The 47,043-nt window shown below is 48.2% G+C and carries 31 protein-coding genes; 10 read left to right on the top strand and 21 right to left on the bottom strand.

Annotation, left to right across the window (positions count from 1 at the left end; genetic code table 11):
• Positions 1-156: 156 nt before the first annotated feature.
• From KVT36_RS19340 to KVT36_RS19325, 4 genes are all read right to left on the bottom strand, one after another.
• Positions 157-1,005, bottom strand: coding sequence for a class I SAM-dependent methyltransferase (locus KVT36_RS19340; RefSeq protein WP_217605106.1), 849 nt, complete (start codon positions 1,003-1,005; stop codon positions 157-159).
• A 97-nt stretch (positions 1,006-1,102) separates the two neighbouring features.
• On the bottom strand, positions 1,103-1,405 hold the full coding sequence (locus KVT36_RS19335) for a transcriptional regulator (protein WP_254640095.1): 303 nt from the start codon (positions 1,403-1,405) through the stop codon (positions 1,103-1,105).
• 103 nt (positions 1,406-1,508) lie between these two features.
• The gene (locus KVT36_RS19330) at positions 1,509-2,156 is read right to left on the bottom strand and encodes a hypothetical protein (protein ID WP_217605105.1); all 648 of its coding nucleotides are present in this window, start codon (positions 2,154-2,156) and stop codon (positions 1,509-1,511) included.
• Between the two features lie 40 nt (positions 2,157-2,196).
• Complete coding sequence (locus tag KVT36_RS19325) at positions 2,197-4,350, bottom strand: TonB-dependent receptor (protein ID WP_217605104.1); 2,154 nt, start codon at positions 4,348-4,350, stop codon at positions 2,197-2,199.
• 225 nt (positions 4,351-4,575) lie between these two features.
• On the opposite strand from KVT36_RS19325, the gene KVT36_RS19320 reads away from it, so the two are divergent.
• A complete protein-coding gene (locus KVT36_RS19320) occupies positions 4,576-4,995 on the top strand; it encodes an SRPBCC domain-containing protein (RefSeq protein WP_217605103.1) in 420 nt (139 codons plus the stop codon).
• 70 nt (positions 4,996-5,065) lie between these two features.
• Here the strand turns inward: KVT36_RS19320 and atpA are convergent, their stop codons facing one another.
• The 8 genes from atpA to KVT36_RS19280 form a co-directional block, all read right to left on the bottom strand.
• On the bottom strand, positions 5,066-6,643 hold the full coding sequence (gene atpA / locus KVT36_RS19315; protein ID WP_217605102.1) for a F0F1 ATP synthase subunit alpha: 1,578 nt from the start codon (positions 6,641-6,643) through the stop codon (positions 5,066-5,068).
• Between the two features lie 97 nt (positions 6,644-6,740).
• A complete protein-coding gene (gene atpH / locus KVT36_RS19310) occupies positions 6,741-7,301 on the bottom strand; it encodes an ATP synthase F1 subunit delta (RefSeq protein WP_217605101.1) in 561 nt (186 codons plus the stop codon).
• 79 nt (positions 7,302-7,380) lie between these two features.
• Positions 7,381-7,875 carry a F0F1 ATP synthase subunit B gene (atpF, locus tag KVT36_RS19305; protein WP_217605100.1) on the bottom strand — a complete coding sequence of 165 codons (495 nt, stop codon included), beginning with the start codon at positions 7,873-7,875 and terminating at the stop codon, positions 7,381-7,383.
• A 148-nt stretch (positions 7,876-8,023) separates the two neighbouring features.
• Positions 8,024-8,281: an ATP synthase F0 subunit C gene (gene atpE / locus KVT36_RS19300; RefSeq protein WP_089920341.1), complete on the bottom strand. Its 258-nt coding sequence runs from the start codon at positions 8,279-8,281 to the stop codon at positions 8,024-8,026.
• A 37-nt stretch (positions 8,282-8,318) separates the two neighbouring features.
• Entirely contained in the window at positions 8,319-9,479 is a 1,161-nt protein-coding gene (atpB, locus tag KVT36_RS19295) for a F0F1 ATP synthase subunit A (protein WP_254640093.1), read from the bottom strand.
• 196 nt (positions 9,480-9,675) lie between these two features.
• Positions 9,676-13,440: a DUF3857 domain-containing protein gene (locus KVT36_RS19290; RefSeq protein WP_217605098.1), complete on the bottom strand. Its 3,765-nt coding sequence runs from the start codon at positions 13,438-13,440 to the stop codon at positions 9,676-9,678.
• Between the two features lie 53 nt (positions 13,441-13,493).
• Complete coding sequence (locus KVT36_RS19285) at positions 13,494-15,257, bottom strand: ABC transporter ATP-binding protein (protein WP_217605097.1); 1,764 nt, start codon at positions 15,255-15,257, stop codon at positions 13,494-13,496.
• 238 nt (positions 15,258-15,495) lie between these two features.
• A complete protein-coding gene (locus KVT36_RS19280) occupies positions 15,496-17,706 on the bottom strand; it encodes a hypothetical protein (RefSeq protein WP_217605096.1) in 2,211 nt (736 codons plus the stop codon).
• A gap of 183 nt (positions 17,707-17,889) precedes the next feature.
• On the opposite strand from KVT36_RS19280, the gene KVT36_RS19275 reads away from it, so the two are divergent.
• The 8 genes from KVT36_RS19275 (at position 17,890) to KVT36_RS19240 (ending at position 30,005) form a co-directional block, all read left to right on the top strand.
• On the top strand, positions 17,890-18,639 hold the full coding sequence (locus tag KVT36_RS19275; protein ID WP_217605095.1) for a DUF1003 domain-containing protein: 750 nt from the start codon (positions 17,890-17,892) through the stop codon (positions 18,637-18,639).
• A gap of 151 nt (positions 18,640-18,790) precedes the next feature.
• Positions 18,791-19,474, top strand: a complete 684-nt coding sequence (locus KVT36_RS19270) for a response regulator transcription factor (protein WP_089920354.1) — start codon at positions 18,791-18,793, stop codon at positions 19,472-19,474.
• A gap of 231 nt (positions 19,475-19,705) precedes the next feature.
• Positions 19,706-20,755, top strand: a complete 1,050-nt coding sequence (locus KVT36_RS19265; protein WP_217605094.1) for a cell wall metabolism sensor histidine kinase WalK — start codon at positions 19,706-19,708, stop codon at positions 20,753-20,755.
• Between the two features lie 131 nt (positions 20,756-20,886).
• On the top strand, positions 20,887-21,510 hold the full coding sequence (locus KVT36_RS19260) for a sigma-70 family RNA polymerase sigma factor (RefSeq protein ID WP_217605093.1): 624 nt from the start codon (positions 20,887-20,889) through the stop codon (positions 21,508-21,510).
• A gap of 114 nt (positions 21,511-21,624) precedes the next feature.
• A complete protein-coding gene (locus tag KVT36_RS19255) occupies positions 21,625-22,629 on the top strand; it encodes a FecR family protein (protein ID WP_217605092.1) in 1,005 nt (334 codons plus the stop codon).
• 35 nt (positions 22,630-22,664) lie between these two features.
• Positions 22,665-26,228 (top strand): TonB-dependent receptor, encoded by a 3,564-nt coding sequence (locus tag KVT36_RS19250; protein ID WP_217605091.1) that lies wholly within the window; start codon positions 22,665-22,667, stop codon positions 26,226-26,228.
• An 11-nt stretch (positions 26,229-26,239) separates the two neighbouring features.
• Positions 26,240-27,967 carry a RagB/SusD family nutrient uptake outer membrane protein gene (locus KVT36_RS19245; RefSeq protein WP_217605090.1) on the top strand — a complete coding sequence of 576 codons (1,728 nt, stop codon included), beginning with the start codon at positions 26,240-26,242 and terminating at the stop codon, positions 27,965-27,967.
• Positions 27,968-28,010: 43 nt separating this feature from the next.
• Positions 28,011-30,005, top strand: coding sequence for an FAD-dependent oxidoreductase (locus tag KVT36_RS19240; RefSeq protein WP_217605089.1), 1,995 nt, complete (start codon positions 28,011-28,013; stop codon positions 30,003-30,005).
• Between the two features lie 60 nt (positions 30,006-30,065).
• Here KVT36_RS19240 and KVT36_RS19235 read toward each other — a convergent pair whose 3' ends face one another.
• The 8 genes from KVT36_RS19235 to KVT36_RS19200 all read right to left on the bottom strand — a co-directional run bounded on the left by KVT36_RS19235 (position 30,066) and on the right by KVT36_RS19200 (position 45,433).
• Positions 30,066-31,382, bottom strand: a complete 1,317-nt coding sequence (locus KVT36_RS19235; RefSeq protein WP_254640092.1) for a porin — start codon at positions 31,380-31,382, stop codon at positions 30,066-30,068.
• A gap of 37 nt (positions 31,383-31,419) precedes the next feature.
• A complete protein-coding gene (locus tag KVT36_RS19230) occupies positions 31,420-32,907 on the bottom strand; it encodes an MBOAT family protein (protein ID WP_217605088.1) in 1,488 nt (495 codons plus the stop codon).
• Positions 32,908-32,940: 33 nt separating this feature from the next.
• Complete coding sequence (locus tag KVT36_RS19225) at positions 32,941-34,194, bottom strand: GDSL-type esterase/lipase family protein (protein ID WP_217605087.1); 1,254 nt, start codon at positions 34,192-34,194, stop codon at positions 32,941-32,943.
• 46 nt (positions 34,195-34,240) lie between these two features.
• Positions 34,241-35,620: a GDSL-type esterase/lipase family protein gene (locus KVT36_RS19220; protein WP_217605086.1), complete on the bottom strand. Its 1,380-nt coding sequence runs from the start codon at positions 35,618-35,620 to the stop codon at positions 34,241-34,243.
• 85 nt (positions 35,621-35,705) lie between these two features.
• Positions 35,706-36,239 carry a glucosaminidase domain-containing protein gene (locus tag KVT36_RS19215; RefSeq protein WP_217605085.1) on the bottom strand — a complete coding sequence of 178 codons (534 nt, stop codon included), beginning with the start codon at positions 36,237-36,239 and terminating at the stop codon, positions 35,706-35,708.
• 268 nt (positions 36,240-36,507) lie between these two features.
• Positions 36,508-38,256, bottom strand: coding sequence for an aspartate--tRNA ligase (gene aspS / locus KVT36_RS19210; RefSeq protein ID WP_217605084.1), 1,749 nt, complete (start codon positions 38,254-38,256; stop codon positions 36,508-36,510).
• Positions 38,257-38,384: 128 nt separating this feature from the next.
• Entirely contained in the window at positions 38,385-39,431 is a 1,047-nt protein-coding gene (locus KVT36_RS19205; protein ID WP_217605083.1) for an FAD-binding oxidoreductase, read from the bottom strand.
• Positions 39,431-45,433 carry an alpha-2-macroglobulin family protein gene (locus KVT36_RS19200; protein ID WP_217605082.1) on the bottom strand — a complete coding sequence of 2,001 codons (6,003 nt, stop codon included), beginning with the start codon at positions 45,431-45,433 and terminating at the stop codon, positions 39,431-39,433. The genes KVT36_RS19205 and KVT36_RS19200 overlap by 1 nt, the downstream gene beginning before the upstream one ends.
• 175 nt (positions 45,434-45,608) lie before the next feature.
• Between KVT36_RS19200 and KVT36_RS19195 the strand changes: the two genes are divergently transcribed.
• On the top strand, positions 45,609-46,310 hold the full coding sequence (locus KVT36_RS19195) for a response regulator transcription factor (RefSeq protein WP_217605081.1): 702 nt from the start codon (positions 45,609-45,611) through the stop codon (positions 46,308-46,310).
• Between the two features lie 71 nt (positions 46,311-46,381).
• Here KVT36_RS19195 and KVT36_RS19190 read toward each other — a convergent pair.
• A partial coding sequence (locus tag KVT36_RS19190) for a succinate--CoA ligase subunit alpha (RefSeq protein ID WP_217605080.1) occupies positions 46,382-47,043 on the bottom strand: 662 nt, incomplete at its 5' end.

Genomic DNA, 47,043 nt, shown 5'->3' with positions numbered 1-47,043 from the left:
AGGTGTTAGCTGTTAGCTGTTAGCCGTTAGCGGTAAAATGTACTTCAGTAATAAATGTATCTCAATAAAAAGGCCTTCAACATCATATGGTGTTGAAGGCTTTTTACTTTTAGAACTTGCCTTGACAGCTAATAGCTAATAACTAATAGCTAACTGCTAAAGATGAAATGCTGCCATTTCCATCCAGCTATCGCCCCGGTGGGGATAAATGTTGTTATGGCCATATAACTTCTCCTCCACTGTATGCATATCATACACGTCGTGTATTTCTGCCTGCAGCAGCTCCAGTATGTTCAATATCTTTTTACGGCTGTAATAATAAAGCTCCACACCCAGGCTCTTTTGCAGCAGGTCATTTATTTCGTTAAATGCATGCCTGGTGGCGGCCGATCTGATATCTTCTGCCGGCAGCAGGTAATCTATGATCACGGTATTGCGCGCATTCTTTGTACTAAAACATTGTATAATATCTCGGAACTGTTCCTCCGTTATATAGGGAACAATGCCTTCCAGGATAATGATGGCAGGCTGTGAAGCATCGTAACCGGCGTCTCTTAGCTGCCGCTTGCATTGTATGGTATGGGTAATATCTGTTAGCAGGGTAACGGGTAAGCTTAGCTGAGGCGCAATGTTGCGGTAAATACGGCCTTTATCCTCCATCCAGGCCTGGTCCATTTCATAAATACCGTTGATCAGCTGCGGGTACTCCGCTGCCAGCTGTAATCCCAGGGGATCCAGACCAGCTGCTATAATACAGATCTGTTGCTGTGGGTACCGGCTAATGAACTGCCGTATAAGATAACGCACCATTTTTTTGCGCAGCTGTATCATGCCCTCCAGCGGGACATTCAGCTGGCTGATAGCTGCCACAAGGGGTTGCACATCGCCCAGGTCTATGTACTGCATGTATTTACGGCTTAGCGGGTCCGTATACATTTCTTTGGCATAAGATAGTATCAATGCTGAAGTGGGCGCCACTCTCAACATGGATGCAGGGGTATTCATGGGAGTAACATTTTTGGAATGAAAAGGCCGATCCGATGGCTTCCCTATAAAATTAGCGGTTAGAACTGAAGTAACATCGCAGTTCCGGCTGCAGCAATTATTTGTGCTTACCCGCGTTCAGATAGGATTGTATAGAGCTTACGTAGCTTGCAAAGGCTTTGCTGCCCTGCGTGGTTATTTTGCAAAGGGTTTGCGGATAGTTGTCTTTAAATTGTTTGATCACATCAATATAACCGGCTTCTTTCAGCTTATTGATCTGCACACTCAGATTTCCGGCAGAGGCATTGGTCCTTTCTTTCAGCAGCATAAATTCCGCCTCCTGCTCGCTGACCAGTACCGACATAATGGCCAGGCGCAGTTGTGAATGCAGAACAGGGTCCAGGTCTTTAAAATACATCATCACAACTATAGTTAACGAATATCAAATTAAAGTGCGAAGGGCAGAAAATGAAAGGTGAAGCATGGCGGTACCTCACCTTTCGCACTTCACATTTTCTCCTGTATTATTTGCCTGCCTGTTGCAGCAGATCTTTTGCATGGGGCTCGCCCCAGTGCGGTGCTATGCTGCTGGCGGGTTTAAAGGCTGCATATTTCTGCAGGGCTACCTGTAATACTTCTTTGGCTTTTGCTTTATCGCCGCCAAACTGTTCCGGTGTATAATACAGGGCCTGGCCTTCCAGCAGGTATACACGCGGGTTTTCAGGATTTATCTGTTTGGCTTTTTGTATTTGCATGCCGGATTCCGGACCGTACTGCTGTCCCCTGGTTTGCGGGTCTACCATAATACGTGAGGAGGCAATGAGGGAACGGATGCAGGCTACTTCATCATCATTCTGTTTTAATGAATCAGCTTTGTTGATGTTGGCTTCTGCTTTATCTGCCAGGCCATCTATTTTATCTTTATCCTGCGTCATCAGGGCAGACATTACCTGTGAGTAAGCAGCGTAATAATAAGGCAGCCACTGGTTTTTTTCCGCTGCAGCAATACGCTCAAAAGTGTTGGATATATCCAGCATACTTTGCGGGTTGTAGCTGGCGGGTACATCCAGCAGGCCTACCTGTTTGGTCATAGCATCCTGGTATTGGGGGCTTTGGGCTTTGGTAACTACAGCCGCAAAAACCGGTAACAGTAAAAGGAGGAAATGTTTCATATACGATCTGTTTTTATTGTTGATGGTTTGAATGATATGTTTAGAGATTATTAATTACATCCTGGCGGCGGTCAACACCAAAGTTCATGAACATGCCTACAAACAGGAACCGGGGCGCATTGGGCACTATCTCCTCCCGGCGCAGCCCATCTGTGGAATAACGGTAACCATATACCTGTTTAAAGTCAAACACATTGGTAACGGATATTACAAATACGGTGAATGCTTTGCCAACAGTAGTAAGGTAGCTGGCGCTCAAACCTAATGTATTAAAGTCAATGGTTTTTTCTGACATGAACTTACTTTCCGGCAGGTTGGGATTATAATAGGGCCGCCCACTGGCATAGCTGTAAGTTACCCCAATATTGGTAGTGATCTTGGGGAAATATTTCTTCATTACCAGGCTGGCGGTATGTTTGGCCGCAAAATCAGGCTGTACCTCGTAAGGGTAGTACAGGTAGTTGCGCTTAGTATCCAGGAAAGAATAGGAGATCCAGTAATCCAGGTTCTTAATGGTTTTACGATCCCTCCAGAACAGCTCTATACCTTTCGCATAGCCGGTACCGTTAGTAAGGGTATCCGGTACTGTTTTTACCAGGTCTTTATACTTTTTATAGAATGCTTCTACGCGGAAAGTATAGTTGCTTGACAGGCGCTGGAAGCTGGCTATATAGTGCGTGGCTTTCATGTAGCTCAGGTCCTGCTTAAAGCGCAGGTACTGTGGTTCCGGCTTCTGGTAATAATCGCCATAGGCCAGGGAAAACTGGCTGTAATCATCCAGCTTATAAGCTAAGGAAACGCGGGGCGCCAGGTTCACTTTTGCCAGTATAGTAGAATATTCCAGGCGTCCGCCAAAGCGGCCTACAAAGCGGGGAGTGAAATAAATATCGCTTTCTGCAAAACCGGCGGAGTAATTATCTACATAATTAACCTTGTAACTGTTAAACTCAGAACGTTCTGCCGCATACTGGTATTCACCACCCAGCCGCAGCTGGGAAAAAGCGCCCAGGCTTTTGGTAAGCATTAACCTCAGCTGGCTCAGGTCTGAACGGGCATGCACATTGGTTACCGGCGATTTCTTAATAGTATCCAGCTTTATTTTATCAATGTTGGAGCTGTACGAGAAGCCGGCATTCATGCGCCAGCCACTGCCCAGGCTCTCTTTATAGGTGAGGTTCGTATATACGTTCTGGTTACGCACGTCTGTTTGCTCCTGGTAACCGGGATATTCAATGCTGTTCTTTTTAAAACCCATCCGGCTCCAGTTACCATATCCATAAAATTTAAGGATACCGGTAGAAGATGTTCTTCGGCGGAAGTTCAGGGAAGTACCTATAATTTCCGGGCCTACGGTAGGCTCCTGCTTGGGCTTGGCTATATTGAAATAAGGCGCCAGGTTGGTATAATCCGCCTCTATGCCAAAGGAGCCTTTTTTATCTTTCGACAATTCATCCAACCCGCCGCTTACACCCAGCACGGAGGCGCCCAGGCTATAGGAAGAGCGGGCGGGCAGGTCTTCTGATTCCAGCACCAGCGCAGAGGAAAGCCCCTGCCCGTATTGGGCGGAGTAACCACCACTGCTAAAGGTGGTGCCCTTAAACAGGAAGGGCGAAAAACGGCCCCGGCCCGGCATGTCCGGCAGGCTGGTAAAAAAGGGATTTCTTACCATTAACCCATCAATGAAGATCTGTGTTTCATAACCGGTACCACCACGTACAAAAAGGCCTTCCCGGTCGTTGGTTTGCTGTGTGCCGGGCAGTGTTTTAAGCGCGTTCACAATATCAGCGGTGGCGCCGGCAGTGGTTACTATGTCCAGGGGTTTAAGCACAGTGTTGTTCTTATCATTGCTGGCTTCAATACTACCGGCTGAAATAGTTACCACTTTCAGCTCATTCATAGCTGCTTTGAGCATAAGCGTTACCTGCACGGGGCCGGTAATGTTTATGGCTTGTTCCTGTGTTTGAAAGCTCATTAAGCTGGCTACCAGCACCTGCGGGCCGGTGGTAGTGGTGGTAAAGGAAAAGGTGCCGTCTGCCCCGGCAGTGGCACCGTCGTAGCTGCCTTTTATATACACGTTTACGCCGGGCAGCGGGCGTTTTTTAGCATCTGTGACCTTACCGATAATTTTTTGCTGCGCCAGTACCAGCGCGGGTAAACATATACAGAGCAATAGGTTAAATGAATGTTTCCACATGGGTTGGGGATTTACAACAAAGCTAATTTAGTTTATTTTGTAAACAAAGTTACGATATAAACAAATCGGTTAAGGCGGGGATGAGGAGCGGTGAAAGGGGGAAAAGGGTCGGGGAAAATGGAGGTAATGGCAGCAGTAGATAAGATCATTCACAATCAACTTGCCTTATGCAAAACCCTTTGATAAATTTGATAAAGAACCTGAAAGTCAATTAACACAAAATTTATGAGCAACCCAGCACCCTTCACCGTTGAAACTACGGTAAATGCCCCGGTAGAAAAGGTTTGGAAACTATGGACAACCCCTGCCGACATTATGCAATGGAATGCCCCTTCCGATGACTGGCATTGCCCAAGCGCGGAAGCCGATTTGAAAGAAGGCGGAACCTTTTCTTTCAGAATGGAAACTAAAGACGGGCGTGTTGGGTTTGACCATAGTGGCAAATACAGCAGGATAATACCCAATGAGCTTATTGAATATCTGGTTTCCGATGGCAGAAGCTCCGCAATTAAATTCATAGCGGATGGCAATAAAACTACCGTAGCAGAAACCTTTGTACCGGAAAAAGAAACCCCGCTTGAAATGCAAAAATGGTTTACCCAATCGGTAATAGACAACTTTAAAAATTACGCAGAAAGTAAATAACAACCATGTATAAAACAAAGATCCCGGCCAATTGACCGGGATCTTCATTATGCTAAATTACCTTATTTACTTATGCAAATCTTGGCTTCAGCTCATTGGCCAAAGTCACCATCTTTTTGATGCCATCATCTGCCAGGTTACCCTTTTTGAATTCGGCCAGCACTTCAGGCAGGCGTACTTCCATTTCATGCAGGAAAGCTTCTTCAAAGGCACGTACATTCCTCACCGGTACTTCACGCAGCAAACCCTGTGTACCCAGGTAGATCATTGCTACCTGTTTTTCCACTGAATAAGGGCTGAACTGAGCCTGCTTCAGGATCTCCACGTTGCGGGCGCCTTTGTCCAGTACGGCTTTGGTAGCCGCATCCAGGTCGCCACCGAATTTGGAGAAGGCCTCCATTTCGCGGTATTGCGCCTGGTCCAGCTTCAGGGTACCGGCCACTTTCTTCATGGATTTGATCTGTGCATTACCACCTACGCGGCTTACAGAGATACCCACGTTAATAGCAGGACGGATACCGGCGTTGAACAGGTTGGATTCCAGGAAGATCTGACCATCCGTAATAGAGATCACGTTGGTAGGAATGTATGCAGATACGTCACCGGCCTGTGTTTCAATGATCGGTAACGCGGTCAGGGAACCGCCACCTTTCACCAGGTGTTTGATAGAATCCGGCAGGTCGTTCATCTGGCGGGCTATTTCATCCTTGGCGATCACTTTAGCGGCACGCTCCAGCAAACGGCTATGCAGGTAAAATACGTCGCCAGGGTAAGCTTCGCGGCCCGGTGGGCGGCGCAGCAGCAGGGATACTTCACGGTAAGCCACCGCCTGTTTAGACAGATCATCATAAATGATCAGCGCCGGGCGGCCGGTATCACGGAAGAACTCACCGATGGCAGCACCTGCAAACGGAGCGTAGAACTGCAGCGGAGCCGGTTCAGAGGCAGATGCAGCTACGATGGTAGTGTAGGCCATAGCGCCGTTATCCTGCAGGGTTTTCATTACACCTGCAATGGTAGAGGCTTTCTGGCCAATAGCTACATATATGCAATATACAGGCTTGCCTGCATCGTAAAACTCTTTCTGGTTAATGATGGTGTCAATACAGATGGCGGTTTTACCGGTCTGGCGATCACCGATCACCAGCTCACGCTGGCCGCGGCCAATGGGGATCATGGCGTCAATAGCCTTGATACCGGTTTGCATGGGTTCTTTTACCGGCTCGCGATAGATAACACCCGGTGCTTTACGCTCCAGGGGCATTTCATATAATTCGCCGGTAATGGGGCCTTTACCATCTATAGGGTTACCCAGGGTATTTACAACACGGCCTATCAGTCCTTCGCCCACTTTAATGGAAGCGATCAAACCGGTACGGTGTACTTTATTGCCTTCTTTTATTGCACCGGATTCACCCATCAGTACCACACCCACGTTATCTTCTTCCAGGTTCAGGGCTATGGCTTTTACACCATTCTCAAACTCCACCAGTTCACCGTAACGAACATTATTCAGTCCATATATACGGGCAATACCGTCGCCCACCTGCAATACCGTGCCTACCTCTTCCAGGTCGGCTGCGGCATTGAAATTGCTCAATTGCTGGCGCAATATTGCCGAAATTTCATCAGGTTTTATCTCAACCATAATTATGCTTTTTAAAAAGAGTGCTTTAAGAATTTTTAGGTTTCAGATTGCTGTTCCTGTTTCCGGGAACCATGCTGCTAAAACCGGTATATTGTAATTATTTGATATTAGGCGTGTAAATGTTCTGTGCAAACTGTTTTTTAATGTCTTTCAGGTCGCGCAGAATGGAAGCATCAAACAGGCGGTCATCTGTTTCCAGTACAAAACCACCTATCAGGTCCGGCTCCACAGCGGTTTCCATCTCTATCTTTTTATCAGAGCCGGCTTCAACCTTTTGCTTGATAGCGCTGAGGATGGCGGCATCCAGCGGTATGGCAGTAGTGATCTTTACCTTACTGATATTGTTTAACAGGTTGTACTGCCGCGCAAATTCCGTAGTGATCTCCGGCAGGTTGCTTTCGCGGCCTTTTGTTACCAGCAGCTGAATGAACAGGGAGGTAATGTTGCTTATTTTACCTTCCAGGATGGCTGCCAGTATCTTTTGTTTTTTATCCGGTTTAATGACAGGGCTTCTCAGCAAAGTCACCACATCGGGATTGCCTTTGGTGATCTGTTGCAGCACCTGCATATCTGCACGGACAACTTCCAGCTGGCCCTTTTCAATGGCCAGATCCACCAAAGATTTTGCATATCGGGATGCTAAACGGGGATTTTGCATATTATTATAATGTGCTCATTTGCTAAAATGCTGATGTGCCGGTTTGGTTTATTAGCACATCAGCATTTCAGCATATTAATTAATTCAGTTTGATGCTTTCAGCCTGTTGTTTGATGAACTGCTCCTGGGCAGATTTATCAGACAGCTCTTTTCTCAGCACTTTCTCTGCCACTTCAATTACCAGCCGGCCTACCTGGTTCTTTACATCCGTAAGGGCGGCCATTTTCTGGTTCTCTATTGCGGTATAGGCTTCGTTAATGATCTTTTTCGCTTCTGCCTGTGCCTGGGTCTTGGCTTCGCCAATGATCTGGTCCTTGGCTTCCTTGGCTTCTTTCAGGATCTTGCTCCTTTCAGCCTTGGCTTCTGCCAGCACATGCTCATGCTCTGCCTTCATCTGCGCCATTTCTTCCTTTACCCTTTCTGCAGCTGCAATAGAATCTGAGATGGAAGTTTCCCTTTCCTTTAAAGTAGACAGGATGGGTTTCCAGGCAAATTTTTTCAGGATGAGGAAAACAATGATGAATATTAAGAATGAAATGGTAAACAAGCCTAACGCGGGCTGTAACAGATCCATGATTATTATTTTAATTGCGATTTACTAATTCGGAATTACGGCAGGATATCAAATTATGTGTTTTAGTTCGCATAACATAACTGATCTTTCGTAATTATAATTACTGCACCCTTTGCCCTGTGCGCCGGATGCAGTAATCAATTTTGTCTTACATCACTACTGCCAGCAGACCTGCGATAACGCCGAACAGGGCAACACCCTCTACCAGCGCCGCAGCCAGGATCATGTTTGCGCGGATGTCGTTAGCAGCTTCGGGCTGACGGGCGATGGATTCCAGCGCGCTTTTACCGATGTTACCTACACCGATACCAGCAGCGATAGCAGCAATACCAGCACCAACGGCACCACCAGCTTTAGCCAGACCAGCACCTGCAGCAGCCTGCAATAAAATTGTTAAAAGAGCCATAGTTTAATATATATGTGTTGTTATAAAAATTTACGATTTAATGATGGTGCTCATCATGTGCGCCTTCCATAGCCTGCCCAATGAACACAGCCGTAAGGTTAGCAAAGATAAAAGCCTGAATGAAAGCTACCAGCACCTCCAGCATCATCATCACAATGTTAAAAACAATGGTTACCGGTAAAAATCCATAACCGGCAAACCGGTTCATGGCGCCAAATATAAACACCAGGGAAATAATACTCAGGATAATAATGTGACCGGCCAGCATATTGGCAAACAACCGGATCATCAGGGAAATAGGTTTGGTGAACACACCGATCAGCTCCACGGGCGCCAAAATGAGCTTTACACCAAACGGTACCGGGGGGTTAAAGATATGACCCCAGAAGTGTTTGTTGGAGCTAAGCAGGATGGCTATAAAGCTAATGATAGCCAGCGCAGCGGTTACCGCCAGGTTGCCGGTTACGTTTGCAGAACCCGGCAGCAGGCCCAACAGGTTATTAATGAGAATAAAGAAAAAGATCGTTAATATAAAGGGAGTAAATCTTTCGTAGTGTTTGCCGGGAATGTTGGGCTTTACTACCTCATCGCGCATAAAGATGATCACCGGCTCCATCAGGCTCTGGAAGCCTTTAGGGGCTTGTTTGGATCCGCGGATACGGTATGCTTTGGCTACATTCAGCATTAGTATTACCAGCAGCACAGCGGCCAGCAGCATAGAGGTGATGTTCTTGGTCATGGAAAAATCGTAGATCTCTGCCTCAGTAGGATTATCATTCTCATCTACAGCGATCACTTTACCATCCATGTACTTGACAGGGTCCAGGCCTTTTTCATGCAGGTAATGGCTATTTACCAGGCGGTAACCGTCAAAAGCAGCATGGCCGTGGTGAAAACGGGAAGAGGAAAATACAGACAGGCCTCTTTCCTTATTGTAAATGATCACCGGCAGCGGCAGGGTAACAGGCGTTTCTCCGAAATCCACCAGGTGCCAGTCATGTGCATCCTTTACGTGGCCCAGGATCACTTCCTTGGCATCAAAACCACCTTTGTGTTCACCCGGTTCTTCCGCCGTGGCTAATGCATGTTGGGAACCATTATGTGTTTCTTTTTCTTCATGCGATTGTGCATGTGCAAAAGAGCTAACACCAATAATGTTCAGGGCTAGTAACAGCGCTATCAGACTATGTTTGAGCAAGTTGCAGGAAATCACCGTTTTCTGAAATTTTGCGCAAAGATAACCGATTTTAACTCAAATAGGTAGTGGTTTTAAAAAAAAGGGAGAACAAACTTTAACCTGTTGATAAACAATGATTTATTTTCTTTTGGCGGGCCTTCAGAAAACAAAAAAAACCGCCCCTTTTTGATGAGGCGGTTTAGTGTATGGTACCCAGTTATTTAAATGAAATATATTTCTGTTCTGCGTTCATGATCTTAGTAAAGAAATCTTTCATATTACTCATATCCGTTGCTTCAATAAGCTGGTTACGGTTCGTGGCAAAACTGCGCCGGATGGTAAGCTTATTGGGCGCCGATTTCCGGTAGGTCAGATGGTAGCTCATATTATTAAAACCAGCCTCCACATCTGCAGGCACCTGGTCAAATGCTTTACCAGCCGGAATTTCTACATCAATATCTGTAACATACTGATCGGTGTTCTCATAGTTCCAGTATTCAAAGGGATACTGCCGCGTATCGGCGCTAAAAATGTCGGCGGTGGCCACCACATCTACAAATACCGGTTTTATCATGCTGAAATCACCTACATTAATTACATCATTTTTGATGGTATAATGCAGCTCCTGGCTCACGGTGTCCTGCAGATTATCCAGGTTGTTAAAAGTAAACTGGTCCAGCACCACCGGATTTTTAGATTGCTGGGAAAGGCTGGAGGTAAGCCCCTCAGACACCTCTTCTTTAGTTTTATGGGCATAGTGGCCGCGCATTAAGCTCGCAAGCTCACCGGAACGGCTGCTGCTGGTTACCACCTGCTGGTCGGTATCATTTATCACTACTTTGGTTTTGCGCACCACCACTACCTTACGCTTATCATCTTCCGGTAACAGCTCTATTTTCTCATTCCCTTTATAGTTGAAAGGAATATTCAGCACCTGGGCAGCTACCAGGCTTTGCGGCAGCGCATTGAAGGGTAGCTGGTTATCCGTAAGCTCCAGGTAATGATATTCATTATCTGCCTTAAAGCGTGCCACGCAGTGGTTAAACTCCATAGAGGGCAGCACCATTGAATGGCGGCCATTGTGGCGGGTGCTCACCAGCATCAGGTTAGCATCCATTCCGGCCTTGCGCGCCAAAGACACAAACAGGGCGGAGAGATCCTTACAATCTCCCAGGCGGGTGCTCAATGTTTTGGATGCCCGCTGCGGAATGTAAGCTCCCTGCCGGAAGGATATAGAGCTATAAGCAATACGCTGCTCTATATATTCATAAATGCTGCGGGCCTTTTGCCAGTCATTCAGCTGTGCGGCGCCAGCGGGGAATATTTCTTTGAAAGCGGCATTCAGGTCAAAATCCTCCTGACATTGCTCCCTGGTAAGGTCGCTGTACCATTCAGCAATTACATCCCATGATTTTACGGTGGAGATATGCAGCACCTGCCCAATATCATCCAGGTTAGGCATGTAACTTTCCTTCTTAAAAGCCGGCACATTCTTCATTTCCCAGGTATACAGGCGAAAGTTCTCATGTTTGCTTTCTACAGGTTTTACAGCCTCATTGTTCTGGAAAACATAGTTTATATGCAGCTGATCGGCCACCAGCATATTATACCGGGCCATTCCTGTAGGTACCGAGGCGGTGAAATAGTACTTATCCCAGTATTCACGGCCCAGGCGGCCAATGCCAAAGCTGCTGATCTTATAATTGTAATAAATAGCATCCCCGTTTTCCAGGCGGGTAAATACAATGCTGTTCTCATAGGTTTCTGCCGGCACATGGGCGCCATTAGCTTTTATAACTTCAGCTTTTAGTATCGTCACATCCTGGTACACACTGTTGTAGGGTACTGATACTTCCTTCCAGTTGTCAATACCGTTTTTGTTATTGATGTATACTGCAGTGCTGATCATTTGCTCATTGGCGCCTTCCGGGTATAACACCACATTTTTTTCATCAAAAATGAAATAGTAGGGCTGCATAGTGTCCCGGGGCTGCTTCAATGCTTTATTGATCTCCCCGTAATTATCCAGCTTAGGGAAGTAGGAGAAAATATCCGGCTTATTTTCCAGCTCCCTTATTTTACGGCGATAGTTACTGCCCCCGGCATACTGGCTAAGCGCCTTTTTATAATAAGCCAGCGCCTGCTGTTTATTATTCTGCTGCAGGTAACAGCTGGCAATATCGCCCATAATCTTGTGGTAGTAAGGGCTAATGCCATGTGCTTCATTCAGATAATAAATAGCAGAATCATATTGCTGCCTGCTAAAGAAATACTCCGCCAGCGGGTTATAGCTATCTGTATCATAAGACGCAGCGGCTATAATGGCTTTTAGCACGGCAATGCCCTTATCAGCTTTATTCTGTTCAAAATACTCCTCTGCCATGGCTTTGGTAACCTTGTAAGAATAGTTATGCTCAGAAAATTTCTCCATTACTTCCAGCGCTGCGGCCGGGTCTTTCATCAGTCTTTTATAGTACTGGTACATTACCAGTATAACATCTTCTTTGTCGGCATAGCGCTCGTAAGCATCTTTTAAAAGGTATACCGTGCTATCCATTTTTTCCATATTGGCATAAATGCCTATACGCTTCAGGCGGGTCAGCTGGTTTTCCCCCTGCAGGGCTATCATTTTATTCACTATTTCCAGCTCTTCCTGGAATTTCTTTTCTTCCTCCAGCTTATTGGTTTTACTGTACAGTACCCAATAGTTATCAGGGTCCTGCTGTTTTATATTTTCCTGCAGCTCCTGTAGTTCTGTTGCATCATACTTAGTGGAAAGGCATTCACCATATTGATTCAGCACAATAGGGTTGTTGGGATATTTTTTATACAGGTCATGCATTACGGCTTTGGCCTTATCATATTCCTGGTTGCGTACATATACTTTACTGAGCAAAAATGCATACGCGGGATCCTGCGGGTACTGCGTCATACGGCGGCGGAAAAAATCTTCTGCAAAATGTATAATGGTTTGCGGGGCCGCCGTAGTAGTATCTGCCTGGTAGGTTTGTAAGGCGGAGGTGCTTGAAATATTCTGCAGGGGATTATACTGATCATCGGTGAGACGTACAATAAAATTGGGCAGGTTATTACCGTGGGTAAAACCGATCTGCACCAATACCCGGTTGTATCCTTTACGCAGATGGCAGCGTGCTTTAAAGGCATCCAGCTCTGTAGCCCGCTCTTCCTCCTGCGCCAGTAAAAGCTTATCATTCATCCATACTTTCAGCGCGCCGTTTCCGCCCAATGCCAGCACAGCATCCTGCTCACGATCCGACAGCACAAACGTTTGCGCATAACCTACTGCGTCCGTGGCGGGAAAAGAGGCGCCTACAAAGATCCAGCCCTGCCCTGTGCCATGCAGCGGGGTAAACCAGTCAACAGCGGCATTGTTATAGGAGGTAAATCCTTTACCGGTGGCCGGCTGCTTCAGCGGACCATACTCTTTATTAAAACCGCTGCCGGATATATTATCAAACGGGCCCACACATTGCCAGTCTTCCAAAGCTCCCATCTTGGGATACATAGCCCTGGACTGCTGTTGCTGCTGGCAGAAGAATAAATGGTAACCTTTAAAATAATTGGCAGCTGCGCGCATAGAGCCATTGAAGGCAGTATCTGTTGCCAGCCTTTCCAGGTTGGCCAGCTGCTTACCGCTTTTTTTGCCGTATTCACCCAGCACAGCGTAATTGAACCAAAATGCATAGGCATATGGGCCTGGCTGGCTCCATTGATCCAGTGGATCAGGGTATCTTTCAAGATATCTGGTGCCAATGCCATCATAGGTTTCCAGCAGGATCAGTGTTGCTACCGCATTATCGCGGTTCACATTGTTCTTAATTGCTTTAAGCAGGAATTCGCGTGCATGCTGCTTATCGTTGCGGTGTAAAGCGTCCCAGGCTTTTTCATAATCACCGGCTAGTAGTGTAATGGGTAACAATAGCAATAACGCAGCCCCCACGTTGCGTAGAAAGAACTTCATAAAAGGTATAGGTTGAATTACGAATTAAAAAACAATATAAATATATGATTTTTCTAAATACTTACCGCTTTCTTAAACTGCATGCTATGCAGCTTGTAGTAAAAACCTTCCTGCTTCAGCAGCTCCTCATGCGTACCCATTTCCCGGATCTCACCTTTATCCAGCACCATAATCTGGCTGGCTTTGCTGATGGTGCTTAAACGGTGGGCTATTATAATGGAGGTACGGCCGGCAATCAGCTTGTCTATGGCCTGTTGGATCAGTAGCTCAGATTCTGTGTCCACGGAGGAGGTGGCCTCATCCAGGATCAGTATGGCAGGGTTGTACAATAATGCGCGTACAAAAGAGATCAGCTGGCGCTGGCCCAGGGAAAGGGTGCTGCCCCTTTCCATTACCTGGTAATCGTAGCCACCCGGCAGCTGCATAATAAACTCGTGCATGCCTATGAGGCGGGCAGCCTGTTCCACCTGCTCCCGGCTAATAGCATAATTACGCAGGGTAATATTCTCATAAATGGAGCCGGAGTACAGGAACACATCCTGCAGCACCACCCCTATTTTACTGCGCAGCTCATCCAGCGCATAATCCTGTATGTCAACATTATCCAGCTTTATCTGCCCTTTCTGGATCTCGTACAGGCGGTTCAGTATGCTGATGATGGTAGTTTTGCCGGAGCCGGTATGGCCCACAATGGCAATAGTTTCACCGGGTTTGGCATGGAAGGAAATGTCTTTCAGCACATAACGGTCTTCCACATATGCAAAGGATACATGATCAAACAAAATATCGCCCTGCATACTGGTGGCTTTCACCTGCCCGTTGTCGGGGATATGCTCTTCGCTGTCCAGCACTTTAAATACACGCTCGCTGGCTACCATGCCCATTTGCAGGGTGTTAAACTTATCGGCCAGTATACGCAGCGGGCGGAAAAGCAGGTTCAGGTACATGATAAAAGCAATCATCACCCCCTGCGTTACTTCATAGCTCAATACCTTGTTGGAGCCCCACCATACCATAAGGCCCAGGGAAATAGCCAGTATAATTTCCACTACCGGGTAAAATACGGAGTAGGCAAAAATGGCCTGTATATTGGCTTTGCGGTGTTCCTTGTTAATATTTTTAAAGCGGGCATATTCCCTTTTTTCTGCGGAAAAGGCCTGCACTACTACCATCCCGGTAATATGCTCCTGCACAAAAGCATTCAGCGCAGCTACGGCATTTCTTACGGCATGAAAAGATTTGTTCACGCTTTCCTTAAACATCCAGGTGGCAATGATCAGCACCGGGAAGGGCGATAAGCTGATGAGGGTTAAACGCCAGTCTTCCGCAAACATCACTGCCAGGATGGCTACGATCATCAGCAGATCAGCCACAATGGAAATAATGCCTTCGGAAAAAACGTCGTTAATAGCTTCTATATCATTAATGGTACGGGTAGTAAGGGTTCCGATGGGGGTTCTGTCAAAAAAGGAAAGATTCAGGTGCACGATCTTTTTATATACTGCCACCCGCAGATCCTTTACTACAGACTGTCCCAGCCAGTTGGTGAGGTAAGAGAAAAAGAAACGCACCACGGTTTCCACCAACAGCAGCAGGATCTGGATAATGGTAATGGTCACCAGCATCTGCATCCACTGGCTGGTAATATATTTATCTACGGTAACTTGTATCAGGTAAGGGCGCAGCGGCGATAGTACCGCCAGCACAATGGTAAGCGCCATAGACAAGTAAAAGGAGCCTTTGTAAGGTACTGCAAAAGAGAAGAGGCGCCGTAACAAACTAAAGTCAAAAATCCGCTTGATTGTAAAATTCTCCATGGGTTATACAAACCTACGGCTTTTTGCTTAAAAGTGGGTGAGTTGGGGTCCATAGTTGATGGTCCATAGGCCATTGCTTACTGCGTTTATAGGTTATACTTGTCAAGAAGGCTACCCGAACGCAAACGGTCCACAGATCATGGTTCCCATGTGCTGTGGACCGTCGTACTTTGTTCCCACGCTCAATTTACCAAGCGGGTTATGCTATGACCATGGACCATCGACGATGGACTATCGACTATCGACTCACTATTTTATCATCCTTCATAATTTGCTTGTACGCCTTTATGAAAATGGCGCCCAGGTTCTTATGCGGGGGTACGTAATCGCTGAAAAGCTCTTTGTTGCGGGCGTCACCGGCAAAACGGGCGCTAAGGGTAGCCCACATTTTTACCCAGTCTACATTTTTACCGCTGCGGATCACCTCTTCCAGGGTACGGATAATAGGCTCGTTTACAAAACGGGTACCTACCTGTTTGGAAGAGATAATGTGCGCATCCGGCGATTTCTGCAATACCACCGCCAGGTTATGATAACCGCCGCAGGAGCCCAGCACCACTATTTTGGCAGAGCTTTGCAGGTTATCCAGCGTAGTATTTACATGGTAGCTATGGCCGCGGTGTATGAATACTGTTGGGTGAATATCTTTTTCGTCCAGGTAATCGCTTAGCTTTTGAATGGCTTCCTTATCCTTGGGCTCATCCAGCGGCAGGTTGGCAAAAATGGTAATGGGCTTGCCTTTTACAGAGGTAATGGTGGTCCAGAAGGGGCCTTTGCTCACTCTCCAGTCGCCGCCGGAAAAGCTGGTCATAAAGCTGGCGTAAGATTCCTGCCCGTCTTTGTCACCGTAGAAAAATACCTGCTGGTAAACGGTCCCGCTGTCGCTCACCAGGCCGCTGAAATCTACATAGTTCACCGGGGGCAGCTTAAACTTGGTAGCCATATCAGTAGCTTTGGTGGAGTCGCTGCCTTTGCTCACCTCTGTATCAAACAGGCTGGAAAGCAGCTCATAGATCACGGTACCGCGTTTATCCCCTTTTTTAGATACAAACAGGTAGTTCTTTTTCACTTCCTCCCGCAAAAAGTCCAGCAGCTTTGGATCGCGGATGCTGCCAAATGAGTTGGCTACATCCACCGCATCTTCCAGGTCCTCTGTTTTTTCCAGGCTGCTGATGTATTTTTTCATCAGGTAATTGGCATTTTCCGGCGCCATGGATTTCAGGAAATTATCCAGGGTGTTAAAACCGGCTGCCATAGCAATGAACTTCTTAAAACGGTCAAAGCTTACTACCATCAGCAGGCTGTCGCCACGCGCAGGTTTCATGCGGGCCATCATCTGGTCGTACAAACCGGCGTTGTTATGGTTGGTGTAGCTGGAGGTAAATAATTCTTCCTGCCCGTTTACTATCAGGTAATACAGCTCTTCCGGTGTAAAATCCTTTACCACGCGGAAGCGTACGGCCGCCGGCTCTTCGTGCAGGTCGTTCACCTCACGGATGTAGCGCAGGGAGCGGGACTGCATATTTTCCATCATGGCCTTTAATCCCAGCGGGTTCTGGCCATTACTTTTCTTTTGCTGTAATACAACAGAGGTTTTCACCATCTGCTTAAAGTAAGGGTAATCACTGTCCACCACTGTTTCCAGGGAATCTATGCTCATAGAGCCGTCTATCAGCTCATCAATAAAAGGCAGTATGCGGGTAGACTGGCCGGAGTTACCGATCTTTACGATCAGCTGCACCACGGGGTCGGGATTCTTTTTTATAGCAGTAGCTACCGGCGTGTAAGAGGTAGCATAGGTAAGCACCTGGTTAGGATATTTACGGGCCACAGCGGCTATTACAGAATCGGTTACCTGGTAATCCAGGTAGTTGCCTATTTCCGCCATCACAGTTTCCAGGTTCTGAAAGGCGTATTTGCCGAACATAACGCCCCGGGCCTCTTTATAACCGGGGTTTTCCTTAAATATTTCTATCAGTTTCTCGCCGGAGTTAAAGGAAAGCTCGCGGGCTATGGGCAGAATGCTTTCTCCCTTAATGTTAGCCTGCATCATATTCTTGTAGGCTTGTATAATAGCGGGAGCTTCTGCCGGGTCTATTTTATGGTAGGCGCGTTTATTATTGTAGTCGTGCAGTACGCTGTATAAACCAGACAGGTAGCGGATCTTAAGGCGGTGATCCAGTGTAGTATCCCGTTCAATATCCAGCTGCATATCATCCACCTGTTTTAGCAGGGCATTCGTTACCTGCAGGTTAATGGTCTGGTCGTCGGAAACTTTTACCAGGTCATCTGCCTTCCCGTCAAATTTAGCTGCTGCCGCCTGTTCTTTGTCTATGTTATCGTGAAAACCCTGGCGGCCGATAGGGATGTCTATCTTTTGCTCGCTCTGTCCATATACCGCAGCGCCTTGTAGGGCAGCCAGGCATATGAGTATTAAAAATTTCTTCATTTATAGCTATACTTTTCGCTTTCCCTTATAGCAAATTTACGACCAATTTCCTTACTGCCCCGCGGGAAGGCTATTTTTAGACGGGTGACGATGGCCAGAGTTTAATAAATTGCAGGCAGATGCCGCGTGCGGTAACGCAGTTATAAATAATTGGATATTTTAATATTAGAAGAATAGTATACTATGCAAACCTTTGTGAGCGATCTTTCCGGGCAGCACTTTCCTACCTCTCAGAAGGTAAGTGGCCGGTCTATTAAAAAAGAGCTGTTTGAGCTGATCAAAAAAGAGCATCCGCACTTCAACAATAAATGCAATCTGGCTATGCCGGAGCTGAACCAATACCGGCAGCAGTATTATGAAGCTTTTTTTGCCAAAGAGATCGGTGAGCTAACAGAGCTGGAAAAAACGGTGATGGAAAAGCTGCGCGACCATGAAACCCTTACGGAGCAGCTGGAAGACGACATGCAAAAAATACCGCTCACCTTTGGGCAGCGGCTGGCGGATAAGATAGCCGATTTTGGCGGCAGCTGGACCTTTATCCTGCTGTTCATGGGTTTTATACTGGCCTGGACAGGTATTAATATTTACTGGCTTAGTAATAAAGGTTTTGACCCCTACCCTTTTATTTTACTGAACCTGCTGCTTAGCTGCGTGGCCGCCCTGCAGGCGCCTCTGATTATGATGAGCCAGAACCGGCAGGAGGAAAAAGACCGGCAGCGGGCAAAAAACGATTACATGATCAACCTGAAATCGGAGCTGGAAGTACGTTTACTGAATGAAAAAATAGACCGCATGGTGTTAAAACAGCAACAGAATGTGCTGGAGCTGCAACAGGGGCAGGTAGAAATGCTGAATGAGCTTACCCATGCCCTGAAACAATTGCGTGGTAAAAATGGCGATCATAACCAAAAGGATACAAATGGGGCTAAATGATAATGTAGCTCTGCCGTCCTCTTCAGGTACCTGAAATTATCGTAACTTACAGTAAGTCAAACAGCCTGCTGACAACTAATTAACAATTAGATAATGTTAACTTAACGCAGACGCTGTTTAATTTTGTGCATCTTAATAAAGTGCAATTTTTATGATAGACCAAGCGGTAGTCGGTAAAATATTAGTGGTGGATGATGAATCGGATATTCTGGAAATTATCAGCTACAACCTCAAATCAGCCGGGTACGATACCGTAACCGCCAAAGATGGAAGTGAAGCCATCCAGAAAGCCCGCATCTTCCGTCCCGACCTTATTATGCTGGATATTATGATGCCTAATAAGAATGGGATAGATACCTGCCGGGAGATCAGAAAAATACCTGAATTTAAAGATACCATGGTGCTGTTCCTCACAGCCCTGAACGATGAAAAGTCTGAGATAGACGGCCTGAATATGGGCGCCGATGATTACATAGCCAAACCCATTAAACCCAAATTACTGGTAAGCCGCATTAATGCCCTGTTCCGCCGCCTGCATAAAACAGAAGAAATGCAGATGCAGCTGGGAGACCTGATCATTGACCGCGAAAAATTCACCGTAACCTATAAAGGACAGGAAATAATACTGGCTAAAAAAGAGTTTGAGCTGCTGCAGCTGCTGGCATCCAAACCAGGCCGCGTATTCCTGCGTAATGAGATCCTGAACCAGGTATGGGGTACCGAAGTAATTGTAGGCGACCGCACTATTGACGTACATATCCGTAAAATACGCCAGAAAATAGGGATTGACCTGGTAACCACTGTAAAGGGAGTAGGTTATAAGTTTGAAATGTAAATGAGCAGAAAGCGCAAAGCATAAAGCTGAAAGCTGCCTGCCGTTTGCTGATCTGCATTTTCATTAACCTGTTATATCCAACTCATTTATTCTCACATCAAATAGCAAGCTGCTTTGGGCTTTGTGCTTTTTGCTTTGCGCCTTTAGCTTTGTGCTTTTTGCTTTATGCTTTCCGCTTCTAAAAAATTTACCTTAATTTCCCGTTATTACAATAATTACTCACTCTGGAGTATGTTTAAAGCAAAGAATTTATCGCCTCAAAAGCTGGCGGGATTTACAGCGCTTATTATTTCTGCCGTAATAGCGCTCGGTAGTTTAGTTGCAGATGGTTCCTGGCAGGTAATGCTCACCGCCTTTATCCTTACCTTCCTGGTTTCCTACTACCTGTACCTATACACGTTGCAGAACTTTATTTACCGGAAAATAAAGCTCATTTACAAATTCATTTACCAAACCAAGGCATCCAAACGGGAGGAGTTCTTTAACAAGAACATACTGCCCCTGAAAACCATTGAGGAAGTAAGTGAGGATGTTGAGAAATGGGCCATCCAGAAAAAAGAGGAGCTGGATATTTTACGCCGTAACGAGGAGTTCCGTAAAGAGTTCCTGCTGAACCTGAGCCATGAGCTGAAAACGCCCATCTTTGCCGTGCAGGGCTACATACATACCCTGCTGGATGGCGCTATAGAAGACCCGAATGTGAACAAGGTGTTCCTGAAAAATGCCACCAAAAATATTGACCGCCTCTGTCATTTGTTAGATGACCTGGACGAAATTTCCAAGCTGGAAAGCGGGGAAATGACCATTAACAAAGAAACCTTTGTGATCCAGGACATGATAAAGGATATTTTTGATACCCTTTCCCTGAAAGCCAATACCAAAGGCATTAAGTTCAATATTAAAAAAGGCTGCGAAGCCCCGGTAACCGTGCAGGCCGATAAGGAAAAGATCCGGCAGGTGCTTATGAACCTGGTGGATAATTCCATTAAATACGGTAAGAACGACGGGCATACCATTGCCAGCATTTATGTAATGGACGATAAGCAGGTGCTGGTAGAAATATCTGACGATGGCATTGGCATTTCCGAAGAACACCTGCCCCGGGTGTTTGAACGGTTTTACCGCACAGACCGCGCCCGCAGCCGTGATATTGGCGGCACCGGCCTGGGACTGGCCATTGTAAAACACATTATAGAAGCCCACAGCCAAACCATAAACGTACGCAGCAAACCGGAAATAGGCTCCACCTTCGGTTTTACCCTGGATACAGGCAGGGAATAGAATGATGTGCTAATATGCTGGTTTTTGCTGGTGGAATTATATGCACCAGCACATTAGCATATTAGCACACCAGCACATTAAATTCATCTGCACATTTGCATATCTGCACATTTGCACATTATATTGTTCCCGTGTCAACCAGGGACAAATATGATGACCATGTTCCTTTGCCGGGAGCAGCAGACCAGCTTGCCTGGCAGGCATTTACCCATGATAATGACCTGGGCTCCTTTGAATGGTTATACCGGCACTTCATTCACACCTTACTGGATTACAGCTATAAAATATGCCTGGAAAAAGCGCTGGCAGAGGATGCCGTGCAAAATGTATTCACCTACCTGCTGCTGCACCGGCAGCAATTACCGCTGCCGCAATCCGTTAAATTCTACTTGCTGCGCTGCGTGCGTAATGAGCTGTTAAAGCTGCTGCGCAAACAGCAGCGGGAACAATTATTTGAAACCGTACTGCAGCTGGAACCAGCCACCACACAGCCGCCCGCGTTAGATGCTTTTTTACAGAAAGAGCAGCTGGCCGCCTTACAGCAATATATTAACCGCTTACCAGCCCGGCAAAAAGAGGTCATCTACCTGCGCTTTTTTCATGGGCTCAGCTATGCGGAAATTGCTGTAATGATGGAAATAGATCAGCGGTCGGCCTACAAAACCGTGTATAAAGCGCTGGAAACCCTGCGCCAGATAGTGCCGGGCCCCGCACTCGCCTGGTTATACCTGCTGCTCCGCACCTCCTTTCATTAAATAGTATTCAAAGAATCCCCTCTTTTTTGAAAAAGATCCAATTTTAAAATTTTTTGAGATCCGGAGGGATAAAATCAGCGCTTCCAGTACTCTGTGTAAAAATGCCCGGCCTGCATGAAAACAACTGCTGCGTATACAACATATACTGCCTGGGACCTGGCGCTGGATGATGATTTTATCCGTTGGGTAAAAACGCCGGATGCTGCGGACAATATTTTCTGGGAAAAGTTCCTGGCCGATCATCCGTACAAAGCCACTACCCTGCAGGAAGCCCGTGCCCTGCTGCTGCACTACACCTTTGCGCCGGCCCCCGTAGATGCGGTAGTGGTGGAAAATATCTGGCAGCAGCTGCAGCTTACACAGGAAAATATATCCCAACGCAGATCCCTGTTACGCAGGCTTGGCCGCCAGTGGCGTTATGCAGCCGTTATATTATTACTGATCACAGCCGGCATTTTCAGCTACCGCCATTTCAGAGCAGTAAACACGGTGGTAATAACCGGCGCCGGTGAAATGCGCCGCATTACTTTTGCAGATGGCTCACAGGTAGTGCTGAACCAGCAATCCCGCCTGCGGTATAATAACCGGCATCCCTATACGGTACAGCTGGAAGGTGAAGCCTATTTTACTATCCGGAAAAGCGCCCATGCTCCTTTCACCGTACAATGCAGCCGCGGCAATATACAGGTGCTGGGCACTGCTTTTAATGTAAATACGCAGCAGCAGCTCTTAAAAGTAGTGCTGGAACAGGGCGCTGTGCAGGTAGTACCCGCCAACCCTGCACTGCCTGCTAAAAAAATGCAGCCGGGAGAAATGGTAACGATGGATGCGCAGGGGCTGCATACCAAACGCGTACACGCCGCATGGCACACGGCCTGGCGTAATAACCAGCTGCTGTTTTCCGATGCGCCGCTGGCAGAGATCTTCACTTACCTCACAGATGTTTACGGATGGCAGTTTGTTATACAGGACCAGCTAACCCTGGCGAATAAACGTTTCAATGGCACTGCGCCGGCAAATGCCCCCGGCCAGCTGCTGGAAAAGATCAGCACCATTTATCAGCTAAAGATGGAACGCCGTGCAGACACGGTATTTATCAGCAAAAGCAGCAAGCATTAGTTAGTACTCAATCGCAATTAATAAATATTCCAGTTATGAAGAACGTCTTTCACAAAAGATGCTCCGGGCGCTTATTTCTCCTGGGGTGCTGCCTGTGTTTTCAACAGGCGGCCGCTGCCCAGGACCTTTCCTGGAACAGCCACCGGGAACAGCGCCAGGGCAAAACCGCGCCTAAAAGCATGCTGCTTACAGAAGCGCTATCCAACATTGCCAACCGCTACCATGTTACTTTTGACTATGACAGTGAAGCACTGCAGCAAAAACAGGTTACGGCGGAAAAGGTGCTGCAGCACATCCGGAACAACCGCCAGTACACCACGCTGGATACGCTGTTAAAAGACCTGCTCTCCCCTTTTGGGATGAAGGTAAAGCAGTTTGGCAGCAGCAGCTACACCATCTATACCCCCGGAGCGCCGCCTGTGCAAAGGTTAAACAGCACTACTGCACCAGCTGCTCCCGTACCTGCTGATACCACTATCCAGGGCCGCATTGTATCTGCCGCAGACGGGCAGCCGCTGCCAGGTGTAAGCGTATTGGTAAAAGGCAGTAATAAAGGCGTGGTGTCTGATGCAGATGGTATGTATCATTTACAGGTGCCGGACCATAATGCCATCCTGCTGTATCAATACATCGGTTTTGATTCAAGGGAGCTGGCCGCCACAGATAAGGCAACTGCCAGCGTGGCGCTGTCTTCCGGCACCAGCTCACTCTCAGAAGTAGTAGTAACCGGTTATACCACGCAGCAAAAGAAAGATATTACCGGCTCTGTTGCAGTAGTGAATACTAAAGACCTGTTATCCGTACCAGCCGGCAACTTCGGGCAGCAGCTGCAGGGCAGGGCAGCCGGTGTAACCGTTACCAGCAACGCAGCGCCGGGCGCAGGTGTATCCATGCGTATACGCGGTATTGGTACCATTAATGATAATGGCCCGCTGTATGTAATTGACGGCGTATCCACCCGCAGCCAAAGCCTGAACAGCTTAAACCCAAACGATATTGAATCCATACAGGTGCTGAAAGATGCGGCATCCGCCTCTATTTACGGCGCACAGGCCAGCAATGGTGTGGTGATCATCACTACTAAAAAAGGTAAGGCAGGCGTATCTAAAATATCTTACGATGCCTATTACGGCATGCAGTACCCCGGCAAAGGACCGGACCTGCTGAACACCAATGAATGGGCCAACCTGATCTGGACAGGCCTCAAAAATGCAGGCCAGGTAAGCAGCAACGGCAATCCCAATCATCCGCAGTTTGGTAATGGCGCACAGCCGGTAGTGCCTTATTACATACTACCTGCCGGCAAAGCGCAGGGCACGGTGGATGAAAGCCTGTACGACCTTAGCACCAACCAGATCGTAAAGGCCAACCAGGCAGGTACCAACTGGTACAAGGAAATATTTGCACCTGCCTCCATTCAGAACCACCAGCTTACGGGCAGCGGTGGCTCTGATAAAGGTAATTATGCCTTTGGGCTCAACTATTTTAACCAGCAGGGTATTTTAAAGTACACCAACTTTAAACGTTACTCCGCCCGCATTAATACGGCGCTGAATGTAAAGGAGCATATCCGCTTTGGTGAGAACCTGCAGGTATCCTTCACAGAATCTACCGGCGGGAATTATGCCAGCGGGGAAGGCAATGCCATTGTAAATGCAATGCGGCTGCCACCCATTATACCCGTATATGATATTGACGGCAATTTTGCCGGTACCCGCGGGGCTGGGCTGGGCAATGCTTCTAACCCATATGCATTATTATACCGTGGTAAGGATAATAAAACCAAAGGTTTCCGCGCATTCGGTAATGCCTATACGGAAATTACATTGCTGAAAGGGCTGCAGTTCAAATCCAGCTTTGGTATTGATTATACCAACAGCACCGGCTACAATTTCTCCTACCTGAACCCGGAGCATTCAGAGCCTGCGGCCAATAACTCTTTCAATGAATCATCCAATTACAACCTGCGCTGGGTATTTACCAACACGCTTAATTATAAAAGGAACTTTGGCTACCATTCACTGAATGTATTATTAGGTACAGAAGCCATTTCAGAAAATGGCCGCACCCTGGGCGCCGGGCGCTTTAATTATTTCAGCACTTCCCCGCTTGTGTGGAACCTGAATAATGGCGATCCCAGTACGCAAACCAATAGCAGCACCCGCTCGCAAACGGCGCTGGCATCTATGTTCGGGCGCGTTGATTATGCTTACCATGATAAATACCTGTTTACCGGTATCCTGCGCCGGGATGGGGTTTCCCGCTTTGCACCGGACCACCGTTATGGTATTTTTCCTGCTGCCAGTGTGGGGTGGCGTTTGTCTGAAGAGCCTTTCCTGAAATCCGCAACCTGGATAGATGAGCTGAAGCTGCGCGCCGGTGTAGGTGCTACGGGCAACCAGGAAATTCCGCGTGCATATAACTACGCCTATGAATACGGCACCAGCCCCGGCACCTCCAACTATGACCTGGGCGGTACCAGCAACAGTACAGTGATCGGTTATTACCTGGCTAACCTGGGCAATCCTGAAACCGTATGGGAATCTACGGTAATGACCAACATTGGCCTGGACCTTACCATTCTCAACGGCCGTATGGAGCTGAATGCAGAAGTATATGACCGCCGTACCAACGGCATGCTTACCCAGCCCCAGCTTACTGCGCTGGCCGGCCGTGCTAATGCGCCTTTTGTGAACATTGGCGATATGAAGAATACCGGGATAGACCTGAACCTGAACTACCGCGATAAAATAGGTAGTGACTTCCGCTATGAAGTGGGTGTTACTTTCAGCCACTATAAAAACGAAGTGCTTCGTTTAGGCGATAGCGGTACAGAGCAGCTCTTCAGCGGCGGTACCCGTTATGGTACTATTACCCTTACCCAGAAAGGGAAGCCTGTATCCATGTTCTATGGCTACCAGATAGAAGGTATTTTCCAGAATGAGAACGAAGTAAAAACCCATGCCCTGCAAACCGGTATGGATAAAAATAACCCGGCCAAGTTTGTAGGAAAATATAAGCTGAAAGATGTGAACGGCGATGGTGTAGTAACCCTGAACGACCGTACCTTCATTGGCAACCCGCATCCTGATTTTACCTATGGCTTTAACCTTAGCCTGGCCTGGCACAACTTTGACCTGAACCTGTACCTATATGGCTCTCAGGGCAACGATATTTACAACATCACCAAGTATTATACAGACTTCCAGACCTTTGCCGGTAACCGCAGCAAACGCATGTTATATGATTCCTGGCGGCCGGATAATCCCAATGCAAAACTACCTATACTGGATGCAAACGATAATATCAGCAACGGCATTTCCCACAGCTATTATATAGAGAACGGCTCTTACCTGCGCGCTAAGAATTTGCAGATCGGTTATACGCTGCCCGCATCCCTTTTGAAAAAAGCAAAAATAGATCAGCTGCGCCTGTATGTGCAGGCCACCAACCTGTTTACCATCACCGGTTACAGCGGCCTGGACCCGGATATTATGAATGCTGATTTTGGCGGCAGCGGTGATCTGAACAAAGGTGTGGATTATGGTTTTTATCCTAACTCCCGGCAGGTGCTGGTGGGTATTTCACTTACTTTTTAATGTGTATGGTTATGCAACAGTTTTTCAAACATCATAAAATAGCGCTCATTAGCGGCCTGTGTATTTTGCTGTTTTGCCACGTGCAATGCTCTGATGGTTTTTTAGATAAGCAGCCGCTTTCACTGGACCAGACAGCGCTGGCCAATAAAAAGGGGGTAAATGCCATCCTCATAGGCGCCTACTCACTGCTGGAAGGCAGGGGCGCCGGGGGCAGCTACGAGAACACCACCTCCAACTGGAGCTTTGGCAGCATACGCGGCGGGGATGCCCATAAAGGCGCAGACCCCAGCAGCCAGCCGGATATTAATAACATTGAAAGATATGAATCCAACCCAACGGATAATTATTACCTGGGTAAATGGCGTACCATATACGAAGGGGTGGTACGGGCCAATAATACGCTGAAAGTATTACGCCTTGTGCAGGATATGACGGAGGATGAAAAGAAGAACGTAACGGCACAGGCACGTTTTCTGCGGGCCTTTTACCATTTTGAAGCCAAAAAGCTCTGGAATAACGTGCCTTACCTGAGCGACAGCCTTACTGACCTGAACCCGAAGATCCCCAACAACCGGGACATCTGGCCGGATATTGTTGCCGACCTGCAGTTTGCTGCCGATAACCTGCCGGAAACACAGGATATGATAGGCCGGGTAAATAAATGGGCCGCCACCGCTTTCCTGGCAAAAGCGTATATGTACCAGCGTAAATTTGCAGAAGCCAAACCTTTAATAGAAGCGGTGCTTACCAATGGTAAAAACTCCCGTGGCGTTAAGTACCAGCTAAACAGCTGTTTCCAGGATAACTTTAACCCCGCTACCAAGAATAGCCCCGAAGCCATCCTGGAAGCGCAGACCTCTGTAAACGACGGTGCAAGCGGCGCCAATGGCAACTCGGATGTGCTCAACTACCCTTACACCGGCGGTCCGGGTAAATGTTGCGGCACTTTTCAGCCCAGCCAGGACCTGGTAAATTCCTATAAAACAGATGTGAATGGGTTACCCCTTATTAACTATAGTGCTGAAGATGTGAAGAATGATGAAGGCATACCTTCCGACCAGCCGTTCACACCTTACACCGGCCAGCTGGATCCGCGTGTAGACTGGACCGTAGGCCGCAGGGGCATTCCCTACCTGGACTGGGGCCCGCACCCCGGCGCTGCCTGGATCCGTAACCAGGCCTATGCCGGCCCTTACAGCCCTAAAAAGAATGTGTATTATAAAGAGCAGCAGGGCAAATTCTCTGATGCATCCAGCCCTACCGCCGTGGCAAATAATATTAAGCTGCTGCGGCTGGCAGAAGTGATCCTGTGGGCCGCAGAATGCGAAGCGGAAATTGGCGACCCGGATAAGGCCCGCACCTACGTGAACCAGCTGCGCACCCGTGCCCGCAACGGCTGTTATGTACAGCAGCCGGATGGCACGCCGGCCGCAGATTATTATGTGGATATTTACCAGACACCCTGGACATCCCGCACTGATGCGCTAAAGGCTATACGTTTTGAGAACAAGCTGGAGCTGGCCATGGAAGGGCACCGCTTTATTGACCTGGTACGCTGGGGTATCGCTGATACAGAATTGAATGCCTACCTGGCTAAAGAATCCATTAAAAGAGTATATCTTAAAGGTGCCACGTTCACCAAAAATGAAGATGAATATTACCCTATACCACAAACAGAGATACAGAATAGTTATGTGAACGGGCAGGCAACGCTGCAGCAGAACCCGGGATACAAGTAATGAATAATTAATAATTAATGATCAAGATATCAAACTAACAGTAATGAATATACGGAAACAAGTTAGCAGGGCAATTATGCTGGCGGTAACGCTGCCTTTTTTAATGCCGGCAAAACCGGCGATGGCGCAGCAGGCCGGTAGTTATGACATTTGTGTGTACGGCGGTACGGCAGCCGGGGTTATAGCCGCTTATACAGCGCAAAAAATGGGTAAAACCGTACTGTTGATTGAACCGGGCACGCACCTGGGCGGTATGACCACCGGCGGATTAGGTTATACGGATATTGGTAACAAATACGCCATCAGCGGGCTGGCGCGGGATTTTTACCGGCGCATAGGGCAGCACTATGGCAAGTTTGAACAATGGGTCTTTGAGCCGCATATAGCGGAAGATATTATTAAGAGCTACATCCAAAAGGGAAAGGTACCGGTGTTATATCACTACTACATTACTAAGGCAGCCAAAGAGCAGGGCGCACTGCAATCCATTACGCTTACTAAAGTAAGCGGCACCGGCGCTGCACAACGCACCATACAGGCCAAAATGTTCATTGACTGCAGCTATGAAGGCGATCTGATGGCTAAAGCTGGCGTAAGTTATACCGTAGGCCGTGAAGCCAACAGCCAGTACCAGGAAACCTACAACGGCGTACAGCTGCTGAACAAACACCAGTTTGCTGATGGGGTAGACCCCTATAAAATACCCGGCAAGCCGGAATGCGGGCTGGTATGGGGGATAAGCCCTACGCCGGTAGCAGCGCATGGCAGCGGCGATAAAAAAGTGCAGGCCTATAACTATCGTATATGCCTTACCAATGATCCGGCAAACCTGGTACCCATTACCAAACCGGATAACTATGATTCCACACAGTTTGAGCTGGTGCTCCGCTACATGCAAAAAACGCCCTGGACCAGCCTTTGGAACGGCCTGAAGTTTGACCTGATGCCTAACCACAAAACAGACATCAATAACAACGGCCCTATTTCAACAGACATGATAGGCATGAACTATGATTACCCGGAAGCTGATTATGCCACCCGGCAAAAGATCATTAAAATGCATGAGGACTATAACAAAGGCCTGCTGTACTTCCTGGGGCATGATACGCGTGTACCTGCCAACATACGCCAGCTCATGTTAAAATGGGGCTACCCTAAAGATGAATATACCGACAATGGCAACTGGAGCTTTCAGCTTTATGTACGCGAAGCGCGCCGCATGGTAGGTGATTATGTAATGACGCAGGCCAACTGCGAAGGGCATGCTAAAGTGCAGGATGGTATTGGCATGGCCGCTTACACCATGGATTCGCATAACTGTCAGCGTGTAGTGGAGAACGGTATGGTAAAAAATGAAGGCGATGTGCAGATGGGAACACCCGGCCCCTACCCCATCAGCTACCGTTCACTCATACCTAAGGCCAGCGAATGTAAAAACCTGCTGGTGCCGGTTTGTTTATCCGCCACACATATTGCCTATGGCTCTATCCGTATGGAGCCGGTGTTTATGGTGCTGGGCCAGTCATCTGCCGCAGCAGCAGTAATGGCCATCAATAACAAACAGGCCATACAGGATGTTGATGTTAGCGCTTTACAGCAAAAGCTTAAACAGGATCCGCTGGCAGATGGCAGCATACCTGAAGTGCTGGTAGATGATACTGACACTGCTTACGTAAAACGTATGGGCAGCTGGCAAAAGATAAAAGCGCCCGGTAACTATGGCATGTCAGTACTGAATGCAACCGGCGCAAATAACAGCGTGCGGTTTACACCGCCCATGCAGCATAACGGGCGTTATACTATTTACTATTACAATATTCACCAGAAAGAGAAAGCGCCTACCGCTGTATTTAACATTACTGCCGGCAGTGAAAAGAAAACAGTTACGCTGCCCCTGCAGGAAGAAGGGAATGAATGGCTGCCGCTGGGCACCTTTGAATATAAGAATGGAGCGCCTTATTATGTAGATATTAGCCTGCCCCCAGGTACGCAGGGCAATTTGATGGCAGATGCATTGTTATTTGTACCGAAGAAATAATGTGCTGATCTGTTAATACGCAAATGTGCCGGTAAGCTTGTTTTGCCGGCACATTTGCATTTAAAACCTGAACTGCAGGCGGCAGGTAAATACGTTATCCGCTACATCTTTGGTATAACCCTGCAGGTCGGTAGCTTCATTGCGCACCAGGTCGTACCAGAGGGTAAGCTTCAGGTGCTCGTTTACGTAGTATAAATAACCGCCGCCAAAAGTATCAAACCGTATATCTGCTTCCGTAGTATTGCTGTTAGCCTGCCCTATCTGGTGACCATGCAGCTCATTGTTGGGATCATAAAAATCATACTTCAGCGCCAGCTGGTGCTGCTCACTGCCCAGGTGTTGTAAAAAATAAACATAAGCCCCATTGAACTTACGGATGTACAGCGGCTGGCGGTGCCCTGCAGCATCTACAGGAATTACGCCCGGTGTTTCACTGCTGGCAGCAGTAGCGGTTTGGGTGCCGCGTATATATTCAGCTCTTAGTTCTGTAAATCCTTTCCGGTTGGGGATCCTCCACTGCACATCTGCACCATAGTAATGGCGGGGCGCTATTTTGCCTTCATTGGCTGCTGTGGAATCAATGTTAAAACCAGCGGCGCCGTTTGACCGGTAAATATATTTTGTGAACTGCTGCATACCGCCGTACAGGCAGGAGATACCGGCGGAGAGCCGCATACCGCCCGCATTCAGATTTACAGGCTTTAGCGATATGCGGGTAATGAGATCTTTGTGACTGTCAAAATCCGTGGTGCCGGAAAGGCCCTGCCCGTTAAAAAAGCCGGCATCTATTTTTATATACCGTAAAGGATGGCTTTTGCGGCGGGGCTCAAAGCTCAGCATAGCGCCCAGGTCGCGCTCCGTTTTCATCAGCAGCTGCGACATACGCCCCCTTTCCGGGCTTTCCCTATCGGCCGAAGCCAGGTTCACCTCATATCCAAAAGGGCGGGCAAACATACCGGCGGAAACGGATAACACATCCCACTTATTTTCAAAGAAACGGCCGTAAAAATCACGGATAAATACCCCTCTTTCCGACCCATCAAACTGGAAAGCAAACAGCACCACCGGCATGTGATTATCATTATTCCGTTCATAATCTACCCGCAAACGGCCCCTGCGTAAGGTAAAACGGTTATCTACGGCAGCAGGGAAATCGCCGCCGGCAAAGCCTTTGGCCCCTTTGCCGCTGCTATACTGGAACTGGGGTTGTATATAACCGCTAAAGCGCAGCGCATCATACTTCTTGTACATGGAAAACATGCCCTTACCCAATTCGGTAGTGGTATCTATCATATCCATCAGGAACTGGGCCCTGGCGGCAGTGGCAGACAGTAACAGGAAAAGACATAAGACCGTCAGGCGCATCGAAATTCGCATGTTGATAGCTATTTGGGGGCAAATGTAGCAGAAACCTTTAAAACTGGAAATAGATCGGGATCATAGGCTGGGTAGATTTTACCTGGATCAGCAGCCAGATGAACACAACCATAATGGCCACGCTGCCCCATACGGGCACCCGCGCCATGGTTTTTTCCATCACCTGCTGGCCACCGGAAGCCGTTACAAAATGCAGCGCAAAACCCAGCAGCATTAAGGCAAATACAGCAGTATAACCCTGGTACAGATCATACCAGATACCCGGCTGAAAGTCGTACGCGATCTGGTGTATCAGCGCCCAGGCATCGTGAAAGGAGGATGCCTTAAAAAAGATCCAGCAGAAACATACAAAGTGGAAAGTAATAAGGATGCCCAGCACTTTAAAAAAGTATTTGCTAAAACCGGTGTACACTTTACCGGTCTTTTTCAGCCAGTCTATCCTTACTTTATCAAGCCCCAGGGCCACGCCATGCAGGCCGCCCCAGAAAATAAAGTTCCAGCTGGCCCCGTGCCAGAAACCGCCTATCAGCATGGTTAGCGCCAGGTTCACATACTGGCGCACCCTGCCTTTGCGGTTACCGCCCAGCGGTATGTACAGGTAATCGCGCAGCCAGGAGGAAAGGGATATATGCCACCTGCGCCAGAACTCTGTAATGCTGGCGCTCTGGTAAGGCGTGGCAAAGTTGGCCGGTATTTTAAACCCGGTCCAGCGGGCAATACCAATGGCCATGTCAGAGTAACCGGAAAAATCGCAGTAGATCACCAATGCATAACCATACACGCCCAGCAAACATTCCAGGCCGGTGTGCTTGGAGGGATCGTCAAAAATGTATTGTACAAAATTGAGGTAAATGAAATCCGATATTACGATCTTCTTAAACAGCCCGCTGATAATAAGGTACATGCCGGTGCCTATATCTTCCCGGTCCAGCACATAAGGCTGGGATATTTGCGGAATAAAATCAGCCGCCCGCACAATAGGGCCCATCATCAGCTTGGGAAAAAAGGAAAGAAAGAACAGGTAATCCATAAAATTGTCTACCGGCGGAAACTCTTTCCGGTACACATCTATGGTATAGCTCAGGTTCTCGAACGTATAAAAGGAGATCCCAATAGGCAACAGCAAATGCAAAGGGCGTATATGCCCGGCCGTTACCTCGTTCACAATGCCAATAAAGAAATCTGTATACTTGAAATAGAACAGCAGTCCTATGTTAATGACAATACTGAATACCAGCAGGAACACGCGTAACGACCGTTGCTGCGCACGGTAGATCCACCGGGAAAGGTTAAAATCCACGATGGCGGATAAGATCACCAGCCCTACATAAAACCCGCAGGCCTTGTAAAAAAAGTATAAAGAGAACAGGGTAAAAACCCATACCCGCCCGGTTTTGCTGCCGGATACCGCCAGGTAGCATAACAGGAAAATGGCAAAGTAATAAAAGAAAAATGCGCTGTTGAACAGTACAGGATCCTTAGGATCGTATACCAAGGTTGACAACAGTTTAGTAACATCAATCATTTAAACGATTCAATTTAACGGTCTTATTACTTCTTATCTCCGGTCCAGGTACAGGGCGTATGAGCGGCGCAGTGCCTCATATAACAAGCGTCCCTGCAGCTGGTAACCTCTTGCGCTGAAATGAATATGATCAGCCGCCCAGGTGCCGGCAAAGCTGCTTTTCATGGCTTTGTTAACCGCATTAAAATTCCAGCAGGCCAGCCCATGCTCACGGCTGTAATCTATCAGCAGCTGCGTAACCATGTTAATGGCCGGATTAGGATAGTAATTAATGCGGTAATAGGTGCGGTACTTTTTACCTACCTTTTTCCTGAACGCCTTTTTGGATGTGCGCATGCAATCCGGGGGCGTAGTCAGTAAAATATTCACATTTGGTAGCTGCTCTTTTATCAAACGCACTGCATTATCCACCTGATCACGGATGGCTGCTGCTCCCAGGCCGCTGTATGCTTCATTAGTGCCCAGTGAAATGATCACCAGCTGCGGCTGCAGCGCCTGGCATTGTGCGGCCAGCGTATTATCCGTTTCCACGTAATGCTGGAACTGCGCGCCATTAATACCTATGGCATGGTACAGGATGCCGTTATGCCCGTTCTGCAGAATAGCGCCGTAGAACCGGAAAATGCTGCTGCCATTATCTTCCCAGCGTGTCTGGAAAGTAGACATGGGCTGCGAAAAGTTTAAGGTGGCCCTGCTTAATGTAGGTGAACCGGGATAAGGCGCCGGCATTACCGTTACTTCCGCTCCCGGCGTTTGCACACTTACATCGGCTGTTCCGGCATCAAAAAACAATTGCGCCTGCGTTACCTCATCCTCCATCCCATTATCGCCCCGGCCGTTGAAAGCCAGTGTGGGAGCGGCGCTTTGTGAATAGATCACAATACCTCCGGGCCCCGGCTCCTGGTCTTTATGTTTGTCTATGATCCTGTCTGCCTGCCATCTTACCGTACTGTTCCAGCGGTAATCATCCGGCCCATTGGTGCCTGCCAGGTTATAGGGAAATACCCATCCACGGCCGGCATTGCCAAACTGCTGCTGCAGGGCGCCTCCCGTGGCAACCGGGAAAAAGCCTGCCTGTATATGGGAATCGCCCAGGTGTAATATGCTTACCACATTGCTATCTACCTCGTTCAGCGCTGCAAAAAAACGGTACAGGGCAGTGTCCTGCTGTATGATATTATTAGTCGCAGTTGTTGCTGCGGCGTGTTGCGCCACTGCATCAACTGTTACCAGTAATACTCCTATGAAAAAAACCAGCACCTTCGCGCTCTTGCCCTTACTGTCCATGAATAAAACCAAATATTATGCTTTTACAAACGCCTTCACAAAATCACTAGGGGTGCAGCTCCTGCTTATACTCATCCATGATCGCTTTATACAGCAGCGCTCCCACCCTGGCCGCTCCCTGCCTGTTAAAATGTGTATAATCTTTATTCGCTAATACGGTATCTCCTTCTACCCAGTGCGTCATAGAACCTTCGCCGCCCATGGCTGCGTACAGGTTCCAGTAAGCGGTGCCATGCTGCTCTGCCAGCTCATGCTGTACTTTCAGCAGGGCAGGCACACCGGGCGCCGTAATATAACGGTCTGTTTTTTTATAAGCTTTATCTGCGGTGCCTACTATCAGGAAAGAGGTTTGCGGCCAGTTATTGCGCAGGGAATCTATGACCCTTTGCATGGGGCGCTCATACCAGCTGTAATCCGTTAGCTCCGGGCGGAACAGCACGTTAGCGCCATAGTGCAGCACTACCAGGTCATACGGGTGCTGGCGCTGCATTTGCTGCAGCACGCCCCGGCCCAGCTTACCCAGCTCTATACCGCTAATACCGCGGAAAGAAAAGTTATCTACGTATACTCCGTTATTACTTTCAAAGCTTAACCCGTAAAACGATTGGGGGCTGCCGCCTGCATACTTCAGCATTAAGGATGGCTGCGCAGTGTCCTGCTGAAGGGCCAGCTCATTTACAGGGTCGCCGCCGGAAAGCGTGTAGGGCTTGCCGTTAATGGTCACGTTACTGTTACCCGGGCCATAGAAAAGAACTACTTCGCTGAAACGGTCCAGCCCGTGTTTACGCACAGGGCTATACCGCGCCCAGCTTTCTGTGGCAGGTATAAAAGTATGGCCCGAAAGGCCCAGCGGCAGGTCCTGCGGGGGATTGTTGCGGAAATGATAATCTTTCCAGTTATTGGAGAAAGTATGCTGAATAGTAGTTCTGAAAGAAGCTACTACAGAGGTTACAGGTACAAAACCCACGCCGGCGCCTCCGAACTGTGTTTGCAGGCTGTCGCGCAGGTCGCCGGTGATCAGGTCACCTTCTATCATGGAATCGCCAAAGTAGGCGATACGCACTTTTTTACGCTTACCGGCTTTCAGCTCCTCCAAGGCCTGCAAAAAGTGCTGCATGCCCGGGGCTACTGCTACTGTATCCGTATACTCCTGTATGCCGGTGTAGGTCATAAAATCGTAGCTGCGGCGCGCTGGTTCCGGGATGCCGGTAACCTGCCTGGCAGAGTCGCCCGGCTTGCCTTTGGCAATGATGGTGTGCTTAACAACAGGGGGAGCGGGGGTAAATTTCACATCAGCCAGCAGATCTATTTGCCGGGATGTAAAACCCTGGAAGGAGAAGCTGTTATGTACGAATGATAAAGCCAGCAAGCATATCATAGTGCCGGCAATGATATAGAACGGGTGGGCGGATTTGTTGGCTGGCATGAGTCGTGTTGTTACGCTAAAGGCTAAACGCTGATCGCTTTATGCTTTATGCGTTCAGCGTTGAGCGTTGAGCGTTATGCGTAATTTAGTTGTCTTGTTTCGCAAAATCCATTTGCGCGTCCAATTTATATAATTTGTATCGTTTAATCAGGTTTGTTACTCTTCTGATCCATTCTGTACCGGCTGTGCTGTAACCGGTATGATTCATATGTTTAAGCCAAAGGGAATATTCCGTATTGCCTTTCATGCCCGCATACCATTTCTTCTTACGGACGATCTTTACAAAGTGCTCATAAGAATCTTCATCGGTTTTATACTCCTTGTATTTTGAACGATAGCTGGCATGCCGCTTAGCCAGGTTGTTACGCCCTACAATACCAAAGTGGTTATGCAGCATTTTTGCGTTGCGGCTGGTGCCCATTCCTGATTCCAGCATACCTATGCCCAGTATTATACTGGCCGGGATACCGGTTTCATTCATCAGCTTCACTGACAGGTCCTCGTATTTGTCGAGGTAGCGCTTCTTATATTGTTGTGGGTAGGCTGTTTGTGCTATCAGCACACATATTAGCATTGCACAAAACCATACCACACGACTGAGTAGTTTGTTGCCTCTCATGGCAGTATATTTTTTGTGGTGTTAATAATTTACAAATTTATGTAATATAAATTAAATATCAATACGCTCTCTATATTGTGCCAATCCCCTTTGGTACCTTTTGATCAGGCGCCAAAGGGGATCTTTTATCAAAAGCATCAGCCTCTTGCAAATTATGTGCCGGGATGGGTCCCGGCGGACCATGGTCAATAGTCCATGGTCCATAGCCTTTTACATAATAGTAAAACTGCGCTATATGCAGTATACCATGGGTCCATGGACCCAAAAACTATTTCACCAGCCCAATTTTCAGCTCATCCAGCTGAGACTGGTCTATATCACTGGGGGCATCCAGCATTACATCGCGCCCGGAGTTGTTCTTGGGGAACGCAATGAAATCGCGGATGCTCTCGCTGCCGCCCAGCAGGGAGCACAGGCGGTCAAAACCAAAGGCAATACCACCATGGGGAGGTGCACCGTACTCAAAGGCGCCCAGCAGGAACCCGAATTTATGACGGGCCTCTTCGGGGCTCATACCCAGGGCGGCAAACATTTTTTCCTGCAGCTCACGCTGGAAAATACGGATAGAGCCGCCGCCTATCTCTGTACCATTCAACACTATATCATATGCATTGGCCTTGATCTCGCCATACCTGGATGGTTCATCCATCAGCGCCACCTGATCCGGTTTGGGTGAGGTGAACGGATGGTGACGGGCTACCCAGCGTTTTTCCTCTTCAGCATACTCAAAGAGCGGAAAGTCTATGACCCATAACGGTTTAAACTCGTTTTTGTTGCGAAATCCAAGGCGTTCGCCCATTTCCAGGCGCAGCTCGCTCATGGCTTTGCGGGTGCGCTCTTCGCGGCCGGCCAGTACCAGTATAAGATCGCCGGGTTGGGCATTACATTTTTCTGCCCAGCCTTTCAGCTTGGTTTCGTCAAAGAATTTATCCACAGAGCTCTTCAACGTGCCGTCTGTATTATATTTCAGGTGAATGAGGCCGCTCATACCTATCTGGGGGCGTTTCACCCAATCTGTCAGCTCATCCAGCTGTTTGCGGGTGTATTCACTGCAGCCTTTTGCGCAGATGGCAATTACCAGCTCTGCATCGTCAAACACCTTAAAGCCCTGGTTCTGAACGGTATCAGTAAGGTTTACCAGCTTCATTTCAAAGCGGATGTCCGGTTTGTCATTGCCATAGAATTCCATGGCATGCTCCCAGGTCATGCGGGGAAAAGCTTCGTTGAAAGTAATACCCTTGATCTCTTTGAACACGTGTTTCACCATATCTTCAAAGTTGTTCAGGATATCTTCCTGGTCTACAAAGCTCATTTCGCAGTCAATCTGGGTAAATTGCGGCTGCCGGTCAGCACGCAGGTCCTCATCACGGAAGCATTTTACCACCTGGTAGTAGCGGTCGTACCCGCTCACCATCAGCAGCTGCCTAAAGGTTTGGGGCGACTGCGGCAGGGCGTAGAACTCATTCGGGTTCATACGGCTGGGCACCACAAAGTCGCGGGCGCCTTCCGGGGTGGATTTTATAAGGAAAGGTGTTTCAATATCCATGAATCCCCTGGTATCCAGGAAGTTGCGTACAGAGCGGTTTACGCGGTAGCGCAGCTCCAGGTTCTGCTTCACCAGGTTGCGGCGAAGGTCCAGGTAGCGGTATTTCATACGCAGCTCATCACCGCCATCCGTATCATCCTGGATGGTAAAGGGCGGTGTTTTGGCGGCATTCAGTATAGAAAAATCGCTTACGGCGATCTCTACATCGCCGGTAGGCATATTCGGATTTTTGCTGGTACGCTCTGTAACGGTGCCGGTTACCTGCACTACAAACTCACGTCCCAGGGGCTGCTCGTCCAGCCGGGCATTCAGGGATTCCCCGAACAACAGTTGAGTAATACCATAGCGGTCGCGCAGATCCACGAAAGTGATGCTGCCAAATTTCCTTACTGTTTGTATCCAACCGGCTAATGTAACCTGCCGGCCTGCCTGCTCCAACCTGAGTTCACCACAAGTATGCGTTCTATACATAGAAAAAAGTTGATGTTTTGAACTTTGACAGCGCATGTTTGATGGATATGGATCACCAGACATTACACCTCAAAAAAGTATTTTATTGGGGGGCAAAGATACATTTTAAGGCCTGCATTTGTAGCCCTTCATCTATTAAAATATCGTTTAATATCGGCTTCCGGCAGCAGGGGCACACCCTCCAATAAATGCTGTGTTAGCAAATGCGCCATGTAAGGGGCCAGGGAGCAGCCTTTGGTACCCAGCCCATTGAACAGGCCCAGGGCAGGGTATTGCGGGTGCAGCCCCATAATAGGGCGGCGGTCCTTACCGGAGGGGCGTATACCGGCCTGCTGTTCCAGCACGGTGTAGGGTACTTTCAGCAGCTGCTGCAAACTTTCTTCCAGGAACAGCCTTTTTTCCGGCGTAGGCGCTTCATCCACATAATCCCATACAAAGGTGGAGCCTGCCCAGAACACTTCCTGCTCCTGCGGCACCAGTGTAATACTTTTTTTGAGGATGTTTTCTGTAAACAGGCCGGGAATGTGCACTTTTAATACTTCGCCCTTATTCAGCAGAAAAGGAATGTGTTTGAACCAGGGGTTATGAATGATCTGCGCACCTTCGCAGAAAATAATAGCGCGGGCCTGTACATCCTTATACTGTACACCGGCTGCAGTGTGCTGCAATTGTGCAAGGTCCAGCTGCTCATCCCATAACAATTCCTTTTCTGTTAAATAATGCCGCCATGCCGGTAACAGGTGATGCAGCAGTACCGTAGCGCCTTTTACAATAGCCGCGCCGTAAGGCTGGTGCAGCCAGGGTTCCATGAGTGCGGCATTGGCCGGATGAGTATATTGCTGCGCTAATCCCTGCGTGGTTTTATTATTAAAAGCAGTACGCAGCTGTTCCGATGGCAGGGCCATCCAGATATCCCTTTCTTTAAACACCGGTACACCCAATAGCTGTTCCAGCTGCTGATACGTTTGTTTTGCAAAGGGGTATAGCTGCTCATACATCCATGCCATTTCAAAACGGCGGCCCGATACAGGGTTTATAACACCCGCAGCTATACGCGATGCGCTGTTAGGTTTATACGCATCTATTACCAGTACCCGCTGCCCTGCCTGTAACAGGCGGTGGCTAAGCATAGTGCCGGCTATGCCCTGGCCGGTTATGAGGTAGTCGAATTGCATTACTTCACCACTTTTACGTTCAGCCCTTCACTATGCGCGCTGAACTCCGGCGCATACATGCACTGGGCAGTGCTGATGCCATTGGAGAAAGTGCCTTCATGTGTTACAAAGAGTGTATACTCAAACACGTAGGTACCTTTGGGCAGGTAGCTGAAAAAGAAATCAGTGGAAGCATCTTTCGTGCTTTCATAATAGCTAAGCCCATTCTGCCATTTACTGCTGCTAATCACGTTCTGCGGCTCAAAACAAGCGGCCCGCATATCGCGCAGGTGAATGTATTCCATATCGCGGTCTGCACGTAATACGATCCTCACTTTTACCTTATCTCCTATTTTCAGCTGCTTGTTATCTGAGATATCTGTTAACACAGGGCCTTTGTCAGTTACTTCCTGTATAAACAGCTGTTTTTCCAGCTTCAGCGGTGTGGCGGCAGGAGTTATTTTATCCAGCTGCTCAAAATACTGCCAGTACACAGCGCCCCAGGAGGGTTGCCCCTGGCTGCCCTGCATGCTTACCTGTATATTGCCCATAGCGGGTTTCACGTCCTTAGCTTCCAGCCGTTCCTTGAAGTAACCGGTGCCGGCTTCTGTATGCTGGTTAGCGCTGCTAATGGTTTCACTACCCAGCTGTATAGTTACCTGCGGGTTGGCAGCCAGCCAGTTGTTACCGCTTAACAGCATGGCGTAACAGGCATCTGCCGTGGCTTTGGTGGTATTCCAGTTATTGGTTTGCTTGTTCTTAAGCAGCCAGGTTTTCATAGCATCTACCGCAGCGGTATCTTTTGCTACCAAATCAAAAGCTTCTATCATCATCACCTGTGATTCAATTGGCGCCTGGTACCACCAGTAGCCCCATTGCTCTTTCCAGTACATGCCCATTTCCTCATTGGTAATAGCATGTTCTTTTAATGATCTTAAAATAGCAGCGGGTGTTTCCTTATCGTTATGCTTATACAGCGCCACTGCTGCTAGTGCTTGTACATAGCGGTTTTGCGGCAGCCAGAATTTTTTAGCCTGTTCCAGGTAATAGTTATAGGCAGCCTGGTATTTAGCGGCTAAAGGTTTGTCTTTATAAAAACTGCGCATGTACAGGTAGTGCACCTGCACGCCGCCAATGTGCTGCTCTTTCATATTTACCTTTTGCTGCAGCAGCTGGTGATAATCCTTATCCAGCTGCAGATCCAGGTAGTTAAGCGCTTTATCCGTGAGCTCACGGCAATTTGCTTTTTGCGCGGCGGAAAGCGCATCCAGCTGCTGCAGGCGGCCTACGCCGGCAACAATGTACTGGGTAATGAAACGGTCTTCCCACATACCGGTAAACCAGGGGAAAGCGCCGGAAGGCAGCTGCATTTGTTTTAACTGTCCCAGCGCTTTTTCCAGCTCCCTGCTCATGCGGTGCAGGTCAAACAGCAGGGCTATGCGTGATTTCTGCTCTGCTTCATTCTTAGCTTCCAGCACCCATGGTGTTTGCTGCAACAGCACGGCTTTCAGCTCCTCATTCTTTTGCAGGTTGCTTTGCAGGGCAGCAGTATCTGTTTTAGCCCATTGGTCAAATACTGTTTTAATAGCCGGTAAAGCATTTACCATATGGGTAGCCAGCGCATTGGCATAATACCGGTTAAAGGTTTGCTCCGCACACTGATGCGGGTATTCCATTAAATACGGTAACGCCTGAACGGCATACCAGGCCGGGTTGCCGGTAAACTCTACGGTTACGGCGTGCTGGCGCAGAGTTTCAGATGTATCGCTATGCAGCAGCTTGTCAAAAGTAAAGCTGCGGGTACCATCTCCGCGCAGCGCCAGCGGTAAGGTTTCTGTTACCAGCATGCTGTTGGTAAGCACGGGCAGCGCATTCTCCTCCCCATCACTAAACTGGCCGGATTGTGCTACCACGCGGTATAACAGCGCGCTGTTAAAATTGTAGGGGATTTGTACGGGGAAGGTTACCAGGGTGCTTTGCCCTTTGTATGCGGTAAAGTGTTGCACGGGGAAAGTGTTCTGGAACCAGCCGTCTACCGGCTGCATGGTAGTGGCATCCAGCAGCTCCAGGCGGGCCTGGCCTATCAATGTACTATCTGCCAGGTTGCTGATCTTGGCGCTGAATTCCATGCGGTCGCCTTCGCGCATAAAGCGGGGTGCATTGGGCTGCACCATTAAGGGCTTTTGCGTAACAATATTGGTTTCCGTATAACCCAAAGCCATTTCCTTTGTGTGGGCCAGGCCCATGAAACGCCAGCGGGTAAGGGCTTCCGGCACTGTAAATTCAAAAGTGATATTGCCGTCTTTATCCGTATGCAGATCCGGGAGGAAGAAAGCGGTTTCATTAAAGTTCGTGCGCGGTGTAACAGCAGCAGGTGGTGCAGTTTCTGCTTCTGTTGCTGCAGGTTTTCCTGCCGCAGCATCTTCTAATGGGCCCTTTAACATTGCTTGCTCCGTTACCGGCGCGGCCGGCGCAGGAACAGCAGATGCCACAACAGCCCTGTCACGGGCAAGGCCAGGTGCAGCAGACCCTATCCGTAATTCTTTTTTATACATTCCACCGCCATACCCGCCAAGCCAGTCAGACCAGCGCAGCGCATCATAAATGATCACACTATCTTCCAGCGGCGGTACCGGCGGGTACCGGTTAAAGGATTGCTGTTTGGTAAAGTTATCCGTATCCTGCCAGATCTGCCCCGGGCTAAACACCGGGTACAGCGGCGGCAGCGTCCACTGCTGCGGTGCAAAAGCATCCAGGGAGGCATCGTACATGGTAGCCAGCAGCTCTGCAGCTACCTGGTCTTTTTTGGAGCCTTTTATTTGTACCTGCCATTTTTCTTTTTCACCAGGCAGCAGCTTATCGCGGTGCGTGCCTATTTGTATATCCAGCGTTTTATTGCTCCAGGGTACGGCAATGTCCTGTGTTTGGCTGAATACGCGGTTATCCTTTACCACGGTATAGGTTACGCGTAAGCCGCCACGGTCTTTTTCCGTAATGTTATAGGCAAACGATTTTTGCTGTGCTGATAATTGTACAAAATCATCCACCGGCTGCTGGTTCATTCTTTCAATGGTTTGTAGTATATGCAGGTCTTTGGCGGTGGTGCCTACTACCTGTTTTACTTCGCTGCCCGGTTCATGCGGCTGCTCATCTGCCAGTATGCGGAAGTACTCCGGGTAAGGCAATTGAGACGCAGCAGCATCTACCAGGTTAAAAACTTTTTTCTGTGTAAGGGTATCGCCTGCAGCGTCTCTGGCAGTTATTTCCAGCTCATAAGCTCCTGGTGGTAACGACTTTACAGAAAGCTCGGTATGACCATCCTTTGCGGTGGTAAATGTTTTTTCCAGCAGCGGTGTTTTACGCGGCCACTGCGATGGTTCATTTTCCCTTTTATATACATCCAGCGGAAATGCCTGCAGGTACTCCTGCTCTGTTAATACAAACTGGTCCGGCGCCTCCCAGTAACGGGCGCGCATAAGCCGGTTGGGATGCTGCAGTGGCAACAAGCGCATTTGCACGGTGGCCGGTTCAAAAGTACCATTCAGGTTAGCAGTAGTTACTTTTACCTGCTGCAGCTCTTTGGCTGATAGCTCGTCCGGCACATCCAGCTTTATTTCCATGAGCTGGTAACCGGCGGATACGCGTTGTTCACCGCTGCGGGTTTCGCCATTCAGGTCCGTTACATCTGCATAAATACGGTAGGTGAAAATAGGTTTCAGCTCCGGCTTTATTTGTTTATCCGGCAGGGCATTGAAGTGAATGGTAAAAGTACCGTCTGCACCGGTTTGCAGCTGCCCATGTGTTATTTCCCGGGATGCAGATGCAGGTGCGGGCCTGTACATAAACATCCAGTAATAAGGGTAACGGGCTTCCCGCACCACCCGGTATTTTACTGCGGCGCCATCAATATTATTACCGGCATAAGCCAGCGCTTTACCATGTATAGTTACGGTATCGCCTACACGGTAGCTGCCTTTTACCGTATCAAACTCCACATAAAATTTAGGCCGTTTATATTCTTCCACAGAGAAATAAGCGCGGCCTTCTGTAGTAAGATCCGTAACGCTGAAAGCCCCATTCAGCATACCTTCCGGCAATTTGAACTTACCGTTGTAAGCGCCGTATTCATTGGTAGTAAGCTGTATGGAATCTACTTTTTCCCCATTCACATCTGTTAGCTGCACGGTAGTTTTATAATCCGCTACTGCATTACTGATGTTTGTGGAATCTTTTGTTTTAACCACAATTCCTTTAAAGTACACTGTTTGCCCCGGGCGGTAAATAGCCCGGTCTGTAAACAGGAAGCTTTGCGGTTTTTCCTTTCCCCTTGGCTCCGGTTGGTAATACCGGTACAGGTATTTATAGTTATCGGTGAACAGCGTATCTTTTCCCAGGCTCCATTCCAGCCGCACATTACGGTTCTGCTTATTCACGTTCCTATCTAAAGTAATACGCCCGCTTTTATTGGTAGTGGCGCTTTGTAGCAGGCGGTCGCTTACCATACGCCCGCTTTGGCTGTCCCTCACCATTTCCCATATACGCAGCTTTACGCCGGAAAGCGGTTCGCCTGTTTCCCGGTGCAGGGCCAGGTAATCATTATTCCGGTTAATATAGCTAAGCTGTGATATGTGAATGAATTGTACGGCCAGTATGCTTTCCCCTATCGAAAAATCAGGCGTAGTGCCTGCCAGCAGCACGTACTGGCCCAGTGGCAACGCATCTGCTTTTATTTCTGTATTATGCTCCCTGTAATCCACAGGGTCTGGTAAGGCCTGCTCCCATTGGCGGAAGGGTTTTCTGCCAATGATCAACCGCCAGTAACGGTTAGTGGTATCGCTGTAATCATTTTGTGCGCTGCGCAGCTGCTCCATAAACGATTCATTCACCCGTGCTATCCGCAAATATATTTTAGACAGGTTGCGGTAGGTAACCAGCGTGCGGAAAGGCTGCTCCGGCAGGTTCACCAGCTCTGTAGTTAGCTGCAGCTCATGGGCTTCCAGCTGACGTAGCAGCTGCCTGCAATTGCTGGCTCCATAGCTGGTGGGCGCATGTTGTATGGCCTGCTTGCACAAAGCCACGGCCTGCGCAGCTTTGCCGGTAGCGCTGTCTTTATTTTGCTGGTCCTGCTGATAATACAATTGCGCCAGCATATACATAACGCGGCTTACTTCCGGCTCTTGTGCGTAGGTCTGCTGCATTTGCTGCAGGGCTTTTACATACAGCTCTTCCTTATCCGGCATTACGCCTACCTGGTTCATATAACGGATGCGCTCCAGGTCCACATCCAGCAAAGCAGCGCGGTTATGATCCTTTGCATGAAAGCTGATCAGCTGCTGTAACAGCAAAAGGGCTTTGAACTGCAGGGAGGTAGAATCGCTTGCAGTAAAGCTATGCGCTGCAAAATCTGCAGCAGGTGCAAAAGCCTGCACATCATCCAGCTCAAATAAATTAGCTGCCTGGTTCAGGTTATTTTCACCGGACTTAAAATAATCCAGCGCGCGGTGCGCCAGCAGATCGTATAGGGTGGGGCGTAATACGCGGGCATTGCCTTTTTCCAGGATACCATCGTACACGGTTAAATCTGTTTTTTGTAACAGCTCCGTATTTTCCAGGGAGGCAGTGTATGCCTGGGTGATCTCCCGGTTTAAACGGGGCATGTCCCAGCTGGTTATATCTGTAGCCGTATCACTGGCCAGCGCGGTGCGGTTATAAAAGCGGTAGCGGTTGTTTTGCAGGTAACGCCAGTACATTTCCCCCTTTAGGCTTTGCAGTATTGCACGTACCGGGTCTTTAAACTGTGTTATTTGCCGGTTTATTTCTTCCAGGTTCTTTATCTGGCCATTCTCCTGGTCTTCCTGGTATTTTATGCGGAAAATGAGGGAGGCCACAATATCTGTATCCCGCCCGTCTTTTACAGCCTGTTTATAAATGTCCTCCACTACCTGCAGGGCCGATTGCGGCAGACCTTTATTCTCCAGCTCCGTTACCTTTTTCCATTCATTGGTATAATTGTATTGTGCCATAACCGGTTTATAAAAACAAACTAAAATAAGTATCCAAAGGAATCTGCATCGCATATAGGATGGTGTATTTTATGTTAAGATACCCATAATATTTTTTTTCATTCCTTTCCATTACCATAAATTTACAGGGTAGAAGAGGCTTTTGATCACCCCGAACATATCCTTTGAAATAAATATGCAGCATTCTTCAAGGCATCTGGAGGGACCCTCACCATCCGTTACCGGCAGCTCATTACAGCCGGTTATTATTACGGCTGATCCCCATTTTCATTATACGCTGATTACTGCCATCCCTGACCTGCAACCGTTTTGCATACACGCGGCATCCCTGGATCATGCCCTGCAGCTTAGTCATGAATTTGGCGATAAGCTGTTACTGTTCATAGACATTGATTCTTACGAAGCTGCGGCCCTTATACGTTTTATGGGCAGCCGGCATGCGCTGCCAAATGCCATGCAGGTGGTAGGTATATCTGATTGCCGCGACCTGAATATTGTGATCAATTACCTGAAAGCAGGTTTTAATGGTTATGTGCTGAAGCAGGAAGTAAATGCCGCATTACCCGCATATACCGGTAATGTGCTGCTGCAGCAGGGTTTTCCTTTATCGCCGCTTATTACGCAGCAATTTATTCACGACCTGGTAATAGCGCAACCCGGCAATTATACTACGTTGCTGAGCAAACGTGAGCTGGAAATATTAAAACGCCTCACGAATGGCGGCAGCTATAAGCTCATTGCCAGCGCGTTGCACATTTCTGTTGAAACAGTACGTTTCCATGTGAAAAACATTTACCGCAAGCTGGATGTAAATTCCAAAAGCGAGCTGGTAGTGCGCATTCTGCAGTGGCCCCAGGTTCCTGCTTTTATGCAATGATATTTCTTCCAATAAAAAAGCGCCCCGGTTGATAATAACCGGGGCGCTTGCTTTATGAACAAATCATTAAATTATTTCACCAGCTCTTTCTTCAGCACTTCTGCCATGGTTTTACCGATGTTGGCAGGGCTATCTACCACATGCACACCACAGGCAGTCATGATCTTCATTTTAGCGGCGGCAGTATCATCTGCACCACCAATAATAGCACCGGCGTGGCCCATACGGCGGCCGGGAGGCGCGGTTTGGCCGGCAATAAAACCTACGACGGGTTTGGTATTACCTTTTTCGCGCTGCTCTTTTATAAAGTAAGCTGCTTCAGCTTCCATGCTGCCGCCAATTTCACCGATCATGATCACACCATCGGTTTCAGGATCATTCAGCAACAGCTCTACTGCTTCTTTGGTAGGCGTGCCAATGATGGGGTCACCGCCAATACCAATAGCGGTCGAAATACCCAGACCTGCTTTTACCACCTGGTCTGCTGCCTCATAGGTAAGCGTACCGGATTTTGATACAATACCAATGCGGCCTTTCTTGAATATAAAACCAGGCATAATGCCTACTTTGGCTTCCTCAGCAGTAATCACGCCGGGGCAGTTAGGCCCTATCAGGCGGGTTTCGCGGCCCTGCAGGTAAGCTTTGGCCTTTACCATGTCCTGCACGGGAATACCTTCCGTTATACATACTACCAGCGCAATGCCCGCTTCAGCAGCTTCCATAAAAGCATCAG

This window comes from Chitinophaga sp. GbtcB8 (assembly GCF_019091455.1).
GTDB lineage: Bacteria > Bacteroidota > Bacteroidia > Chitinophagales > Chitinophagaceae > Chitinophaga.
The sequence above is the reverse complement of the archived record's forward strand: the minus strand, read 5'-3'. Positions and strand labels throughout refer to the sequence as shown.

Excerpts from the sequence above, each read along its gene's own strand:
- KVT36_RS19340 (WP_217605106.1), bottom strand. The coding sequence starts at position 1,005 with ATGAATACCCCTGCATCCATGTTGAGAGTGGCGCCCACTTCAGCATTG.
- KVT36_RS19335 (WP_254640095.1), bottom strand. The coding sequence starts at position 1,405 with ATGATGTATTTTAAAGACCTGGACCCTGTTCTGCATTCACAACTGCGC.
- KVT36_RS19330 (WP_217605105.1), bottom strand. The coding sequence starts at position 2,156 with ATGAAACATTTCCTCCTTTTACTGTTACCGGTTTTTGCGGCTGTAGTT.
- KVT36_RS19325 (WP_217605104.1), bottom strand. The coding sequence starts at position 4,350 with ATGTGGAAACATTCATTTAACCTATTGCTCTGTATATGTTTACCCGCG.
- KVT36_RS19320 (WP_217605103.1), top strand. The coding sequence starts at position 4,576 with ATGAGCAACCCAGCACCCTTCACCGTTGAAACTACGGTAAATGCCCCG.
- atpA (WP_217605102.1), bottom strand. The coding sequence starts at position 6,643 with ATGGTTGAGATAAAACCTGATGAAATTTCGGCAATATTGCGCCAGCAA.
- atpH (WP_217605101.1), bottom strand. The coding sequence starts at position 7,301 with ATGCAAAATCCCCGTTTAGCATCCCGATATGCAAAATCTTTGGTGGAT.
- atpF (WP_217605100.1), bottom strand. The coding sequence starts at position 7,875 with ATGGATCTGTTACAGCCCGCGTTAGGCTTGTTTACCATTTCATTCTTA.
- atpE (WP_089920341.1), bottom strand. The coding sequence starts at position 8,281 with ATGGCTCTTTTAACAATTTTATTGCAGGCTGCTGCAGGTGCTGGTCTG.
- KVT36_RS19290 (WP_217605098.1), bottom strand. The coding sequence starts at position 13,440 with ATGAAGTTCTTTCTACGCAACGTGGGGGCTGCGTTATTGCTATTGTTA.
- KVT36_RS19285 (WP_217605097.1), bottom strand. The coding sequence starts at position 15,257 with ATGGAGAATTTTACAATCAAGCGGATTTTTGACTTTAGTTTGTTACGG.
- KVT36_RS19280 (WP_217605096.1), bottom strand. The coding sequence starts at position 17,706 with ATGAAGAAATTTTTAATACTCATATGCCTGGCTGCCCTACAAGGCGCT.
- KVT36_RS19275 (WP_217605095.1), top strand. The coding sequence starts at position 17,890 with ATGCAAACCTTTGTGAGCGATCTTTCCGGGCAGCACTTTCCTACCTCT.
- KVT36_RS19270 (WP_089920354.1), top strand. The coding sequence starts at position 18,791 with ATGATAGACCAAGCGGTAGTCGGTAAAATATTAGTGGTGGATGATGAA.
- KVT36_RS19265 (WP_217605094.1), top strand. The coding sequence starts at position 19,706 with ATGTTTAAAGCAAAGAATTTATCGCCTCAAAAGCTGGCGGGATTTACA.
- KVT36_RS19255 (WP_217605092.1), top strand. The coding sequence starts at position 21,625 with ATGAAAACAACTGCTGCGTATACAACATATACTGCCTGGGACCTGGCG.
- KVT36_RS19250 (WP_217605091.1), top strand. The coding sequence starts at position 22,665 with ATGAAGAACGTCTTTCACAAAAGATGCTCCGGGCGCTTATTTCTCCTG.
- KVT36_RS19245 (WP_217605090.1), top strand. The coding sequence starts at position 26,240 with ATGCAACAGTTTTTCAAACATCATAAAATAGCGCTCATTAGCGGCCTG.
- KVT36_RS19240 (WP_217605089.1), top strand. The coding sequence starts at position 28,011 with ATGAATATACGGAAACAAGTTAGCAGGGCAATTATGCTGGCGGTAACG.
- KVT36_RS19235 (WP_254640092.1), bottom strand. The coding sequence starts at position 31,382 with ATGCGAATTTCGATGCGCCTGACGGTCTTATGTCTTTTCCTGTTACTG.
- KVT36_RS19230 (WP_217605088.1), bottom strand. The coding sequence starts at position 32,907 with ATGATTGATGTTACTAAACTGTTGTCAACCTTGGTATACGATCCTAAG.
- KVT36_RS19225 (WP_217605087.1), bottom strand. The coding sequence starts at position 34,194 with ATGGACAGTAAGGGCAAGAGCGCGAAGGTGCTGGTTTTTTTCATAGGA.
- KVT36_RS19220 (WP_217605086.1), bottom strand. The coding sequence starts at position 35,620 with ATGCCAGCCAACAAATCCGCCCACCCGTTCTATATCATTGCCGGCACT.
- KVT36_RS19215 (WP_217605085.1), bottom strand. The coding sequence starts at position 36,239 with ATGAGAGGCAACAAACTACTCAGTCGTGTGGTATGGTTTTGTGCAATG.
- aspS (WP_217605084.1), bottom strand. The coding sequence starts at position 38,256 with ATGTATAGAACGCATACTTGTGGTGAACTCAGGTTGGAGCAGGCAGGC.
- KVT36_RS19205 (WP_217605083.1), bottom strand. The coding sequence starts at position 39,431 with ATGCAATTCGACTACCTCATAACCGGCCAGGGCATAGCCGGCACTATG.
- KVT36_RS19200 (WP_217605082.1), bottom strand. The coding sequence starts at position 45,433 with ATGGCACAATACAATTATACCAATGAATGGAAAAAGGTAACGGAGCTG.
- KVT36_RS19195 (WP_217605081.1), top strand. The coding sequence starts at position 45,609 with ATGCAGCATTCTTCAAGGCATCTGGAGGGACCCTCACCATCCGTTACC.